The organism is Sphingobium sp. ZW T5_29 (genome assembly GCF_044987515.1).
Lineage (GTDB): Bacteria > Pseudomonadota > Alphaproteobacteria > Sphingomonadales > Sphingomonadaceae > Sphingobium.
Map to the genome: position 1 here is coordinate 1 of NZ_JBJDRM010000007.1, position 55,239 is coordinate 55,239.

Genomic DNA, 55,239 nt, shown 5'->3' on the forward strand with positions numbered 1-55,239 from the left:
CCTGAAGGCCCAGCCGCCCGCGCCCTCGCGCCCCGATCCGCCGCGCAGTCCCGCCAAGGTGCTCGACGCGAACTGGGAGCGGCGGATTCGTGGCGGCACCCTCGCGCCCGACATGACGATCGATCTTCACGGTCATACCCTGTCGGCGGCACATGCCCGGTTGAACCAGGCAATCGCCATGGCTTTGGCGCGGGATGATCGGGTCATTCTGGTTGTAACGGGAAAGCCGCCCAGATCCGGCGGCGCCGGCGGCGATACGCGTCGTGGCGCTATCCGCGGAGAAATTGGCCATTGGCTCGAAACCAGCAGCTACGCCGACAGGATCGCCAGCGTAAGGCTTGCCCATCCCCGCCATGGCGGCGAAGGGGCTATCTACGTCATACTGCGCCGGAAAAAATAGCGGCTATCCATCTGCCACTGACCATTTTTTAACCAGCGTCCTTCATATCGGCACCATCGGCGGCCTACCGGGCGTCATGGGTTGGCAGGAGGCGCATGCAAGGCGTGACATTAAAAAGCCGCGCCACCGCTTTCGCCTGCGCCGCGGGGGCGCTGGTGTTTATCCTTTCGCTCGTGCTCGGACAGCAGCAGGCGACAGATGTCATGGGCATCGGTCGCTTGTTGATTGTCGCGATCCTGTGCGGGACGATGAGCTGGGCGGCAGCGCGCCGGAACGTCGCGACCACTGCCGCCGCCATCGACAGCGCGTCTGAACGGCTGATCGCCGCCGCACATGGTGATCTGCATTCGCCCGTGCCCCATGACATCAGCGCCGAACTGCCTGACCTCGCCGTTGCCATGGAAAGCCTGTTCAGCCAGGTGCGCACCAATCTGGACCATGTTCAGACCCTGGCGCTGTTCGACCAGGTGACCGGCCTTGCCAACCGCGCCAGCTTTTGCCGTCAGGTAGAGCGCCTGTTGGCCGACAGCGGCGAAGATGCGCGCGGCGCGCTGTTCTTCATCGACCTGGACGGGTTCAAGGCCGTCAACGACACGCTGGGCCACGCGGCGGGCGATCAGTTGCTTGCCCGCGTCGCGGGACGGCTGCGCGAAGTGGTGATGGCGCAGGTCAGCGCGGGGATCCGCGATCCGGTCCTTGGGCGGCTGGCGGGCGACGAATTCACCATGTTCTTCCCCCACATACCGGGCCATGGCGGCGCAACGCGAATCGCCCGCGCGGTCCAGTTCGCGCTCCGCGAGCGGTTCGACCTGGGCAGCCAGCATGTGGACCTGGGCGCGTCGATCGGCATCGCCTGCTACCCGGATCATGGCGACACATTGTCGGCGCTGCTGCGGTCAGCCGACATCGCCATGTATCATGCAAAGCGTGAGGGACGCGGGCGGGCCGAAATGTTCACGGCCGAACTGGCGCTGGAAGCGGCCGATCGTGCGGAGCTGGAGCGGGACATGCTGCTGGCCCTGCAACGCGACGAATTTCTGCTGGAGTTCCAGCCGCAGATCGAAATTGGCAGCGGTCGCATCGTCACTGCCGAAGCCCTGATTCGTTGGGCGCACCCCGAACGCGATCTAGTCATGCCCGGATTTTTCGTGCCGGTGGCGGAAGAAAGCGGGGCGATCGTGGCGCTCGGCGACTGGGTGATGAGCCGCGTATGCGAAACCGCCGCCCGCTGGTCGCAGGCTGAAGTAGGCCAGCGCATCGCCGTCAACATCTCGTCACGCGAACTGTCGCAGGGCGACTTTTTCCTCCGCCTGCGGCATGCCATGGCCACGCACCGCGCGCCCGCGCACATGCTGGAACTGGAAATCAGCGAATCGCTGGCGATGGAGATGGACGCCCGCGTGCTGGAGCAACTCAACGCGCTGCGGCAGGACGGTGTGCGGATCGCCATCGACGATTTCGGCACGGGCTATTCCAACCTGTCCCGGCTAAAGGAACTGCCGGTCGATCGGGTCAAGATCGACCGCAGCCTGGTGCGCGATATCGTGATTTCCGCCGAAGCGCGGACCATCTGCAGCGCGGTCGTGGGCCTGATCCAGGGATTGGGCCTGGAGGTCGTGGTGGAAGGCGTCGAAACCGAAGCCCAGATGGAAATGCTGCGCGTCATCGGCTGCACCCTGTTCCAGGGCTATCATGTCGCTCGCCCCACAGGGGAGGAGGATTATCTCGCCCGCTTTGCGCCTGACAGGCGGTCGCAGCGTCAGGCGGTCTGAACCCCCCTCTGAATTCTCGCCTCAGCCGCCCAAGGCGCGGCGCACGACTAGCGCATAGATACGGGTCAGGTCTTTCAGGTCATCGATGCCGACGGCTTCGTCCAGCTTGTGCATCGTCGCATTGTTGAGGCCGAATTCCACCACTGGGCACAGCCGCGAAAGGAAGCGTGCGTCCGACGTGCCCCCACTGGTCGAAAGCTCCGCTTCAACGCCCGTCACATCGCGGATTGCGTCCGCGACCAGGCCCGAAAGCGCACCTGGTTTTGTCAGAAATGGTTCGCCGCTGATCTTTGCCGTCACGACGCCCTTTTCGGCGGCAGCGATCGCCGTGATCCGGTCGATCAGGCTCGCGCCGCTGTGCTGGTCGTTGAAACGAATGGAAATGCGCGCATGCGCCGCGGCGGGAATCACATTGGTCGCGGTGTTGCCCACCTCAATATCCGTGATTTCGATGTTGCTCGGCTGAAACCAGTCCGTGCCTTGGTCCAGCACTTCGGCTTCGATTGCCGACAATAAACGGACCAGCCGGGGAATGGGATTGTCGGCCAGATGCGGATAGGCGACATGGCCCTGAACGCCGTCGACCTTGATCCACATGTTGACCGACCCGCGCCGACCGATCTTGATGACGTCCCCTAACCGCTGCGATGATGTGGGCTCGCCCACCAGGCAAAGGTCGGGCCGCAGGCCATGGGCCGCCATGCGTTCCATCAAGGCGAGCGTGCCATAAACCGCAGGCCCTTCCTCATCGCCAGTGATGATCAGGCTGATCGTGCCGGGCAAGTCGCCGGGAATATCGGCGAGCGCGGCGACGAAGGCTGCGATCGCCCCCTTCATGTCCACCGCCCCCCGGCCATGCAGCAAGTCACCGCGAATGTCGGGCGTGAAAGGGTCGCTGGTCCATCCATTGCCCGGCGGCACAACGTCCAGATGCCCTGCAAAGGCGAAATGCGGCCCCGCGCCGGTCGTGCGCCAGGCGATCAGATTTTCCACCGGCCCATCGGGCGCTTCGCCCGTCACGAAACGGTCCACGGTAAAGCCCAACGGCAAGAGCAGCGATTCCAGCACGGCGAACACCTCGCCCCGCGCCGGGGTAACCGAAGGGCAGGCTATCAGCTTGCTCGCTATGTCCACTACATCGGCATTGGTGCTGGTCATGATCATGGCGCTGCGTTAGCGAAAGGCTAGCGCCTTTGCCAGCGGAAGGGAAAGATCATGCCCAAGATCGATCTTGCAGCCATTGAGCAGACCAATCGCACCGGCTATCCAGCGCCGTTCGCCGCAGCGGTCGCTGACCGCTGGGTGCGTCGGCTTGGTCTGGCCGCGGGACTCGCCGATTTCGGTGTCAGCCACGTCGTCCTGAAACCGGGGGCTGCTTCATCGCAACGCCACTGGCATGAAGATGAGGATGAATTTGTCGTCATGCTGAGCGGCGAAGCGGTGCTGATCGAGGAAGAAGGCCGAGAGGTGATGCAGGCCGGGGACATGGCCGCCTTTCCAAAAGGGCATCCAGATGGGCATCATCTGGTGAATGAAAGCGGATCTGACTGTGCATTTCTGGCATTCGGCCGCGTGCCGATAGGCGATGCGCATTATCCCGACATCGACCTTCGGTGGTCGGGGGGACGTTACAGCCACAAGGATGGGCGACCATTTTGACCGGGGCGACTGGTTTGGACCGGCGCATGATGCTGGCGGCGATGTGTGGCGCTCTGGCCGCTGCGAAGGCTCCGGCGCCCGCAGCAGTGGGAAAACCGCCGCGCTTGCGTCCCGGCGACACGGTGGGCCTGATCGAGCCTGCGGGCTTTACCGACGATCTGTTCGACCTGGATCTGGTCAAGGAAACCATCGTTGCAATGGGCCTCAAACCCAAACTGGGCAAGCATCTGGCCGAACGCCGGGGCTATCTGGCGGGGACGGATGCGGACCGCGCCGCGGACGTCAATGCGATGTTCGCCGATCCCGACGTGCGCGCCGTCTTCGCAGTGCGGGGCGGGTGGGGTTGTGCGCGTATCCTGCCTCTTCTCGATTTCGCGACGATCCGCGCCAATCCAAAGCTGCTGATCGGTTTTAGCGATATAACCGCACTGCATCTGGCGTTCGCCGCCCGTGCGGGATTTCCCACGATCCATGGTCCTAATGCCGCCAGCAGCTGGCCGCGATTTGCCTGGGAAGCCTTCCGCGCGATCGCCTTTGACGGCGCGACGCCGACCCTGGTCAACCCCGCCGGACAGGAAGACCGCCTGGTTCAACGCAACGGTCGCATCCGCACATTTCGCGGGGGCAAGGCGACAGGGCGCTTGCTGGGCGGCAACCTGACCGTACTGGCGGCGCTGGTCGGAACATCCTGGCTTCCTGATTTCGATGGCGCCATCCTGTTCCTGGAGGATGTGGGGGAAGCGCCCTATCGGATCGACCGGATGCTGACTCAGTTGTCGCTCGCCGGATTGCTGGGCAAGGTCGCCGGGGTGGTATTTGGCCAGTGCAACAACTGCGCCGCCAGCGAATCGTCCTATGGCGGCTTCACCGTATCGGAAGTGCTTCAGCAGCATTTTGAACCGCTGGGCATACCAGCTTTCCAGGGTGCGGCCTTCGGTCATATCGCCAGCCAGTTCAGCCTGCCGGTCGGCATCCGTGCAGAGATTGACGCTGATATCGGCAGCATCCAGCTGCTGGAACCGGCGGTACGCTAGGGGCGGGCGACCGGGCTCAGTCGCTCTCGTCCGATGGCCTCGTATAAGCGCCACGCGCGTCGGGCGGGATCAGCGCGCGATCCTTGACGGTCAGCACAAGCGTTTCGAAACCCGGCTGCGGCACGTCCTTGCTCTTGCGCGCGGTCAGGATGACAGCGCCGTCTGCCTCCCTCCAGTCACCCTCGGCAAACAGGTCAAGCGCGCCGTAGACGAGATACCATTGAAATCGCCCGTCGGCATGGAGCATCAGTTCCGATCCCGTCTCCATCACCCCGCGCAGATAATAGTGCCCGGCGCGATCGGCCTGCCCGGCAAAAACTGGCGTCGCCATAAATGCGGCCAGCGGCAACAGGGCGGTCAGAATGCGCATGAATGAAGATGTAGCATGGATAAAGGCTGGAAACCGAGCTTATCTGGGACGCCCTCAGGCGGCGGTGAAGGGCAGCAACGCTTCATATATGGCGAGCGGCGGCTTGCCTTCGACGCGCGCGCCCTGTTTCAGCAGGAAGAGGTGCCGCACGATTTCCGCCTGCTGCTCCAGTCCGTAGCGGTGGAACGGGCGACCCGGCACGATGTCATAACCATATCGGCAGAAAGGATGGCGCATCAATGGCAGATACCATTTGCCGCCCCTCTGCGCCTGCCAGACATGCGTCATTTCATGAATGAAATGCCCCTGAAGATTGAGCGGCGTATCACAGAAGTCGGGGCAGAACAGTCCACCGCCCGGATGGAACCACAGGTCCCCATCGGGCGCCATGGTCACGCCGCGCGGCTGGAGCGGCCACCATTTGCGGTTGTGCACCCGCACCCTGTCATAGTCGATCGCCCTTCCAAAGACCGACCGGGCAAGGGCGGCTTCGGCAGGGGTGAGGCCGCGGCTGCTCAATTCTATTCATGCCCCTCGCCAGCGGCCATTGCAGGTTCTGCAGCGCCGGGCTTCTGGATGGCGGCGTCGACCAGCAGCCGGTCGCCATTCGCTAGCAGGAACGTGAAGGTCATCTTGCCCCGGCTGATCGCGGTGTCGTTGATGCCCCAGATCATGAGGTGCTTGCCACCGGGCGCAAAGCTGACCTTGCCCTTGGCTGGAATGTCGACCGAATCGATCGGCTTCATCTTCATGACGCCGCCCTCGCTGATGCTTTCATGCATCTCTACCTTGAGGGCATAATCCGTCATGACCCCGCGCAGCTGCGTGCCTGCGTCACCCCCATGCGCGACGAAATAGCCTGCAGATGGCCGGTCCTTGTTGGGGCTTAGCCGGACCCAGGCCTGATCGATATAAGTCGGGGCGGGGTCGCCGCACGCGGTCAGCAAAATAGGAGCAGCAAGGGGAAGGATGGATAAAAATGCGCGCATCGCCTGTCGCTTTCGTGACTGTCTCGTTTCCGGTCGATTGTTACGGTAATCGCCACGGCTTCTTGTGCCAAGAAAGATCGCGCCTATATCCCATCCGCAAATGGCCTTGCCTTGGCGCTTTCGTGAGGTATGGGGCCGTCAACCGCTGAATGAAATTGGGGTTTAAGAGGACAAGATGGGAAAAGTAATCGGCATTGACCTTGGCACCACCAACAGCTGCGTGGCTGTGATGGACGGCGGCAAGCCCAAGGTGATCGAAAATGCGGAAGGCGCGCGGACTACGCCGTCTATCGTCGCCTTCACCAAGGATGGCGAGCGCCTGATCGGCCAGCCTGCAAAGCGCCAGGCCGTCACCAACCCGGACAACACCATTTTCGCGGTGAAGCGCCTGATCGGGCGTCGATTCGATGATCCGACGACGAAGAAGGACATGGAACTTGTCCCCTATCACATCGTCAAGGGCGCCAATGGCGACGCATGGGTCCAGGCGGGCGGCAAGGATTATTCGCCTTCGCAGATTTCCGCCTTCACCCTGCAGAAGATGAAGGAAACCGCCGAGAGCTATCTGGGCGAAACGGTCACCCAGGCGGTTATCACCGTTCCTGCCTACTTCAACGACGCCCAGCGTCAGGCGACCAAGGACGCCGGGCAGATCGCGGGCCTTGAAGTGCTGCGCATCATCAATGAGCCGACGGCTGCGGCGCTCGCCTACGGCCTCGACAAGCAGGACGGCAAGACGATCGCGGTCTATGACCTTGGTGGCGGCACCTTCGACATTTCGATCCTTGAGATCGGCGACGGCGTGTTCGAAGTGAAGTCGACCAACGGCGACACCTTCCTGGGCGGCGAGGATTTCGACGCCAAGCTGGTGGAATATCTGGCCGAAAGCTTCAAGAAGGATGAGGGCATCGACCTCACCAAGGACAAGCTGGCTCTGCAGCGCCTGAAGGAAGCAGCCGAAAAGGCCAAGATCGAACTGTCATCGGCACAGACGACCGAAGTCAACCTGCCCTTCATCACCGCTGACCAGAATGGCCCGAAGCATCTGGTCAAGAACATCACCCGATCCGATCTGGAACGGTTGGTGATGGACCTCATCAAGCGGACCATGGAGCCTTGCAAGAAGGCGCTGGCCGACGCGGGTATTGCCGCAAGCGAGATCAGCGAAGTCGTCCTCGTCGGCGGCATGACCCGCATGCCCAAGGTGCGTGAGGCCGTGAAGGACTTTTTCGGCATGGAGCCGCACACGGGCGTCAACCCGGACGAAGTCGTCGCCATGGGCGCGGCGATCCAGGCGGGCGTGTTGCAGGGCGACGTCAAGGACGTGCTGCTGCTCGACGTGACCCCGCTGTCGCTCGGCATCGAAACGCTGGGCGGCGTGTTCACCCGCATGATCGATCGCAACACCACTATCCCTGCCAAGAAGTCCCAGGTCTATTCGACCGCCGACGACAATCAGCAGGCGGTGACCATCCGCGTGTTCCAGGGCGAACGTGAAATGGCTGCGGATAACAAGCTGCTGGGTCAGTTCGACCTGGTTGGCATTCCGCCCGCACCGCGTGGCGTGCCCCAGATCGAAGTCACCTTCGACATCGACGCCAATGGCCTCGTCAATGTCCATGCCAAGGACAAGGGCACTGGCAAGGAACAGCAGATCCGCATTCAGGCGTCGGGCGGCTTGTCCGATGCCGACATTGACCAGATGGTCAAGGACGCAGAACGCTTCGCCGAAGAGGACAAGAAGCGTCGCGAAGGGGCCGAGGCGAAGAACAACGCCGAAAGCCTGGTCCACACCACGGAAAAGCAGCTGGAAGAACATGGCGACAAGGTCGATGCCGCGCTGAAATCGGAAATCGAAACAGCCATCGCTGCGACCAAGTCCGCTGTCGAAGGCGGTGATGTCGAAGCGATGAAGACCAAGGCGCAGGAACTCGCCCAGGTCGCTATGAAGCTTGGCCAGGCCATCTATGAAAAGGAGCAGGCTCAGGGAGCTTCCCCGGATGTCGACGCGCCCAAGGCCGATGATGATGTGGTCGATGCCGAATTTTCGGAAGTGGACGACAACAAGGCGTAAGGCTCGATGAAGCGCTTCTCGACTTCGCCTGGACCGAACGGTTATGGTAGCTGCTACCGCCGTTCGGTCAGGGTCGATCCCCTGTCGCTTGCGACAGGGGATTTGGAAAACAGGTCGTGGGACGTGCGCGCGCCGGGGGCAAGATGAGTAGCGAATTGGACTATTACCAACTGCTCGAGGTCGAGCGGACGGCGGACGCGGGCGTGATAAAAAGCGCTTATCGCAAGCTGGCGATGAAATATCACCCGGACAAGACCGGGGGATGCAGCGATGGCGAGGCCAGGTTCAAGGCCGTGTCCGAAGCCTATGAGTGCCTCAAGGACCCGCAAAAACGCGCCGCCTATGACCGCTATGGTCATGCGGCCTATACCAATGCCCAGAATGGCGGCGGTGGCGGCGGCTTCAATGGACGCGGCGCTGGCGGCTTTTCGGACCTCGGCGATATTTTCGAAACGATCTTCGGCCAGAACGGCTTTGGCGGTGGCGGGCGTCAGTCCCAGCGTCGCGGCGCCGACCTGCGCTATGACATGGAGATCAGCCTCAACGAAGCCTATCACGGCAAAAAGACCGAGATAGAGATAGAGGTTTCTGCACCCTGCGACAGCTGCGAGGGTTCTGGCGCGCAGTCAGGCACCGGGGTCAAGCCCTGCACCACCTGCCATGGCCATGGCCAGGTGCGGGCGCAGCAAGGTTTCTTCGTCGTCGAACGGACCTGTCCGGGCTGCAATGGCGCGGGCCAGATCATTGAAAGCCCCTGCCGCAGCTGCCGGGGCGAAGGACGCGTCGACCGGCCCAAGACGCTGTCGGTCAACATCCCCGCGGGCGTCGATGACGGGACCCGCATCCGGCTGTCCGGCGAAGGCGAGGCCGGTGCGCGGGGCGCGCCATCAGGCGACCTGTACATCTTCCTCCATGTGAAACGGCATTCGATCTTCGAACGCGACGGCACGACGCTGTTCTGCCGCTGCCCCGTCAGCATCACCACGGCTGCGCTGGGTGGCAGCATCGAAGTGCCCGGCCTCGACGGCCAGCGACATGAGATCAAGATTCCCAGCGGTATCCAGTCAGGCAAGCAAATCCGCCAGCGCGGCGCGGGCATGCCGGTGCTGAATGGTCGGGGGCAGGGCGACCTTGTCGTCCAGGTCGATGTCGAAACCCCGACCCGCCTCACCGCGCGCCAACGCGAACTGCTCGAAGAATTTCGCGCCACGGAAACGGGCGATGAATGCCCGCAATCGACGGGCTTCTTCAGCAAGCTCAAGGAAATCTGGGGCGACTAAGGCATCAGAATTTGCCTGACGACCCGGATAGTCAGAGGGGATGCCGTGGCCCCTACGAACGGAAGCGGCCATAGAGGATGACGTGCTCCTGCGCAGGCAGGAGCACAGTTCATACGGTGGAGTTGGGCTCCTGCCTGCGCAGGAGCACGATAGTCCTTATTTCAGGGCAGTTCCCAGACGGCATAGTCCACTTAACGCGCGCGACCATTTGCAGACCCCACCCAAAAGCTACTTGAATGTCGACACTCGCCCTCATCGTCACCCCAGCGAAGGCTGGGGTCTCAGGCAATTATGGGATGATGTCTGAAAATATCATGCCGCTCAGGTCGCTCTCTAACAGCCGAATTGTCCATTCTCGCTGTCATCGCCTAATGTCGCGCGCCCCTGTCCAGCAAAAGCCGCCACCGCAACCCATGTGTCGCAGCGGCTAGCTTCAGAGACCCCCTCAACCCGCCAGGAACATGTCCGGGTCGATCGCCATCAGGCTTTCCGCACCGCCTTCGATCTTGCGGCGCAGTGCCCCGGCGTCGGGCATGATGCGTTCGGCGAAGTAGCGCGCGGTCACCAGCTTGGCTTCCAGATAGGCGGCTTCGCCTTCACCTGTCTCCAGCATGGCCGCCGCGGCCTTCGCCATGCGCAGCCACATGAGGCCGGTCGCGACGATGCCCATCAGGTGCATATAGGGCACCGCGCCCGCGCCGGCATTTTCCGGGTTCTGCATCGCATTCTGCATCAACCACATGGTCGCGGCCTGTAGCTGGCCGCTCGCCTTCTCCAAGGCCTGCGCCAAAGCGCTGAGCTTCTCATCGTCCTTTGCCTCGGCAACCTCGTCCGCCACCAGCTTCAGGAATGCCTGTAGCGCGCGACCGCCGTTCTGGGGCAATTTCCGACCGACCAGGTCCATCGCCTGTATGCCATTGGTGCCTTCGTAAATCTGGGCGATGCGTGCGTCGCGGACATATTGTTCGACGCCATTTTCCCAGATGTAGCCGTGCCCGCCGAACACCTGCTGGCACATGACCGCGACGTCAAAACCCTTGTCCGTGCCATAGCCCTTGATCACCGGCGTAAGCAGGCCGACCAGATCATCCGCTGCCTGCCGCTCTTCTTCAGTGGCTGCATGATGGGCCAGGTCCACCTGAAGCCCGCCCCACAGCATCAGGGCGCGTAATCCTTCGGTCAGCGCCTTGGCTTCCATCAGCATGCGGCGCACGTCGGGATGGACGAACAGCGTATCGGCCTTTTCGTCGCTGTCCTTCGCCCCTGTCAGCGCGCGGCCCTGCCGTCGTTCGCGTGCATAATGGACGGCATTCTGGAAAGCGATCTCCGCTTGGCCCAGCCCCTGCATCCCCACCCACATGCGCGCTGCGTTCATCATGATGAACATGGCGGCCAGGCCCTTATTCTCTTCACCCACCAGCCAACCGGTCGCACCGTCATAGTTCATGACGCACGTCGCATTGCCGTGAATGCCCATCTTATGTTCCAGCGACCCGCAGGAAACCGCGTTGCGCTGCCCCAGCGATCCGTCGTCCTGCACCAATATCTTGGGAACGACGAACAGCGAAATACCCTTGCTGCCTTCCGGTGCGTCAGGGGTTTTTGCCAGAACCAGATGGATGATGTTTTCGGCAAGGTCATGTTCGCCAGCCGAAATGAAAATCTTGGTCCCGGTGATGGCATAGCTGCCATCCCCATTGGGAACCGCCTTGGTCTTGATCAGGCCCAGGTCCGTGCCCGCATGCGGTTCTGTCAGGTTCATGGTGCCGGTCCATTTGCCTGACACCATGTTGGGCACATATTTCTGCTTCTGTTCGGCGCTGCCCTTGACCAGCAGGGCCTCTACTGCGCCGTTGGTCAGGCCGTGATACATTTCAAAGGAATGGTTGGCCGACAGGATATATTCGCCCACTGCCGCGCCCACGACATTGGGCAAGGCTTGTCCGCCATATTCGACCGGCGCCTGCAATGTGGTCCAGCCACCTGCCACATAAGTGTCGAACGCCTGCTTGAACCCGGTCGGCGTAGTGACGCTGCCGTCGGGATTGCGGGTGCAGCCTTCCTTGTCCCCTACGGCGTTCAGGGGAAACAGGACCTCCGCCGCCAGCTTGCCGCCTTCAGTCAGGATCGCGTCGACCAGATCGGGGGTGGCGTTTTCAAACCCCGGTAGATTGGAATAGCGGTCCAGACCCAGAACATGGTCGAGCACGAAACGGGTCTCGCGGACAGGGGCGGTGTAGCTGGGCATGATCTTCTCCGGGAATTTTATCGTTCTGATGACGTCGTTATTTGTCGAGCGCGCTCACAAATCCTGAAAGTTCGGCGATCGCCGCATCGATATCGTCCTTTTGCCGGGTCAGCAGTTCGATGCGCGCCTTGCACTTCGCCACTGTAACGCGACGTTGCTCTTCATGCTCTTCGTCCGCGTCGTAAAGGTCGATCATCTCTCTGATTTCAGCCAGGCCAAAACCGACACGCTTCCCGCGCAGGATCCAGGCCAGTCGCGCCCGGTCGCGCCGCGAATATATGCGGGCCAGCCCCTGCCGTTCCGGTGCGATCAGTCCTTCATCCTCGTAGAAACGCAGGGCACGGGCCGTGACGCCAAATTCCTCCGACAGGTCGGTGATCGTATAATGTTGTCGTTCGCGGTGATCCGGCAATTCAATGCCGGCAATGCTGCTGCGCTGGTCCATGGCGGGCAATCTAGGTTGACTTTACGTTTACGTCAAGGTGAGTGGCGCGGGGCCTCACGGTTATAATGATGACAACCGGCGCCGCGGACGCTAGTGGCGGCGGCATGACGGGGGCGATCAGACAATCCGAAGCTGCGCGGGGTCTTTTGGCTGCGCTGGCGCTGCTTGTCCTCGCCATTCAGTTGATCGCGCCATCCGGCTTCATGCCGGTGCGGACGGATCGGGGCGTTGTTGTCACGCTGTGTACCGGGCAGGGTGCTGTCAATGTCGTGGTCGATCGCGGCCAGGCACCCGGCAAGGATCATTCCGGGGATGATGGCGCTCCAGTCCAGCAACATTGCCCTTTTGCGGCCTCGGTCCAGCCGCTCGTTCCGTCGATTACGGCGGCTGACATCGCCCTTCCTGCCTGGCAACTGGCCTTCGGGCCGATTGCCTTCGCGCTCAAAACCGGCCTTGTCGCCCGGCTCGCCGCGCCACCCCCGCCATCGTCAGGCCCGCCTGTAGCCTTCTGAAAATCCCTTGTGCGCCGTTCGTCTCATGCGGCGTCGATGCTATTTTTCATGAAGGTTGTCTTTCCATGTCCATCGTCCTTGCTTCGCGCAGCGTTTCGCTGTGCGCCCTCGCCATTTCCACTCTTGCCGTTCCCGCGCTGGCCGACGAAGCGCCCGATCAGGGCCGGATCATCGTCACCGCCACCCGCGCGGTGGAAGAAGCCGAAGCTCGCGTGACCCGCACCGCCGGTGGTGCGGACGTTGTTTCGGCCAGCGAGTTTCAGGATAGGGTCGCCGTCTCTTTGCGTGACGCATTCGCCTTTTCGCCGGGCGTCTACACCCAGCCGCGCTTCGGACAGGAAGTACGCATTTCCATTCGCGGCTCCGGCCTGTCGCGCGGATTCCACATGCGCGGCTTGACTCTGTTGCAAGATGGCATCCCGATCAACATGGCCGATGACAATGGCGATTTTCAGGAACTTGACCCGCAGGTCTTCCAGCATCTGGAGGTTTATCGCGGCGGCAATGCCCTTCGGCTCGGCGGCTCCACTTTGGGCGGTGCGATCAACGCCGTGACGCCGACCGGACGAAGCGCGCCGGGCTTGGAAATGCGGGTCGATGGCGGTTCCTTCGACACGTTGCGGGCAAAAGCGGCCTATGGCTATGCGGACGAGCGAGGCGACGCATGGGCGGCTATCACTGCCGACCGATCCGATGGCGATCGCGACCATGGCCGCCGCCGCGCGCTGCGCTTCAACGGCAATGTCGGGCTGAAGCTGAGCGACCGGGTGGAAACGCGCTTCTACGCCAGCGCGCAGACGATCCGGCAAAAGCTGTCAGGCGCGCTCACCGAAGCCGACGTGCTGAACGACCCCGGCAAAGGCAACTTCGTCGGCGATCAGGCGCGCGACATCGACTCTATCCGCCTGCAAAACCGCACCACCGTGGCATTGGACAGCGGGCAGCTGGCTTTCGGCGTCTATTATAACAGCAAGGCGCTCGACCATCCCATCTATCAGGTGGTTGATCAGAAGTCGGAAGATCGCGGCATATTCGCCAGCCTTGACCTGACGGGCGAACTGGCGGGCCTTCCCGCAGAATTGACGCTGGGCGGCCAGGCGCGCTTTGGCCGGGGCGATTTCCGCCAGTTCGTCAATCTGAACGGTCAACCCGGTGCCCTCACCTCAAGTCAAAAAGCGCGCGCGCAAACGATCAACAGCTATGGCGAGGCACGGATCGCGCCGCTGTCGGGGCTGTGGCTGATTGCCGGTGGGATATACACCCATGGCGAACGCGAACTCGATAATCGCCTGCTATCCTCGCGCAGCGGTGAAGCGAAATTCGACAGTTTCGCGCCCAAGTTTGGATTGCTGTTCGAACCGTCGCAAACCATGCAATTCTATGCCAATTACAGCCGGTCGGTGGAACTGCCCGGCTTTATTGAGCTTGGCCAGGTGGCAGTTGATGCGAACGGCATTCCGCTCCCCGGCTTCACCCCGCTTGATGCGCAAAAAGCATGGACGTTCGAAATCGGCACGCGCGGAAGCTGGGGCATCGCGCGCTGGGACGTCAGCCTGTATCGCGCCGACATACGCGGCGAGCTGCTGCAATATAATGTGCAGGCAGGCGTCATCCCGGCATCGACCTTCAACGCCGGGCGCACGCGTCATCAGGGGATCGAAGCAGGGCTGGACCTGGCGATCGCTCCATGGGCGATGCTGCGGCAGGCCTATCAATATAGCGACTTCCGTTTCCGCGACGACCCCAACTATGGCAATAATCGCCTGCCCGTCGTACCCCGCCATTTCTATCGCGCCGAACTGCGACTGGGGACCGACCGGCTGAGCGTCTCGCCAGCGGTCGAGTGGGCGCCGCAGGGTGCATGGGTTGACTATGCCAATAGCAAGCGGGTGGACGGCTATGCGATGCTGAACGTCACTGCCCAGGCGCAGCTGAAGAGCGGCGTCACCGTCTTCCTCGACGCCCGCAACCTGACGAAGGAGCGCGCGGTGGGCGATATCTCGGCGGTCGTCCTCTACACCGGGCAGGCGGCCTTCAACCCTGTCGAACGGCGCGCCATTTATGGCGGGTTGCGCGCTCGCTTCTAAAGGCGCGCCCGCCTCATCCTCTTAGGGGGCTGGAGCGGGCCGGGAAATGGGTCTAGGGGCGGGGTCATGTTGCGTTTGTCCGGCCTCCGACTGCCCCTGGATCACCCTGCCGATGCGATGCCCGCCGCCATCTGCGCGCGCCTGGGCATCGCCTCTGCCGACCTGATCAGCCACGCGGTCGTGCGCCGGGGCAATGATGCGCGGCGCAAAAATGCGATCCAGCTCGTCTATACGGTCGACGTCGAACTGGCGGACGAACAGGCGGTGCTGGACCGTTTTGCCAAGGATCATGACGTCCGTCCGCGACCCGACACCGACTATCGGTTCGTGGCTCGTGCGCCCGAAGGCTGGAACGGCAAACGGCCCGTCGTCATCGGCGCGGGTCCATGCGGCCTTTTCGCCGCGTTGATCCTGGCCCAGATGGGTTTCCGCCCCATCATCCTGGATCGCGGCAAGGCGGTGCGGGAGCGCACAAAGGATACCTGGGGCCTATGGCGACGCGCAGAGCTTAACCCGGACAGCAATGTGCAGTTCGGCGAAGGCGGCGCGGGCACCTTTTCCGACGGAAAACTTTATTGCCGGGTCAAGGACCCTCGTTTCCTGGGGCGCAAGGTGCTCCAGGAATTCGTCGCGGCTGGCGCGCCATCGGACATATTGACCGAAGCGCATCCGCATATCGGCACTTTCCGGCTGGTCACCATGGTCGAAAGCATGCGCCGCCAGATTGAGGCGCTGGGCGGGGAATATCGTTGGCAGCACAAGGTCGATGAACTGGAACTGGAACGCCAGGATCAGGACACACAGCGGCTGCGCGGGCTGCACCTGTCGGACGGCAGCTTCATCGAAGCGGATCAAGTCGTACTGGCGGTCGGCCACAGCGCGCGGCCCACTTTCGAAATGCTGCACCGGCGCGGTGTGCATATCGAACCTAAGCCCTTTTCCATCGGCGTGCGCATCGAACATCCGCAAAGCTGGATTGACCGGGCGCGCTTCGGCCAGTGCGCTGGACATCCCGTGCTGGGCGCAGCCGCCTACAGCCTGGCGCATCATTGCGACAATGGCCGCACCGTCTACAGCTTTTGCATGTGTCCCGGCGGCCGCGTCGTTGCCGCCACGTCGGAGGAAGGGCGGGTCGTCACCAACGGCATGAGCCAACATAGCCGCGCTGAATTCAACGCGAATTCGGGACTGGTCGTGGGCATTGATCCAGAACGCGACTTTCCCGGCGGCCCGCTGGCCGGCATCGACCTGCAGCGCCATTGGGAAAGCATGGCCTATCAGGCAGGCGGATCATCCTATTGGGCGCCGGGGCAAAAGGTCGGCGACTTTCTGGCAGGGCGGCCATCGACGGAATTGGGGCAGGTCACGCCGTCCTACAAGCCCGGCGTCACCATGACTGACCTGTCGCACTGCCTTCCCGGCTTCGTGATCGACGCATTCCGCGAGGCGCTGCCCGTCTTCGGACGGCAAATCGCCAATTATGACCATCCCGACGCCGTCATGACCGGGGTGGAAACCCGCACATCATCGCCCATCCGCATCACGCGTGGCGGCGACTTTCAGAGCATCAACGTCACGGGCCTGTATCCGGCGGGGGAGGGGGCGGGCTATGCAGGCGGCATCCTGTCCGCGGCCATTGATGGGATCAAGGTGGCTGAAGCCATCGGACAGGCAATCAGCGTGGGGGAACCGGGCTAACCCGGCTTGGATCTGAATTGAGTCGCATTCCGTAGCGTCCAGGAAAAATGGAACGCAGCCAAAGGGTTGGTAGCTGCCTACGCCTTTCGTTCGATTATTGCCGCGCTCTGTCTCTTCTTGATATTTCCTCTATGTCGATGACTTTCCTGGGGTAAAATAATTATCCGACTGCGCCGCAACGGCCTATACAGCCCGCCTGCTCTCGGCGGTCCGACGCTGCCGCAGCAGCCCCAATCAAATCGACAGATATTCAGAGGAGGCTGACATGTATGCCAAACCTGTGATGGTGGGCCTGTGCGCCTTGTTGGTCATGCCTGGCCCGGTGGACGCCCGGCGGGCGCCGGACCAGTTGACCGTCGTGGCGTCGGACCAGAGTGCGCAAACCTATGACCAATGGACGGACCGGGCGGCGCACCGGCTGTCCCGAAATATTCAAAACGCCAGTTCGCTTTATCGTGACGCGGGTTCCACCGGCTACAGCCGTGTCCAGTTCCGCCTGGACCAGGAAGGCAGGCCCCAGAATATAGAATTGGCCGGACCTTCATCCTCTCGCAGCATCGACCGCATCTCCACCCGTGCGATCAAGGCGATGGGATCGCTTTTCCCGTTGCCGCGAGAAATAGGACCCAATCGGAAATTCGAAGCGTGGATCATCGTCGCCAATGACGTCACAGACAGGGAAAAAATGCTGAGCGCCCTTCGCTCGCAACATCGCACCGAAATAATGGCGCAGGCGGTGAAGGATCGTCCTGTCCTGATCGCCCAACGCTGAAAAATCTGGGACCATGGAAGGGGAGCGCGTCGGTATGCGACGTGCTCCCTTGTTTATGAGGCGCGCCCTGGCGCCATCTGCCTTGCCAACCCAGCCATTCGATTCGCCTTGAGCGCAAACAGCTTGCAGGGCATGATCGGGGGATTGGCCGACATCGACATCAGCCATGACGTTTGCGCCGCACAAGTCTGGTTAAGCCAGGCTGTTTGTCTGCGACTGATATTTGGAGATTCTGATGATCGAACGCCATCTCATCAGGATCAAGGCCCGGCACAGCCTGTCCATGGACGAGGAACAGGCGATCCGCGACCTGGTGCCTGCGCCCCGCCACGTTCCCCGGAACAGCGTGATCGTGCGAGAAGGCGAACGGCTGGAAGCTAGCACCCTTTTGCTCGACGGGCTGCTGTGCCGGTACAAGGACATGCCGGACGGCAAGCGGCAGATCACTCAGATCCATGTGGCAGGTGACTTCGCGGACCTCCATGCTTTCACGCTCAAGCGCCTTGAACATAATATCATGACGCTGACGGATTGTACGCTTTCCCGCGTGCCGCATGAAAGCATCCGCATCCTTGTGGAACAGCAGCCCCGGCTGGGCCGCCTCTATTGGTTCAGCACCAATCTGGACGCCAGCATGAACCGCGAATGGGAATTGTCCCTTGGCCAGCGATCCGCCGCGGGTCGGCTGGCGGCGCTGTTCTGCGAGTTGCACTATCGGCTGGCGATGATCGAAATGGACGGTGAGCGGTTCAGCCTGGGCATGAACCAGGCCCAGCTGGCCGATGCGCTGGGCATGACCGCCGTGCACGTCAACCGGACGCTCCGGCTGTTACGTGACCAGAAACTGCTCGACTATCATCGCGGCGAAGCGACGATCCTGGACCTGAAGGGGCTTGAGACGCTGGCGGAGTTCGATCCAGGCTACCTCTATCTGGATGCCGACCCGCTCTGACCCTGGCCCAGCCGTTGCGGTGACGGAACCTTTTGACGGTCAGTCCGTCATCCGGGGCATGCAGGCATGTATTTTCGCTGACCCCACGGATATGGACCCGGCTGACCTGGCGCTTGGTGCGTTGCTCCATATCTTGCGGGCGCGCGGCTATCATTTCGTGACGCCAACACCGGCCACTCACCGGCTTGTCATCGGTCGCCCGGATCGCACAGAAGCGCGAAAGCTTGAGGATGCGCTCGGCTGGAGCCTGCCTTTTCGCGATGGATTGCTGGATCGGGAGGTGATGGACCTGCTGGAAACAGCGGGGGCATTGCGCGATGCGGGCGCGGGTTTGCGGCGCTCCGCGTTTCGCGTGTCTTCATTAAAGGGCGAATTATTTGTCCATTCGGCCTTTCCTACCGACGATCAGGATGCCGTTTTCTTCGGGCCGGACAGCTATCGGTTCGCCAATCTGATAACCGCGGAGCTACGGGCAACTCCGCCAAAAGCCGATGCGCGCATCGTTGACATGGGGACGGGGGCGGGCGTGGGTGCGATTGTGGCGCACAAGATCAGTCCGACCGCGCGGCTGTTCATGACGGATATCAATCCCAGTGCGCTGCGGCTCGCGCGCGTCAACGCCGATGCGGCAGCTGTGCCCGCGCAGTTTGTGGAGGGTGACGGGCTGGCGGACATCGGCGACCCGATTGACCTGATATTCGCGAACCCGCCCTATATTATCGACCCGGAAAAGCGGGCCTACCGGGATGGCGGAGCGCTGCATGGTGGAGCGGTTGCTCTGGACATGGCGCGACAGGCGCTCGACCGGCTGGCCAGTGGCGGGCGGCTTATCCTCTACACCGGCACCGCGATCGTGGATGGGGTCGATATCCTGGGGAACGCGCTGGTCGACCTGGCTGAGGCCAAAGGCTGCGCACTATCCTACCGGGAATTGGACCCGGATGTGTTTGGGGATGAGCTTGCCAATGACGCCTATCGGGACGTCGACCGTATCGCCGTTGTTGGTGCTGTATTCCGACGGTGATGCGGATTGGGCCGGTAATCGGCCAAGAAAAAAGGCGACGCCCTGAAGACGCCGCCCGATTTCCCCGGCCTGGCCGGATAGCGTGCCCCGCATGAAGCGGGGCGCACCGATTACTTGAGCTCGACGGTCGCGCCGGCTTCTTCCAGCTGCTTCTTGAGCTTTTCGGCTTCGTCCTTGCTGGCGCCTTCCTTGACAGCCTTCGGAGCGCCTTCGACCAGAGCCTTGGCTTCGGTCAGGCCCAGGCCGGTGATGGCGCGGACTTCCTTGATGACGTTGATCTTCTTGCCACCGTCGCCGGTCAGGATCACGTCGAATTCGGTCTGCTCTTCAGCAGCGGCAGCAGCCGGGGCGCCAGCGGCGGGGCCAGCGACGGCGACTGCAGCGGCGGCCGAAACGCCCCACTTTTCTTCCAGAGCCTTCGACAGCTCAGCGGCTTCGAGGACGGTGAGGGCCGAAAGCTGATCGACCAGTGCGTTGATGTCTGCCATGTTACAATATTCCCTTCTGGGTGGGGCATGCGCCCCAGAGATACGAGTTGAAAACCTGTCTGTTGAAAAAGGTCGTGACCCTTAGGCCGCGTCCTTCTCCGCATAGGCGTTGAAGACCCGCGCGAGCTGCGCAGCCGGTGCCTGGGTGACGGTTGCAAGCTTGGTCGCGGGTGCAACGAGCAGCCCAACGATCTTCGCACGCAGTTCATCCAGCGACGGCATCGAGGCGAGCGCCTTGACGCCCTCCGCGTTCAGCAGCACTTCGCCCATTGCGCCGCCAACGATCTCAAGCTTGTCGTTGGTCTTGGCGAATTCGACCGCAACCTTGGCGGCTGCGACCGGATCGGCAGAGGAGGCGAGGCCAACCGGACCAGTCAGCAGGTCGCTGAGGCTGGTATAGCTGGTGCCTTCAAAGGCGATCTTGGCGAGGCGGTTCTTCGTAACCTTGTAGGTGCCACCGGCTTCGCGCATTTTCTGACGCAGGACGGTCGACTGTGCGACGGTCATGCCGAGGTTGCGGGTCACGACGACCACGCCAACATCTGCCAGATGTGCGTTCAGCGCGGAAACGACCTCAGCCTTCTGATTACGATCCATGCCATTCTCCACTTCATGTCCGCCCGGAAAACCCGAACGAACGGCAAAAACCCGCGACGAATCGCGGGGCAAATGTCCGAAGGGGAGAGATCGACTGGCCCGCATCCTCCGTTGAGAACAGGGCAGACCCGGACAGGACATAAGGCCCTGCCGGTAAAGAACTTTTCCCCGTCTAGGCCGGAAATTAAGAAGGGCAGATTCCCTTCACCGACTGTCTCGGACGGAAGGCCACCACCATTGCTGACGGGGCCTGCTGGGGGGGCGCCTACAGATTTGTAGGAGGCTTGTCACGCGGATTTTCAGGACGGGGCGTCACAAAGGCCGGAAATGCGCGGATTTCCGCCGAAGTTCACACCATATGCGCGCGCGTACGGAGGCGCGCGTAGGCCTGTTGGGAAACAGTTCTACATTTCAAAGACCGCGGCGGCATAGGTGGGGAGCAGGGGTGTAGGACAGGGGAAATGGGCCTTGTAGGACATATTTCGCGCAAACTGTGGCGGGGAAGTTACAGGCTTGGAAGAGCGTTGGTTGCGACCAAAGATACGTCGCCCCGGACTTGATCCGGGGTCCCGCTCAACTCTCTGATGAACGCAAGGAAGCGGGATCCCGGCTCAAGGCCGGGATGACGGGAGGAAATGTCGGCTGACGGCCAACGGCGGACGTTAGGCACGCCGTGCTCCTGCGAAGGCAGGAGCCTAGTTCAGACGTCGCGACGATCCACTAAGGGAGGGGCTGGGCTCCTGCCTTCGCAGGAGCACGTTTCATCCAGCGCAAACGTCCTCCACCCGTCATCTCTGCCCAGTCGTTAGACCCGTTGCAATCGTTCCACCTTCGTCACCCCGGCCTTGAGCCGGGGTCCCGCTGCCTTTCAGGCCAGCAGGTCAGCAGGTCGAACATGTCCCGCCATTCGGGGTTTCCGCGCTCGATCAGGTCGAACTTCCATTCGCGGCGCCAGCGTTTGAGGCGTTTTTCCTGTTCTATGCAGGTTGCGATGTCCTCGCCCTGTTCAGCCCAGACTAAACGTGACAGTTGGTAGCGGGCGCAGAAATCCGAGCCTGTGCCGGTGCGATGCTGGTGGATGCGGGACGCGAGATCGGAGGTTACGCCGACATAGAGTGTGCCGCGATAGCGGTTGCTCATGATGTAGACCCAGCCGCCTTTGGTTGCGCGTTCCATGTGTGCGGGATTGTAGAAGCGGGACCCCGGGTCAGGCCCGGAGTGACGGCAATGGGACGGGGGGTCTCATGCTCACGTCCTTCTAAACCCGGTCGGCCTGCACCACCGTGTCCAGTGCGCGCAACGCGGACAAAATCCGGTTCAGATGTTGCGCGTCGTTCACTTCCAGGTCGATCACGTCGGTATGGAATGGCCCGTCGCGGTTGACCAGTTGCAGGTTGAGGATGTTCGCCTTGGTCGCGCCGAATACATTGGTGACGGCGGCCAGCGCGCCCGGCTGGTTCTTGACGATGACGGACAGGCGCGCGGTGCCGCCCTTGGACTTGCTGTCCCAGGACAGGTCGATCCAGTCGTCGTCCTGGCCGGTTTCCAGCGAACGGCAGTCGATCGTATGCACTTCGATCGGTTCGCCGGTGCGGCGCACGCCGACGATGCGGTCGCCCGGAACGGGATGGCAGCAATCCCCCAGATTATAGGCGATGCCTGGCGTCAGGCCGCGGATCGATACCGGCGCATGCTGGCGCGGATGCGCTTCCTCCATGCCTTCCGCACTGGTCGATCCGGGGACGAGCGCTTCCATCACTTCATAATCGCGCAGGCGGTGAGTGGCGATGGCGATCATCAGCGCCGCGCGATCATCCAGCTTCAGCCGCTTGAGCGCAGCCTTCAACGCCTTGTCCCCCAGCTCGTTCGCCAGTTCGGGCGACAGGCGGCCGACCATTTCCTCATATAGTTTTTCGCCCAGCGCGATTTCCTCGCCGCGCTGTTTCTGGCGGATGAAGCGGCGGATGGCGGCGCGCGCCTTGCCCGTGACGGCGAAGGTCAGCCAGCCGGGCTGCGGTTCCTGCCCTTCGGACTTCAGTATTTCGACCTGATCGCCATTTTCCAGCGTCGTGCGCAGCGGCACCACGCGGCCGTTGACCTTCACGCCGACGGTCTGGTTGCCCAGCGTGGTATGGACGGCATAGGCAAAGTCGATCGGGGTCGATCCCTTGGGCAGCTGGTGCAGCTCCCCCTTGGGTGAGAAGGCGAAGATCCGGTCCTGATACATCGCCATGCGGGTATGTTCGAGCAGTTCGTCCGCATCCTGGCTCTGTTCCAGAATTTCGACCAGGTCGCGCAGCCAGGGCGCGCGATGATCATCGTCCGCCTCGCGCTTCTGCTTATAGGCCCAATGCGCCGCCAGCCCCAGTTCCGCGTCATGATGCATGTCGCGGCTGCGGATCTGCACTTCGATGCGGGCATTGTCATGATGTATGACGGTGGTGTGCAGCGACTGATAGCCGTTGCGCTTGGGGGTCGAGATGTAATCCTTGAACCGGCCCGGCACCATTTTGTAGGTCTGATGGATCACGCCCAGCGCGCGGTAGCAGTCCTCGGTCGTTTCGGTGATGACCCGGAACGCCATGACATCGGTCAGCTGTTCAAAGCTGATGTGCCTTTCCTGCATCTTCCGCCAGATGGAGTAGGGATGTTTTTCCCGGCCCGAAACGGTGACGCTCAGGTCACGGCTGCCCAGCAACAACTGTAGTTCAGCGCCGATCCGGTCAACCTTGCCATGACCGCCTTCCTTCAGCTGCTCCAGCCTCTTGGTGATGCTGTCATAGGCTTCGGGTTCCAGCTCGCGAAAGGCCAGCAGCTGCATTTCGCGCATGAAATCATACATGCCGATCCGCTCCGCCAGCGGGGCATAGATGTCCATCGTCTCCTTGGCGATGCGGCGGCGCTTGCCCTCATTCTTGATGAAGTGCAGCGTGCGCATATTGTGCAGCCGGTCGGCCAGCTTCACCAGCAGGACGCGGATGTCGTCCGACATGGCGAGCAGGAACTTGCGCAGATTTTCCGCCGCCCGCTCATTTTCGGACATGGCCTCGATCTTCGACAGCTTGGTGACGCCGTCGACCATGCGCGCGACATCCTTGCCGAACGCGCTTTCAATCTCGTCATAAGTGACCAGCGTGTCTTCGATCGTGTCGTGCAGCAGGGCCGTCACGATCGTCTGATCGTCCAGGTTGAAATCCGTCAGGATGCCCGCCACTTCGATCGGGTGGCTGAAATAGGGATCGCCGCTGGCGCGTTTCTGGGACCCGTGCTTCTGGACCGAAAAGACATAGGCACGGTTGATCATCGCTTCGTCCGCTTCCGGGTCGTAGCGCTTTACTCGTTCGACAAGTTCATATTGGCGTAGCATCGTTTCCCGATTGTGTGGGAAGCACCTTGCTGTGCAACAAAAAAATCCCATTTTGGTCGAATTAGGGTGCGCTTTTGCAACAGCTGTGGCTTTGCGCTATCTAAGGCGGGACAATGAAGCACAATCTGGCGCAGGATCTGGAACAATGTGCGCTACCCAGCGCGCTGGAGGCTATGGGCGAACGCTGGTCGTTCCTCATCCTGCGTGGCGCCCTGTCGGGCATCCGCCATTTCGAAGAATTTCAGTCGACCCTTGGCATCGCTCGCAACATCCTGGCCAACCGGCTGTCCCGGCTGGTGGAAAACGGCATCATGGTTCGCCAGCCGATGCAGTGCGACCGCCGCAAGGTGGAATATCGCCTGACCGAAAAGGGACAGGAACTCGCGCCCGTGATGATCGCATTGCGGCAATGGGGCGAAAAATGGGGCTGTGCGCCCTTGTCCTGCCAGGTGCTGGCCGACCGGCGGGACGGGCAACCGATCCGAAAGATCGTGATACAGGCGCATGATGGCCGTCCGCTGGGATTGAGCGACCTGGTCTGGCTGTGCCCGGATGAGGTAACCCCCGTGTCGGAAGAACCGGCGGCGGCCTGAACCGTGCGATTTGCAGGGCGGCTTCACCCCCGCAACGAAATCGCCTAGGCTGACGCCAATGTCTGTGCATCGCATCCAGCCTCAGCCCTTTTTCGCTGACAAGAACCGCGCCTTCTGGAACCTGCAATCCGCCGGATGGGCAGGGGCGTTCCTGCTGCGTGGTTCCTCCACCATCGCCAATGGCCAGCCGGTGTCCAGCCTGATCCCGGTCGTCATCTCGACCGTGACGGGCTATTCGGTGACGTTGCTGATCGCGGTGGTTTTCCGCTTTCTGCAAAGGCAGCGGCCCATCGTCACCTGGGGCGCGTCGATCGTGACCGTGGTGATCGCGGCGGGCCTGGTTGCCTTTATCGATGCGTGGGTCTTTTCCACCCAGAACAGGACCAGCGACACGGCGGGATTGCAGCTGTTCCTGGGGGCTTTCTACCTTAGCATCACTCTGCTGGGGGCATGGTCAGCGCTATATTACGCGATCAATTTCTACCTGACGGTGGAGGAACAGGCCGACCAGCTGCTGCGCCTGGAAAATCAGGCGTCCAGCGCGCAGCTGGCGATGCTGCGTTACCAGCTTAATCCGCATTTTCTGTTCAATACGCTCAACAGCATTTCGACACTGGTCCTGCTCAAACAGACCGACCGGGCGAACGCGATGCTGTCGCGCCTGTCGTCCTTCCTGCGCTACACGCTGATCAACGAACCAACGGCGCAGGTGACGATCGAGCAGGAGGTTGAGACGCTCAAACTCTATCTGGAAATCGAAAAAATGCGGTTTGAGGACCGGCTACGTCCCGTCTTCAACATCGATCCTGCGGTGGCCCAGGCCCGTTTGCCATCGCTGCTGCTGCAGCCGCTGGTCGAAAATGCGATCAAATATGCCGTCACGCCCAAGGAGGAAGGGGCCGAAATCTCTGTCACGGCGCAGCCTGCCGGTGAAAACGTACGGATCGTCGTATCGGACAGTGGACCGGGATTGAACGAAGGGTTCACCAGGCCGAACAGTCTTGCCAGCGAAGGGACGGGGGTTGGCTTGGCGAACATCCGCGATCGGCTGATTCAGGCTTTCGGGGAACGACAAAGCCTTGAAACGCGTTCCACGCCAGGCGGTTTTTCGGTCGTTATCGAAATGCCGCTTAATCTGGATGAACCATCGAAAGTGGCCGCATGACCATCAGAACAATCCTCGTCGACGACGAAAGCCTGGCTATTCAAGGCCTCAAGCTGCGTCTGGATGCGCATGAGGATGTCGAAATCGTAGAAACCTGCTCGAATGGCCGTGAAGCCATCCGCGCTATCAAGACGCATAAACCTGACCTTGTGTTCCTTGACATTCAAATGCCCGGATTCGACGGCTTTTCCGTCGTGCAGGGATTGATGGAAGTGGAACCGCCACTGTTCATCTTCGTCACCGCCTATAGCGACCACGCCATCCGCGCGTTCGAGGCGCAAGCCGTCGATTATCTGATGAAGCCGGTGGATGAAGGCCGCCTCGCCGACGCGCTCGACCGCGTACGTCAGCGCCTGTCCGAAAAACGGCAGGTGCAGGAAGTCGAAAAGCTGCGCGAAGTGCTGGCCGAAGTCGCGCCGGACGCGATGAATGAATTCGCCGCGGACGGCGACGCTCCGGCGGCCAATCGTTTCGAAAAGCTCATCAACATCAAGGATCGCGGCCAGATATTCCGCGTGGACGTGGACTCGATTGAACGGATCGATGCGGCGGGCGACTATATGTGCATCTACACCGCCGACAATTCGCTGATCCTGCGCGAAACGATGAAGGACCTGGAAAAGCGGCTCGACCCACGCAATTTCCAGCGCGTGCACCGTTCGACCATCGTCAATCTCAGCCAGGTCCGCCAGGTCAAGCCGCATACCAACGGCGAATGCTTCCTGGTGCTGGAATCCGGCGCGCAAGTGAAGGTCAGCCGGTCCTACCGCGATGTAGTGGCGCGCTTCGTCCACTGAAGGGGAGCCATTATGTGCTCCTGCGAAGGCAGGAGCCCAGTCCCTCCGCTGAGACTATTTGCTACGTAGGAACTGGGTTCCTGCCTTCGCAGGAACACGATAAGGGACGGCATGACCAAGCCCGGCTATGTCTACCTCATGGCCAGCGGTCGCAACGGCACCCTTTACCTTGGCGTGACAAGCGACCTGATCCAGCGCACATGGCAGCATCGCAGCGGCGTCGGTGGTCAGTTCAGCACGAAATATGACTGCCGTTTCCTCGTCTGGTACGAGGTTTATGACGATCTCCAGGAAGCCCGGCAGCGCGAATTGCGCATGAAGAAATGGAAACGCGATTGGAAACTGCGCCTGATCGAAGAGGTAAATCCTGATTGGCGCGACCTGTTCACCGACATCGTTGCCTGACCACCCCCGTGCTCCTGCGAAGGCAGGAGCCTAGTCCGGGGTTAGCCTGCATCAACAGAGGTCGGAACTGGGTTCCTGCCTGCGCAGGAACACGCTGGGAACGCGGCAACTTAATCACCACGTGCTCCTGCGAAGGCAGGAGCCTAGTCCGGGGGTCGCCTGCATCAACGGAGGCAGGAACTGGGTTCCTGCCTGCGCAGGAACACGCTGGGAACGCGGCAACCTAATTGCCACGTGCTCCTGCGCAGGCAGGAGCCTAGTCCGGGGGTAGCCTGCATCAACAGATGTCGGAACCGGGTTCCTGCCTTCGCAGGAACGCGCTGGGAACGCGGCAACCTAATCGCCACGTGTGCTCCTGCGAAGGCAGGAGCCCAGTCCAAGGGTAGCCTGCATCAACAGAGGTCGGAACTGGGTTCCTGCCTGCGCAGGAACACGCCAGGCGACCATGTGCTCCTGCGAAGGCACTCGAAACCGCCCAACATCAACAATCACCGGAACACCCATTGCCGGTTAAGGCTGAAAACGACCGCGGGCGTCACGAACAGCATTGCCGGAATGGGCGACCATAGCGGCCACTGCATGTAGGTGACGCACAGGAACACCCAGAGCGCGTTCAACGCATAGCTGATGAGCGACACGGCCACGAACCTGACGCTGCGGGCGGCCTGATTGTCTCGGCCGCCATGCCCGCGAAAGGTGAAGGCGCTGTGGGTTATATAGCCGATCATCACCGCCGCCACATATCCCAGGCCGTTGGCGATCTGGGGATGCAGTCCGACCGGCGCGGCCAGGGTCCAGTAGATCGCCGCCTGACAGGCGGTGATGAACAGGCCGCTGACGCCGTATCGCACGATTTGCCAGAACAGGGCCTGTCGCTCTGGTGACCAGTGGCCAAGGATTTTCATGGTTCGCCCCGTTGCGCTTTGTTGCGGAGCCTCTAATCCACACGCCATGAACTTGCAAAGCAGCGTCATTCTGCGTGGCCGTTTCGTGCCCATGCTCGCCTGTCTGACCAACTGGACGCAACGGCATTGGAAATGGATGGTCTTCCTGATGTGGGTGGCCGCCATGGTCTGCTTCCTCGTCATGCGCTGGCCCGCGATCCACTGGCTGACGTTGAACGATACGGACGACAATATCCGCTATCTGCAGGTGCGCGACTGGCTGGCAGGGCAGGGCTGGTACGATTTGCGGCAATATCGGCTCGACCCTCCCGCAGGATTCGACATTCACTGGTCGCGGTTGGTCGACCTGCCGCTCGCCGGCCTGATGCTGTTCTTCCGCGCTTTCGTCGAACAGGGGCAGGCGGATCGGCTGGCGTGCGGCATTGCGCCGCTGTTGCCGCTGTTGCCGCTGATGCTGGGGCTGGGCTTTATCGGGCGCAGGCTGGCGGGCGGAAATGGCTGGATACTCGCGGCGCTGGCGCCCTTCGCCGCGCAGATGGGCATCAGCATGTTCATGCCCATGCGGGTCGACCATCATGGCTGGCAACTGGCGCTGGCGGTGCTGATGCTGGCGGGGCTTGTCGACCGCAACTGGCTGCGCGGCGGCGTGGTCGCGGGCTTGAGCAGCGCCTTGTCGATCGCGATCGGCATGGAAATGATCGTCTACCTGGCGGCGGGCGGCGCGTTGATCGCGCTGCGTTGGGTGTTCAAGGATGGGGCAGGGCGCAGGATGCTGCCCTATGCCCTGACCCTGGGCGGCAGCGTTTCCATATTGTTCCTGCTGTTCGCCAGCTATGCCAACCGGCAGATGCTGTGCGACGCCCTGTCCCCCATCTGGGTCGCCATATTCGCGGCGGTTGGCGCGGGCATGACGCTGCTGGCGTTGTTGCCCCTGCGCAGCTGGCCCAGCCGTCTGGGCGCGGGCATCGTCGTGGGGGCAGCGGTCGCTGCATTTGCGTGGCTCAACTGGCCGCAATGCCTGTCCGGCGCCTATCAGATATCGCCCGAACTGGACAAGCTGTGGCTGTCCAACATCCGCGAGGCAAAGCCCATCACGGCGCAGGCGCGCAACATGGTCGTGCCGCTGATGGCGATCCCGCTGGCCGGGCTGGCGGGATTGATCTGGGGCTTGTGGGATGCACGCCGCGACAGCGACAAATGCTGGGCCTGGGCGACCGTCGGCCTGATGATGCTGTTTTCCACCTCGCTCCTTTTCTGGCAGCTGCGCGCTGGTCCGGCGGCGCAGTTGCTTGCTATTCCCGCCGCTGCCTGGGCGGCGCACAGAATGATCCAGGTGATTTTCACTGGCCGCCCGGTTGCGCGGATATTGGGTCTGGCGGGCGCGGCGATCCTGGCCGTGGCCGCCTTTGCAACGCCCCTCTATCCGCAACTCAATCGCCTGTGGGCCAGCACGACCGGCGAAGTGGCCAAGCCCCGACGCGCGGTGGTGGCCGCCCGGCACAAGATCATCAACAAGGCGAACGCCCGCTGCCGCAGCCTGCCCGCGCTGGCGGCGCTGGATCAGCTACCCGCCGCCACGATCTTCACCATGGTCGACCTGGGACCCCGGCTGATCGCCACCACCCATCACAGCGCCCTTGCCGGACCCTATCATCGCAATGGCAAAACAATATTGGATGTCCATCATGGTTTCGACGGATCACCGGAAAATTTCCGCGCCATCGCCGCCCGCCATCACGCCACTTATCTGCTGATCTGTCCCGGTTTCCCCGAAGGCACCGTCTATCAGGCACGCAGTCCGCAAGGATTTTACGCTGAACTGATTCGGGGCGAAGTGCCGACCTGGCTAAAGCCCGTACCCCTGCGCAGCGGCGTCGACCTGCCCTATACGCTTTACCGCATAGATTATTCAGCGGCGGGCGGCGAAAAAGTCCCGCAGCAGCGCTGACGCCTCTTTTTCAGCGATCCCGCCATATATGTCGGGGCGGTGGAGGCATTGGGGCTGGGTATAGAGGCGAGGCCCCTGTTCGATCGCGCCGCCCTTTGGATCGGCGGCAGCGTAGTAGAGACGGGCAATCCGGGCGTGGGATATGGCGCCCGCGCACATCGGGCAGGGTTCCAGCGTCACCCAGATATCGCAACCCGTCAGCCTGAAGTCGCCCAGATGCAGGGCTGCGGCGCGCAGGGCGACAATTTCCGCATGGGCAGTGGGGTCATTGTCGCGCCGGTTGCGATTCTCTCCCTCGCCAATGGTCCTGCCGTCCAATGTTACGACGGCCCCGATTGGCACCTCGCCAGCGGCCTCGGCCGACCGCGCCAATTCAAGTGCGCGGCGCATTGGCAGGGGAAGGGGGAAGGGCGACGCCATCGTCGCCCCATACAGGATCGTGAGACGTTACGAAATGATCAGGGCTTTTTCACATCGACGGTTGGCACTTCCACCGTTTCATTGCGGGACCCGACCTCCACCTTGGCTACGTTCGCTTCATATTTCGGAAGGTTGCCACCCTGCACAGCGATAACGGGCAGTTTGCCCGCCTGGGTCTGCTGCAGATCAATAAAGCCGGTGACGATGCCACCAGCGAGAATCAGCAGTAGGATCAGCAACAAGCCACCAATGAATCGCATTTCACCCTCCTTCGCGATATGGACGACAAACGCCCGGTGCGGCGAAGGGTTGCGCAATCTGGGTCTTTAGTCGACTTCGTCGGGTTGACGGCCAAGGGGAATCCCGTTATCCGCGCCGCTTTCTGATCGAACATGTATTACAAGGTTGATTGACTATGTCGCGCATCTGCGAGCTGACTGGCAAGGGCCGCCAGGTGGGTCACAACGTGTCCCACGCCAATAACAAGACCAAGCGTGTGTTCCTGCCCAACCTGCAGAATGTTTCGCTGATTTCCGAAACGCTGGAAACCTCGGTGAAGCTGCGCGTGTCGACCCACGGCCTGCGTTCGGTGGAACATAATGGCGGTCTGGACAACTGGCTGCTGAAGACCAACGACGAGAAACTGTCGCTCAAGGCGCGCCGCCTGAAGCGCGACATCACCAAGAAGCAGGCTGTAGCCGCAGCCTGATATCGGTTCGATTTGCTTCGGCATGAAGCGGCCTGGAAACAGGCCGCTTTTTTGCGTTCATCTTTCGCGATGTCCATGATTCGGACGGGGGTGATCGGGGCGCGGCTGATCAGAGGCGAAGCGCGAATTTCAGCAGCAGAGTGCGCTGGAAAAATTCGTGATTGTCGTCGGATACGATCCACACCATCGTCTGTCCCTGCTCCTGGCTGATAGCCACGCCTTCATAATTGTCGGCCAGCAGTGGCGGCGCCAGCCGCGCCAGGGTGCGCGCTTTCAATTGGTGATTGGGGCGGGGCGCTGCGGGCAAATCGATGATGGCCAGCGTCGCCGTGAAGAGATCCTGTAAGGTCACCCTGCGGTTGAGCACGAGCAGGCGACGATCATCGATCGCGACCACATCGGTCGGACGGTAGCCGCGCGGCGGGACGTAGCGCAGGTGGATCGGGGCGGGCGTCGCACTATCCGCCGGGTCTCCGCTGAACAGCAGCGTATCGTGGCTTCCATCGGCGGTCATGCCCATCTCCGCGATTACCAGGAAGCGGCCGTCGGGCAGGCGGGTCATGGATTCGATCGATCCGGTTTCAAGCCATGCCTCAATCTGCGGCCAGGTCCGGCATGCCTCCGCCCGCGCGAAACCTGGCGCATAGCGGCAAATCCTCTGGAGCATTTCAAATCCGACCCAATAGCGGTTTGTCGCCGGGTCACGGGTCAATGCTTCTGAATCCCACGCCCACCAAGGCTGGTGCTTGTCCTTGCCCATCACGGGCAGCGGGGCAATGAACGGGTGGCGGCTTTCGGGCCGGGGCGGGATGGCGAAACCCATGAGAGTGCCCGAATCGCTAAGCGCCAAAACCTGCCCCGCAGAATCGACGAGCAGAGACGATATGCCGCCAAAGCCGCGATGCGGGCTGCTGAGCTGCCATCCGCCCATATAATCAAGCGCGCCGACGGTACGGATCGAAGCGTCGATTGAACTGAGCGGGAGCGGCCTTATCCTGACGAGCAAAGGGCCGGGGCCGAATAGTTCAGGCTTGTTCTTGTGCGGCGCCGGCAACAGGAGGATCGCGAGCAGTAATACGATCAGGATTCGGCGCATATGTTCGCCATAGGCAATCCGGGATGCAGAACCAACCGCCATCGTGCCGAAGCTCGTCTCGGTTGCATAGGTCGGCGGCGCCAATTTGCCTGAACGGCGGCTGACACGCCCATTCAGGCTTCGCTCAACGCGAATCGCACAAAAGGGGGCAATCGATGCAGTTGCCGAACGGCAGCAGCGATCGGCAAGAATATGCGAGGAGCAACGCCATGAAGACCAAGTTTCTGATCAATATGGGGGCAGCGCTGGCCATGACCGCAGCTTCCCTCGTCGCCACCGCCGTTCCGGCACAGGCTCGCGACGGCTGGGGCCGTTACGATCGCGGCGATTATTATCGCGGCGACCGGGGTGATCGCCGTTATCGTGGCGACCATTATCGCGGCTATCGCGGCGAGCGCTATTATCGGAGCAATGGCTATCGCGGCTATCGCGGTGGTTATCGCTGCCGTGACAATGGCACCGGCGGGACGATCATCGGAGCCATCGCTGGTGGCCTGCTGGGTAATGAGATCGGCAAGGGCAGCGGGCGTTATGGACGCCAGGGTGACGGCACCACAGGCGCTATCGTCGGCGCGGGCGTGGGCGCACTGGCCGGTCGGGCGATCGATCGGGACTGCTAAGCCGGTTGGCGGAATGACATTGTAAAGAAATGGGTCGCCTTCGGGCGGCCCTTTTTTTATGGATCGGTTCGCTGGCGGTCGGCGCGTGCCGCGCTCATCGCGGCGGGGTTAAGCCCTTTGCCCTGCCGCTGGAGGGCGCTTTGGGCGTCCAGTTCGGCTGCAGCCTCATTCAGCGCGCTGGCTTCGCCGGGGCTGATTCCAGCGTCGTCGCTGGTTGCCGAGCCGCAAGCTGCCAGAAAAAGCGGTAAAAAGACCAGGGACCGCACGCTGATCGTCATGGCTGTGATGGCTTTCAAATAGAAAGGGCCGCTCCGTTTCCGGCGCGGCCCTTCCTGAAATATCATTCCCTAAAGGGAATTACATCGCGTTCGCTGCGGCGTTGTCAGCTGCATTCGCGGCGTTGTCGGCAGCGTTCGAAGCGTTGGCGGCGGCGTTTTCAGCAGCCATCATCGCGTTGTCAGCAGCGTTCGCGGCGTTTTCAGCAGCGTTGTCAGCAACGTTCGCGGCGTTTTCCGAACCGCCCGAGCAGGCAGCGAGGCCCAGCGAAGCGGCGAAAACGAGCGAAAGAGCAATAGACTTGGACATGGGCAAACCCCTCTCAGAGAAAAAACTGCGCAGACCACTCTCGGAGAAAAGTTCACCCCCCTTTGCGCCTGCGGAGCCGATTCGTAGTGAATTGGGCGACTCAAGGCAATCCCATTCCTGCGCAAGGGACCGAACATGCCTTCATCGGGCGTTCGGGGAACAAGCATTGACGTATATAAAGATTTCTTTATATATCCCTGCATGAGTGCGGCACTCGACATTTTCCGGGCGCTCGGCGACCCCACGCGATTGCGCATCATCTATCTGTTGCGGGCGATGGAACTGGCCGTGGGCGAAATCGCGCAGGTCGTGGGGCAAAGCCAACCGCGCGTGTCCCGTCATGTCCGCATCCTGTCGGAAGCGGGTTTGGTGGAGCGGCGGAAGGAAGGCAACTGGGTGTTCCTGCGTCTGTGCCGGGATCAGGGGATGGAACCGTTCCTTGCCCTCTTCGACCAGCTTTCACCTTCGGAAGGCGAGCAGTTGTGGCAGAAGGCGGATCTGGCGCGGCTGACGGCGGTGCGTGCGGACAGATCGCGCGCGGCGGACAGCTATTTCGCGGAACATGCTGAAAAATGGGACGCCATCCGATCGCTCCATGTGCCCGAACGGGATGTCGAGCGTGCGATGACGGACTTGCTGGAGGCGGAGCCGATCGGCCATTTGCTCGACATCGGCACCGGCACGGGGCGGATGATCGAATTGTTCGGCCCCCTGGCTGAGCAGGTCACTGCCCTTGACCGCAGCCCTGACATGTTGCGGATCGCCCGCGCCAAGTTGCCGGAGGATGCAGGCAAATATGCTCTGGTGCTAGGCGATTTTGGCGCGCTGCCTCTCAATCCGGGCGATGCGGATACCGTGGTGCTGCATCAGGTTCTGCACTATGCGCAGGCGCCGGAGGCCGTGATAGCCGAGGCGTCGCGGGTGACCGCAGGGGGCGGTCGGGTGCTGATCGCGGATTTCGCCGCCCATGAACGGGAAGAGCTGCGGCTGCGTGATCAGCACGCGCGGCTTGGTTTTTCCGATGAACAGATGGAAAGCTGGTTTACGCAGGCGGGACTTGATCTTGATCGGGTGGAAAGCCTGCCGGGCCATGAACTGACAGTGAAACTATGGCTGGGGCGGCGTCGCGGCGCGCATGTCCTGCCGATTGAAGGACGTATTTCCGCATGACCCTTTCCTTCCCCTCCGTCGAAGAGGCGCGGCGAGCGCTTGAAGCGCCGCTTTATGCCGATCTTGCGGGCGATCTGAATGTCAGTTTCGAATTTTTCCCGCCCAAGACGGAAAAGATGGAAGAGCAGCTATGGTCGGCGATCCAGACGCTGACGCCGCTTGGCCCCAAATTCGTGTCCGTCACCTATGGGGCAGGTGGCTCCACGCGGGAGCGCACGCATAATACGGTCGCCCGGATATCGCGCGAGACATCTTTGCAGGCTGCCGCTCACCTTACCTGCGTTGCTGCGAGTCGGGCGGAAATCGACGAGGTGGCCGACAGCTATTGGGAAGCAGGCGTTAGGCATATCGTCGCGCTGCGTGGCGATCCGCCCGAAGCGGGGACGAAATTCGTTCCCCATCCCGATGGCTATCAGGGTGCGGCCGAACTGGTCGAAGGGCTGATCAAGCGGCATCCGTTCGAAATCTCCGTCGCGGCCTATCCTGAAACCCACCCCGATGCGGCGAACGCGCAGGGCGACATCGATAATTTGAAGCGTAAGCTGGATGCGGGCGCGACGCGGGCGATCACGCAATTCTTCTTCGAGCCGGAAACATTCTTCCGCTTCCGCGACACGGCGGTGGCGGCTGGCATCACTGCGGACATCATTCCCGGCATCATGCCGGTCAGCAATTTCGGCGCCGTGCAGCGCATGTCGGCGATGTGCAATACCGACGTGCCTGGCTGGATGGGCAAGCTGTTCGAAGGGCTGGACGACTTGCCCGCCGCGCGGCAACTGGTGTCGGGCACGCTGGCGGCTGAATTGTGCCGCAAGCTCTATGCGGGCGGCGTGCGTGATTTTCATTTTTACACGCTTAATCGGGCGGAGCTGAGCTATGCGATCTGTCACTTGCTGGGGCTTCGACCGAAACTGGAGAAGACGGCATGACCGCTGAACAACGTTTTCGCGCTGTCGCGGCGGAAAAGATCATGATCTTTGACGGTGGCTACGGCACGTCGATCCAGAAGCATGGGCTGACCGAGGCGGATTATCGCGGCTCACTCGACCTGGCGAAGGACCAGAAGGGCAATAACGATTTGCTCTGTCTTACCCGGCCCGACATCGTCGAGGGCATTCATACCGCCTATCTCGACGCCGGGGCGGACATGATCGAGACGAACACTTTTTCATCCACCAAGATCGCGATGGCCGATTATGGCTGCGAACATCTGGTCTGGGACATCAACATCGCCGCCGCAAAGCTGGCCCGGCAAGCCTGTGAGAAGGCCACCGCCAAGGACGGGCGACCGCGCTTCGTCGCTGGGTCCATCGGGCCGACGAACAAGACGCTGTCCATCTCGCCTGACGTCAACGACCCCGCCTATCGCGAGGTCGATTATGATACGCTGAAGGCCGACTATCGCGAGCAGTGCGACGCGCTGATCGAAGGTGGGGTCGATTTTCTGCTGGTCGAGACCTGCTTCGACACGCTGAACGCCAAGGCGGCGGGCATGGCGGCGCGGGAGGCTGAAGCGGCGGCGGGGCGGCCAGTGCCCCTGATGTTGAGCTTTACGATTACCGACATGTCAGGGCGCAATCTGTCCGGGCACACCATCAATGCCTTTTGGTATTCGTTGCGGCATCTGAAGCCGCTGACGATCGGCGTGAACTGCGCTTTTGGGGCGGATTTGCTGCGGCCTTATTTGAGCGAGCTGGCGAAGAATGCCGACACGCTGATCCTGGCCTATCCCAACGCCGGGCTGCCCAATGAACTGGGGCAATATGATGAGTTGCCGGAAACGACCGCTTCGCTCATCCGTCAGTGGGTGGATGAGGGGCTGGTGAACATGGTCGGCGGCTGTTGCGGCACGACGCCCGCGCATATCGGCGCGGTAGCGAAGGCGCTTGAGGGGCACAAGCCTCGCGTCGTGCCGGAACTGTCGGTCGTGACGCGGCTTGCGGGCCTCGAACCGATGCATATTGCTGCGTAAGATTGTTTCCCCTTCCGCTTGCGGGAGGGGGGAAGAGAATGACATGACCCAATCCCCCGATCTTTCTGGCGCCACATTCGTCAACATCGGTGAGCGCACCAACGTCACCGGTTCGGCCAAGTTCAAGAAGCTGATCATGGCGGGCGACTATGCCGCCGCCATCGACATTGCCCGCGACCAGGTTGAAAATGGCGCGCAGATCGTCGACGTCAACATGGACGAAGGCCTGCTCGATGCGGTCGAGGCGATGACGACCTTTCTGAAGCTGATGACCTCTGAACCGGACATCAGCCGCGTGCCGGTGATGATCGACAGCTCCAAATGGGAGGTGATCGAGGCGGGGCTGAAATGCGTCAGTGGCAAGCCGATCGTCAATTCGATCAGCATGAAGGAGGGCGAGGAAGCCTTTCTGGATCACGCGCGCAAGTGCATGGCCTATGGCGCGGCGGTCGTGGTCATGGCCTTTGACGAAACGGGGCAGGCGGACACGCAGGCGCGCAAGGTCGAAATTTGCGAACGCGCCTATAAATTGTTGATGACCATCGGCTTTCCGCCGGAGGACATCATCTTCGACCCCAATATCTTCGCCGTGGCGACGGGGATCGAAGAGCATAATAATTACGGGGTCGACTTCATCGAAGCGTGCCGCGAAATCAAGGCGCGCTGTCCGCATGTCCATATTTCGGGCGGGCTGTCGAACTTCAGCTTTTCTTTCCGCGGCAATGAGCCGGTGCGGCGGGCGATGCACAGCGTCTTCCTCTACCACGCCATTCCGGCCGGGCTGGACATGGCGATCGTCAATGCCGGGCAGCTCGACGTTTACGACGCGATCGACCCGGCACTGCGCAAGGCGTGCGAGGATGTGCTGCTGAACAGCGATCCCGAAGCGGGCGATCGTCTCGTCGCGCTGGCGGAAAGCTACAAGGGCAAGGATGCAGCTTCGGAAAAGGCGGCGCAGGAATGGCGCGGCTGGCCGGTGTCAAAGCGGCTGGAACATGCGCTGGTCAAGGGCATCGACATGTATGTGGTCGAAGACACCGAGGAAGCGCGCCTGTCCGCCACCAAGCCGATCGAGGTGATCGAAGGCCCGTTGATGGACGGCATGAATGTCGTCGGCGACCTGTTTGGCGCGGGCAAGATGTTCCTGCCGCAGGTCGTGAAATCCGCGCGCGTCATGAAGAAGGCGGTGGCGCACCTGCTGCCCTTCATCGAGGCAGCCAAGGAACCTGGCGCGAAGGGCAAGGGCAAGATCATCATGGCGACCGTCAAGGGCGACGTGCATGATATCGGCAAGAACATCGTCGGCGTCGTGCTGCAGTGCAACGGCTTTGACGTCATCGACATGGGCGTGATGGTGCCGTGGCAGGACATCATCAAGGCCGCGAATGAGAATGACGCGGACATGATCGGCCTGTCCGGCCTTATCACCCCTTCGCTGGACGAGATGGTGACGGTGGCGCAGGAAATGCAGCGCGCCAACATGACCATGCCGCTGTTGATTGGCGGCGCGACCACGTCGCGCGTGCATACCGCCTTGCGCATCGACCCGGCTTTCACGGGGCCGGTCGTGCATGTGCTGGACGCCAGCCGCGCCGTGGGGGTGGCGACCGCACTGCTTTCCGAAACGCAGAAGGATGATTTCGTCACGAAGACGAAGGATGATTATGAGCATGTCCGCAAGGCGCGGGCGGGCAAGGGGCAAAGTCAGCTTTTGAGCATAGAGGATGCCCGCGCCAATGCCTTCGAAATGGACGAAGCCCTCAAGGCGCCCCGCCCGCTGCTGCCGGGCATCCACCGCTTTCCCGATTGGGACCTTAAGGACCTGATCAACTATATCGATTGGACCCCCTTTTTCCGGGCATGGGAATTGGCAGGCAATTATCCGGCGATCCTGCAGGATGAGGTTGTGGGCGAAAGCGCCACCAGCCTGTTCAAGGACGCGCAGAACATGCTGGACCGGATCATCAGCGAAAAATGGCTGACGGCGCGCGGGGTGGCGGGACTGTGGCCCTGCCGCCGGGAGGGCGACGACATCATCGTCCATGTCGAGGATGAGAAGCACGTCACCCTGCCGATGCTGCGCCAGCAGATCGCCAAGCGCGAGGGTCGGGCAAATATGTGCCTGGCCGACTTCATCAGCCATGACGGTGACTGGATAGGCGGCTTTGCCGTGTCGATCCATGGCATCGAACCGCATCTGGCGCGGTTCAAAAATGCGATCGACGATTATTCGGATATCCTGCTCAAGGCGCTTGCCGACCGTCTGGCCGAAGCCTTTGCCGAGCGGCTGCATCATTATGTCCGCACCGCCCTATGGGGCTATGCGGAAGGCGAGCAACTGACCAACGACGCGCTGATACGGGAGCAGTATCGCGGCATCCGCCCGGCGCCGGGCTATCCCGCCTGCCCGGACCACAGCCTGAAGCCGCTGCTGTTCGATATGCTGGATGCGCACCATGCGACCGGGATCACATTGACGGAAAGCCTGGCGATGTTGCCTACCGCGGCGGTCAGCGGCTTTTACTTCGGGCATGGGCAGGCCGAATATTTCGGCGTTGCCCGCGTCGGCCGCGACCAGTTGGAAGATTATGCCCAGCGGATCGGGATGGATGTGGAAACGGCGGAGCGGTGGCTGAGGCCGAATCTGGACTGATCAAGGGTTGGAGCGTGAACAGGCGGTCTACCTGTTCACGCGATACAGACTGTCCTTCACCGCTTTTCGTGATTCGCTGCGACAGCCTTTGCCACCGCCTGCATCAATTCCCATCGGCCAGGGATAGGCAATGTGGTGCTACCGATCATGACCGCCACCGCGTAGCTGGTGCCATCGGGCGCAGTCATGATGCCAATGTCGTTATAGCCGGTCGAACGTGGAGCCAGATCCTGTCCCGTTCCGGTTTTGTGGAGATATTTCCACCCCGCCGGGACGCCGCCCTTAATGCGCTGCGGCCCGGTCTTCGCCTGGCTCATGATCGATAGCAGCAGCTGGCTGGATGCGGGGGAAAGCATTTCGCCTTCCTTCAGCTTCGCCAGTGCCTTGACGATGGAGGTGGGGGCAGCGCCGTCCGGTGGACTGGCAAGATAATTGTCGAGTGCCTTTTCCCGCACAGACTTGGGAAGCCTGGACCGGGCAGCATAGAAATTGCGGCCGATCGAATAATCCTGCCGCCAATCGAGGCCCGCGGTGGTGGCTTGCAACAGCCGCTCGCCTGGGCCGAAGCGAATATCCTTGATCGTTCGCCGCGCCAGGAATCCGCGCACGGCTTCGGGACCGCCGACCGCGCGCAGCAATGTGTCGTTCGCCGTGTTGTCGCTCTGCATCATGGCCCGGCGCATCAGGTCGGCATAGCTGGTGGTCCAGCCGGTATTGCCGACAAGCGCTGCGCTCGGCTGGTGAAAGAGGGTAAGGTCTTTTCTGGTGATGGTCGTGGTGTCGGTCAGTCGGATCTTGCCCCTGTCCACCGCGTCCAGAAAGGTCATCGAAACCCACAGCTTGGATACGCTCTGCTGGGGGAAAAGTGCATTGCCATTCCATGCGACAGTCCAGTCGCTGCCGATACGGCGCACCGCAATGCCGACCTTGCCCTGGAAACTCTGCCCCAGATTGCGCACGACGCTAACCAGTGCGGGAGGCGGGGTATCCCGTTGGTCTACATCCAGTTCCTCGAAGGACTTGGGGGGATTTGCGACCCGCTTGATCGGGAAAGTGGCCGTGGTCGGCTGCACCCTTTGGGTGGCACGGGCCTGAGGCTCCACCGGAGCGCTGACGCAGGCAGACAGCGCCGCTACCAACAGAATGAGGCGGGCCGATCCGCCTTCCGGGCGCCAACCGCGCCCACCATTTCGCTTATACATTAACGTCCCCGAACTCTCCTGTGATTAGGCGCTTTGCCTCGTTCCGCTGACAAGGAAGATGCGACGAATGATTCCACATTTGCGATGTAAGGAGCCTGAACGTTTTGACGCGTAGCGCTCACCTTTCGTTCAGCCGGAATGGGCAAGGAGGCGAATGCATGAATGATCCGGTCATTAACAGGCGAAGATTGCTGCGGGTCGGGGCTGGGGCCTGCGCTGGGATGCTTTTGTTCGATCAGGGCGGCGCGAGGGCGGCGTCCGCGCCGTTCGTGTCGCGCAGGATTGCGGTGACGACGCGCGGGCAGGGGCGCGATGTCCTGTTGATTCCCGGCCTGGCGAGCGGACCGGGGCTGTGGAGCGACGTACTGGACAAGATCCCCGGCTGTCGCTGGCACCTGGTCCATGTGCGCGGCTTTGCCGGGCTGGCGCCTGACGCGAACGCCAGCGGGCCGCTGATCCAGCCGATCGCCGATGAGATTGCGCGTTACGTTCGGACCGCCGGACTGGTGCGCCCCGCCGTCGTTGGCCATAGCATGGGCGGGACTTTGGCGATGATGCTGGGGTTGAAGGCTGTGGCGGCGCGGATCATGGTCGTGGACATGTTGCCCGCAGGCGCGGCGATGGTCGGTGGCACCGCGCGCGGCATGGGCTATCTTGCCGGACAACTCAGTCAATATTTTACCGGGACCAAAGCGGGCCGCGCCTATCTGGCGCAGATATTGGCCGAAGCGCCGGGCGCGCGCGGTAGCGATCCTGATGTGATCGCCAACGCCCTGCGCGACCTGGCCAATGTCGATCTGGGGCCGCAATTGGGGCGGATCGGCGCGCCTATGGAAGTGGTCTATGCTGTCGGGTCCGATCCGGCGCAGTCAGCGCAGATCGGTCGCACTTTCCGCGCCGCCTATGCCGCCAAAAAGGATGTGAAGCTGGCCCCGATCGGTCCCAGCGGCCATGTCGTCATGGAGGACCAGCCCGCGCGCTTCGCGGCTGCGCTGAAACAGTTTCTGATCCGCTAAGGGTGGTGCGCCAGCGAGCGGTTCATCCTTCGATCTCATGGCGCCAGAACCGTATCCACAGCGGTCGGCAGCATGTCGGGATAATCCAGCGTGTAGTGAAGCCCCCGGCTTTCCTTGCGGCGGAGCGCTGAGCGGACGACCAGACGGGCGACTTCCAGCAGGTTCCGTAGTTCGATGAGGTCGGGCGTGACGCGGAAGTGGCCGTAATATTCGTCCACTTCCTTGGCGAGCAGGTCGATCCGGTGCAGCGCCCGCTCCAACCGCTTGGTCGTGCGCACGATGCCGACATAGTCCCACATGAACCGGCGGATTTCCTTCCAATTATGCTGGACGATGACTTCTTCGTCGCTGTTGCTGACCCGGCTTTCGTCCCAGGGCCGGATTCGCGGCGGCGGGGGCAGGTCGTCCCAATGCGCACGGATGTGCCGGGCTGCGGCTTCGCCGAAAACGAAGCATTCCAGCAGGGAATTGGACGCCAGGCGATTGGCCCCGTGGAGGCCGCTTTCAGTGACTTCGCCTGCCGCATACAGGCCGGGCAGGTCGGTGCGGCCATCAAGATCGATGATCACGCCGCCACAGGTATAATGCTGGGCAGGCACGACCGGGATCGGTTCTTTCGTGATGTCGATGCCGATGTCCAGCAATCGCGCGTAGATGGTGGGGAAGTGCTGCTTCACAAATTCGGGCGGCTGATGACTGATGTCGAGATGGACATAATCCAGCCCCAGCCGCTTGATTTCATGGTCGATAGCGCGCGCAACGACGTCGCGCGGTGCAAGTTCGCCGCGCGGGTCGAAGCGAGGCATGAAGCGTTCTCCGCCGCCGGGAACGCCGGGGGGGAGCTTCAGATGGCCGCCTTCGCCACGCACCGCTTCGGTGATCAGGAAATTCTTGACCTCCAGATTATAGAGGCAGGTCGGGTGAAACTGGTTCATTTCCATGTTGGAGACGCGGCAGCCCGCGCGCCAGGCCATGGCGATGCCGTCCCCGGTGGCTCCGCGGGGTGCTGTCGAGAAGAGATAGGTGCGGCCCGCTCCGCCGGTGCAGAGGATCGTCGCTTTCCCTAGCAGCGCGTCGACATGCTTTGTCCGCTTGTTGAAGGCGTACACGCCCCAGACATGGCCGTCGCCAGAGTAGCGCTCGCCATGGCGGGATGTGATGAGGTCGATGGCGACCATATCCTCGAGCAGGGTGATGTTGGGATTGGCGCGCGCGGCCTTGAGCAGGGCGACCTGCACCGCGTGGCCGGTCGCGTCATCGACATGAACGATGCGGCGATGACTATGCCCGCCTTCACGCGTCAGGTGCCAGCGCTCGCCAAATTCCTCCCCGCCGTTGAAGGGAACGCCCAGCTGCGCAAGTCGATCAATCGCGGCGGGCGCTTCGGAAACGACGAATTCCACCGTTTCCAGATTGTTGAGTCCGGCGCCCGCGACCATCGTGTCGTCGACATGCGCCTGGAAGCTGTCGCCGCCGTCCAGCACCGCGGCAATGCCACCCTGCGCCCAGTTGGTCGAGCCGCTGTCCAGCGATGCCTTGGCCAGCACCACCACCTTGCGGTCCTGCGCCAGGTTGATGGCGGCGGTGAGACCGGCGGCGCCGGAGCCGATTATGACGACATCGTGAGTGGTGGTGGGCATTACTTCTACTGCTCCCCTCCCGCTTGCGGGAGGGGCCGGGGGTGGGCCTGCGCAAGGGTGGTCTGGATGTGCGTTATGACGCCTTCGAGGTTTTTCATCACATCGGCATTGGAAAAGCGCAAGATTTGATAGCCTCGGGCGAGGCAGTAATCGTCTCGTTGCTGATCATAGGCTGCGCGGTGATCATGGCTTTCCCCATCGATCTCGATGATGAGGTTCAGTTCGCGGCAGAGGAAATCGGCGAAATAGGGGCCTATTGGCATCTGGCGGCTGAATTTGGGGCCGAGTTTGCGGGCACGGAGTTGTTGCCACAATAGTCGTTCAGGATTGGGGGCGGTGTTTCTTAGCTGTTTCGCGCGAGCTGTGTTTCTGTTTTTGAAAGGTTGCGCTGGCCCACCCCCCAGCCCCCTCCCGCTTGCGGGAGGGGGAGCAGGTGGCGTCCCCTTCTCGCTTGCAGGAGGGGGAACTGGCTGGTCTTCCTTCACGCCGCTGCCGTGAGGTTGAGGAAGACGTCCTCCAAATCCGGGTCTCTCGTGACGACATCCACGATTGAGAGGCCGCTGGCCTGGACGGCGCTTAGCACCTGTCCGGCGTTGGCGCGGTCCTTCATATAGGTGATGGTGAGCGTGCGCGGGTCGGATAGTTCGACCTTTTCGAAACAGGGGGCGTCCGGCGGGGTGGCGATGTCGCGGTCGACGGTCACTTGCACGACCTTTTCCTGCGCCATGGCGATCAGTTCGCGGGTCGGCTTGTCGGTGATCAGGCGACCATGGTTGATGATGCCGATCCGGTCGCACAGTTCCTCGGCCTCTTCGAGATAATGGGTGGTGAGGACGATGGTGACGCCCTGCGCGTTGAGTTCGCGCACATAGGCCCAAAGTTGCTGGCGAAGCTGGACGTCCACGCCTGCGGTCGGTTCGTCCAGCACGAGGATCGGCGGCGAGTGGACCATCGCCTTTGCCACCAGCAGGCGGCGCTTCATGCCGCCCGACAGGGTGCGGGCATAGGCATTGGCCTTATCCTCCAGATGCACGGCGCGCAGCAGTTCCATCGAGCGGCGGCGTTCCTTGGGCACGCCATAATAGCCCGCCTGATTTTCCAGCGTTTCGAACGGCGTGAAGAAGGGGTCGAAGACGATTTCCTGGGGCACGATGCCGATGCTGTTCTTGGCGTTGCGGGGGTTGTGGTCGATGTCGAAACCCCAGATCTTTGCGCTGCCGCTGGTCTTGTTGACGAGGCCAGCGAGGATGTTGATCGTCGTCGACTTGCCCGCGCCGTTGGGGCCGAGCAGGCCGTAAATCTGCCCGCGCGGGATGGTCAGGCTGATATTGTCGAGCGCGCGCTTGCCGCCCGCATAGACTTTGGTGAGGTTTGTGATTTCGATGGCGGCGGTGGGGCTGTCGGTCATGGCTGCCTATGTGGTGCGAAACCGCTGAAAATGGAAGTGGAGGTGCTCCTGCGCAGGCAGGAGCCCAGTTCGGCCGTTTCCACTGGGTTTCTGCCTGCGCAGGAACACGTCTTCCTTAAAATTCGTCCGCAATGTCCATAAGGCCGAGCAGCTTCTTGGGGGCGATGTCCCGCCAGCTTTTCGCCAGACGGTCGTCAATATGGTCCCAGTCGGTGTCGCCAAGGTCGAGGCGGATGCCGACCCAGCCGTCGCCGAAATAGGCGGGGCGGAAATAGCGGGCGGGGTCGCTGTCGATCAGCATCGCCTGTTCTTCGGGCGCGGTGGTCTTGACGAGCAGGGCGGTAATGTTGTCGCTATGATGATCATGGCTGAAATAGGCGAACTTCTTGCCCTTTTCGATGCCGAAGCAGGGCATGCCGTGCGATGTCACCTCGTCCGCCTGGGGGAGGGCGAGGGCGCGTTCGCGAACCTTGGCGAGCAGCCATTCGGGCTGGCGCTCGCGGGTGACGAAGTCGGCGAGGGTGCGGGAATAGAGCTGATGCTCGGCGATGAGGATGCGCGCGGCCAGGCTGTCGGCAGTGTCGCCCGGCAGGATGGCGACCTCCGTCTGCGCCAGCACCGGGCCGTCGTCCAGTTCGCTGGTGACGACATGGACCGAGCAGCCCGCATGGCTGTCGCCCGCGTCGAGCGCCTTTTGGTGGGTGTCGAGGCCCTTATATTTGGGGAGGAGGCTGGGGTGGATGTTGAGCATCCGGTTTTCCCAGCCCGCGACGAATTCGGGTGAGAGCAGGCGCATGTAACCGGCGAGGGCGACATATTGGACGCCAGCTGCCCGCAATTGCGCGTCGATGATCTGATCGAACTCGGCGCGTTTCATGCCTTTATGGCTTTGGGCGAAGGTCGGGATGCCTTCCGCTTGTGCGAGGGTGAGGCCAGCGGCGTCCGGATCGTTGGCGGCGACGAGGACGATTTCATAGGGGCAGGACGGATGCTTGGCGGCGTAGAGCAGCGCCGCCATGTTGGACCCCCGCCCGGATATCAAAACGCCGACTTTTGCCTTTTGCATGGGGAACTCCCCTCCCGCTGGCGGGAGGTGTCGGGGGTGGGCTTGCTCAAGCCGACCCCTGTGACATGCCCTCCCCTAACCCCTCCCGCCAGCGGGAGGGGGATTGGTTGATCTAACCCAGATGCGTGGCGGTCCAGTCGGCCTTGGCGCTCCAGGTTTCCTGGCTGCCTTTGACGGTGCAGCCTTTTTCGCCTGCTTCGATAATGCCGACGCGGACGACCGTTTCGCCTGCGGCTTCCAGCTCGGCGGTGACGCTGTCGGCCGCGTCAGCGTCCACGGCGAGCACCATGCCGACGCCGCAGTTGAAGGTGCGGGCCATTTCTTCCGGCTCGATATGGCCCTGCGCTTGCAGGAAGGCCATCAGGCGCGGCTGTTCCCATGCGTCGGCATCGACCACGGCATGGCAGCTTTCGGGCAGGACGCGGGGGATGTTTTCGAGGAGGCCGCCGCCGGTGATGTGGGCGAGCGCGTTGATCTTGCCGCCGCGCACGAGCGGGAGCAGTGCCTTCACATAGATGCGGGTGGGAGCCATCAGCGCGTCGATCAGCAGCACTTCATTGTCGAAGATGGCTGGGCGGTCGAGCTTCCAGCCCTTGTCGGCGGCGAGGCGGCGGACGAGGGAGAAGCCGTTGGAGTGGACGCCCGAGGAGGCGAGGCCGAGGAGGACGTCGCCAGCCTTCACCTTGTTGCCGGTGAGCGCTTGGGACCGTTCCACAGCGCCGACGCAGAATCCGGCGAGGTCATAGTCTCCGGCGGCATACATGCCCGGCATTTCGGCGGTTTCGCCGCCGATCAGCGCGCAACCAGCTTGCTTGCAGCCTTCGGCGATGCCAGCGATCACGCGTTCGGCGACGCCGCTCTCCAGCTTGCCGGTGGCGTAATAGTCGAGGAAGAAAAGCGGCTCCGCGCCCTGCACGATGAGGTCGTTGGCGCACATGGCGACAAGGTCGATGCCGACGCCGTCATGGCGGTCATGGTCGATCGCGAGCTTGAGCTTTGTGCCGACGCCGTCATTGGCCGCGACCAGCAGCGGGTCGTCATAGCCAGCGGCCTTCAGGTCGAAGAAGCCGCCAAAGCCGCCCAGTTCAGCGTCAGCGCCAGGACGGCGGGTCGCCTTGGCCAAGGGGGCGATGGCGCGGACCAGCGCATTGCCTGCCGCGATGTCCACGCCAGCTTTGGCGTAGCTATAGGATTCGGTGTCGCTCATGGCTGGCCCCACTAGAACAATGACGCGGAAAACGGAACGGTAAATGGGTTGCCGCTTGGCATCGGAGGCAAATCTCGCCAAAAGGGCGCGCGTGAGCCTTTCCGCACCCATTCAACGCCCGACTTTCCGGCTTTCCTCGCTGCTCCACCTGCTGTCGCGGCCCGTCCAGATCATGGCGGCAGTGGCGCTCGGCCTGGCCGCCGCCGCGCTGTTCGCGCAGATGGAGGGCGAACGTGGTGTGCCGCCTATAGCCAGCGGCGGCGATTATCAGGTCAGCGGGATCAAGGTCGATGTGCTGGGCAAGGACGCGAACAGCGCCCGCGAGGCCGGCTGGCGGCTGGCGCAGCGGCAGGCATGGCGCATGTTGTGGACCCGCACCCATGGCGCGGCGGGCATCCCCAGTCTTTCCGATTCGCAACTGGAAGCGATGATTTCCGGCATAGAGATCGAATATGAACAGATCGGCCCGACCCGCTATGTCGCGACGCTTGGCATGCTGTTCGACCGCGCCCGGACCGGGCAATTGCTGGGCGTTTCGGGGCAGGTCGTCCGATCGCCGCCATTGCTGGTCATACCGGTCATGTGGGACGGCGGGTCGGCCGTGTCCTATGAGCGCATCAATGAATGGCAGAAGGCGTGGGCGCGTTTTCGCACCGGGGAAAGCGCCATCGATTATGTGCGGGTCAGCGGTTCGATTGCCGACCCCATCCTGTTGAACGCCGGGCAGACCGGTCGGCGCGGACGGCTGTGGTGGCGCGTGCTGCTGGACCAATATGGGGCCGCCGATGTGGTGGTGCCGATCGCCCGGCTGGAACGGCAATGGCCCGGCGGGCCGGTCACCGGCACCTTCACAGCCCGCTATGGCCCGGACGACCGGCTGATCGGCGCCAGCTTTTCGCTGCGCGCATCGACCGAAAGCGCCATCCCCCAGATGCTGGACGAAGCGGCACGGCGGATCGACCAGCTTTATACCGCCGCCCTTAATGATGGCCGACTGAGGCCCGACCCTTCGCTGATCATCGAAGAGCCGGTGAATCCCGACGCGCTTGAGATCGAAAATGCCGCCGAACAGCCGCTGAATGGCTTTGAATTGCCCGGTTCGCAGGGTGGGGTCAGCAGTTTTTCGATCCAGTTCGATACGCCGGACGTAGGATCGGTCACCCAGGGAGAGGCCGCCTTGCGCGCTGTTCCGGGGGTGCGATCCGCCAGCACCAGCAGCCTGGCGCTGGGCGGCACGTCCGTCATGCAGGTCAGTTATGAAGGATCGGCTGAAGCGCTGCGCGCGGCGCTGCAGGCGCGCGGCTATGGCGTGAGCGTGGCTGGCTCCACCTTGCGCATCAGGCGTCAGGGTGCGGCCCCGGCGACCGGAGCGCCGGTCCCGCAATGAGCCAGATCAGCCTGCCGTTCGACTGGCCAGGGCAGGGAGCGGACGATGACTATCTGGTCAGCGAGGCCAATCGCATTGCCGTCCGCCATCTGGAAGGCTGGCAGGGCTGGCCGCTGGCGGTCACCGTGTTGGGCGGGCCGCCGCTGTCGGGCCGTTCCATGCTGGGACGTCGTTTCGCGGCCTTGAGCGGCGGGGTCGTGATCGACGACGCGCAGGGGCAGGACGAGCTGTTGCTTTTCAACGCATGGAACGACGCGCAGACCAGCCGTCGGCCGCTGCTGTTGATTGGACGGGAATCGCCGACGCAGTGGCAGGTCGCGCTGCCTGATTTGCGTTCGCGGCTGGCCGCTGCTCCGTTCATTTCCATCGCGCAACCCGATGAGCCATTGGCCCGCGCCCTGATCGAACGGGCGCTGGCGCGGATGGGCGCGGCCCACGCGGCGGACCTGCCCGACTGGCTGCTGCGCCGGATCGAGCGAAGCTATGCCGCTATTGCCGGGGTCACACATGTCCTGAATGAGGCGGCGTTGTCATCGGGGCGTAAGATTTCCGTCGCTATGGCGAAAGAGACCCTGCACGGGTCCGCATTTTTGCCTATAGTCCCGGATGACCGTCATTTTTGATCCAGCGCGAGTGAAACGTGGCCGAAGCTGATCCCTCCGCCAGCATGATCCTGCCGGGCGACCGCTATTTCAACCGGGAACTGTCCTGGCTGGCGTTCAATCGGCGCGTGTTGGAAGAGGCGATGAACCGCGCTCATCCATTGCTGGAACGGCTGCGTTTTCTGTCCATTTCTGGCGCGAACCTCGATGAATTTTTCAGTGTCCGGGTTGCGGGGCTGAAGGGCCAGCAGTTGCAGGATGTCGACATGCGTTCAGCCGACGGCCTGACCCCGGCGCAACAGCTTGCCGCCATCGCCGACGAAACGACGCGCCTGATGGTGGCGCAGCAAAAGGTCTGGGGCGCGCTTCACGGCGAATTGACGCAGGTCGGAATAGAGGTGATCGGCCCCGGCAGCGAAATGGACAAGGCGAGCGAAAGCTGGCTGCGCGAGCATTTCCTGACCCAGGTTTTCCCCATCCTGACGCCTCAGGCGCTGGACCCTGCCCACCCATTTCCCTTCATTCCCAATCAGGGACTTTCGATCGTCTTCGACCTTGAGCGCCTGTCCGACCGGCAGCCGATCCGGGAACTGGTGATGATCCCATCCTCGCTGGCGCGTTTCGTTCGGGTGCCTGGTGATCATGCCCGCTACATGGCGCTTGAAGCGGTGATCCGGCGTTTTTCCGCTGACCTGTTCCCCGGATATCGCGTTCGCAACAGTGGCGTGTTTCGCATCATCCGCGACAGCGACATCGAAATCGAGGAAGAGGCGGAGGATCTGGTCCGCCATTTCCGCAGCGCCATCAAGCGTCGCCGCCGGGGTCGTGTCATCCGTCTGGAGATTGAAGAGCGGATTCCCGAACCGGTCGAGGAAATGTTGCAGGACATGCTGCAAGGGCATGAGGCGATGATCGCGGAGGTCGAGGGTTTCGTCGGCATCGGCGATTTGTCGGGCGTGGTGGATGAAAACAGGCCTGATTTGAAATTCGAGCCGTTTGCCCCGCGATTCCCGGAACGCATTCGTGAATATGGCGGGGATTGTTTCGCGGCGATCCGGGCGAAGGACATTGTCGTCCATCACCCCTATGAAGCGTTTGACGTGGTCGTTTCGTTTTTGAAACAAGCGGCGTCGGACCCGGACGTCGTAGCGATCAAGCAGACGCTGTACCGCGCGGGGAAGCAGTCGGCGATTATCCGCGCCCTGATCGACGCCGCCGAAGCGGGCAAGTCGGTGACGGCGGTCGTGGAGCTGAAAGCGCGGTTCGACGAGGAGCAGAACCTGATGTGGGCCGCGGCGCTGGAGCGCGCGGGCGTGCAGGTGGTCTATGGCTTCATCGACTGGAAAACCCATGCCAAGGTGTCGATGGTCGTCCGCCGGGAGGGCGAGGCGTTTCGCACCTACTGCCATTTCGGGACGGGCAATTATCACCCGGTTACGGCGCGCATCTATACGGATTTGAGCTTCTTTACCGCGGACCCGGCCTATGGGCGCGACGCGGCGGCGCTGTTCAACTATATCACCGGCTATGTCGAACCGCAGCGCCTGGAAAAGCTGGTCATGAGCCCGCGCGACCTGCGCAACCGGCTGTGCGATCTGATCGACGCGGAAATCGGCCATGTTCGCGCCGGGCGGCCCGGCACCATATGGGCCAAGATGAATTCGCTGGTCGACCCCGCCATCATCGAAAAACTATATGCGGCCAGCAATGCCGGGGTCCAGATCGACCTGATCGTGCGCGGCATATGCTGCCTGCGTCCGGGCGTGCCGGGCATGTCGGCCAATATCCGCGTGAAGTCGGTGGTCGGGCGTTTCCTGGAACATAGCCGCATCACCGTGTTCGGCAACGGCAAGGCGCTGCCCAATAACGGCGCGAAAGTCTACATCAGTTCAGCCGACTGGATGCCGAGGAATTTCGACCGCCGCGTCGAGTTCCTGGCACCGGTGGAAAATCCGACCGTGCACGACCAGATTCTGGACCAGGTGATGGTCGCCAACCTGATCGATACGGAACAGAGCTGGGAACTGGACCATGACGGTCATTATGCGCGGGTCGATCCGAGCGACCGGCCATTCAACCTGCATCGGTATTTCATGACCAATCCGTCACTGTCGGGCCGTGGCGCGGCGATCGACAGCGGGGCCGTGCCGACGCTAAGGCTGCGAGGGCGGGGCTGACACCGATGAATTCGATGTTGAGCCAGGTCCGGGCGATCGCCGACACTATGGTGACATCGCCCGCCAATGCGAAGGCGCGCACGGCCATCATCGACATCGGTTCGAACAGCGTCCGGCTGGTCGTCTATGACGGACCCCGCCGCATCCCTTTCACCCTGTTCAATGAAAAGGTGATGGCGGGATTAGGGGCGTCGCTGGGCCGCACCGGACAGATTGAGCCGGAGGCGATGGAGCGGGGGCTGCGCGCCATCAGCCGATTTGCCCATCTGTGCCGCGACATGGACGTGCAGGAAGTCCGCTGCGTCGCCACCGCCGCCGTGCGCGACGCCGCCAATGGCCAGGATTTCATCGTTCGCGCCAAGGCGATGGGACTGGACGTCGAATTGCTGTCCGGCGCGCAGGAAGCGGTGGCGGCAGGCTATGGCGTGCTGTCGGGCATACCCACGGCGAACGGTATCGTCGGCGACCTGGGCGGCGGCAGCCTGGAACTGGCGCGGATCAGGGACGGGGCCGTGCACGAAACCATTTCCCTGCCGCTGGGCGTGCTGCGCCTGCCGCAAATCCGGGCGAAGGGTCCGTCTGCGCTGGAACGGCAGGTGAAGAAGATGCTGGCGAAGGCGGACCCCGGCATCGAACCCGGCCTGCCTTTCTACATGGTCGGGGGGTCGTGGCGGTCGCTGGCCCGTTTCGACATGCAGCTTACGCAATTTCCGCTGCCGGTCGTCCACCAATATGCGATGGACGCAAGCCGCGCCGAACAGTTGACCCGCATCGTGTCCCATGTCGGCCGCGCCCGGTTGAAGGAGATTCCGGCGATGACGGGATCGCGCATCCCGACCCTGCCGGACGCCGCCGCGCTGCTGTCCGTCATCGTCCGCCAGTTGAAATCGAGCGAGCTGATCGTTTCGGCCTATGGCTTGCGCGAAGGGCTGTTGTTCGGCGACCTGCCGCCCGCCATCCGTGCCCATGACCCGTTGCTGGTCGCGGCGGAGGCGGAAGGGGAGGCGCAGGGGCGCTTTGCCGGTCATGGCGACATGGTCGACCGCTGGATCGCGCCGCTGTTCCTGGACGATGGCGAAGCATGGCGGCGCATCCGCCGTGCGGCGTGCCTGCTGGCCGATGTCGGATGGCGCGCGAACCCGGATTTCCGCGCGGAACGCGGCGTGGAGATCGCGCTGCACAGCAATTGGGTGGGCATCACCGTTGCGGAACGGGCGATGCTGGCGCAAGCGCTGCACAGCAATTTCGGCGGTGGCGCGACCATAGCGGCGGGGATCGAAGGCCTGGCGTCCGCTGCCGCGCTGAAAAGAGCATCGCTATGGGGTCTGGCGATTCGGTTGGGCCAGCGGCTTTCGGGCGGGGTCGAGGGGCCATTGCTGGCGTCCAAGCTGGAAATGGCGGGCGATACGCTGGAATTGCGATTGCGTGGCGTCGACACGGACCTGTTCGGCGAAGCGGTGGAACGGCGGCAGCGTCATCTGGCGCAGGCCATGGGCGTCAAATATCGGATGGCCTGGTGAGGCGGGTGGCCTGGTGAGGCGCGCTCAAGGTTCTGCCGAAACTTGCCCCCGTTCCCATATGGCCTTATGCGCGCGCGCATGAACAATAAGCACGCCCCCGATCCCGCGCTCCTCGCAAAGGCCGAAACCCTGGTTGAAGCGCTGCCCTATATGCAGCGTTATGCCGGGCAGACATTCGTCGTCAAATATGGCGGCCATGCGATGGGCGACCCCGAAGCGGCGCGCAATTTCGCCGAGGACGTCGTGCTGATGAAGGCGGTCGGCATCAATGTTGTCGTCATCCATGGCGGCGGACCCCAGATCGGCGCGATGCTGAAGAAGCTGGGCGTCGAATCGCGTTTCGTGAACGGGTTGCGCGTGACCGATCGGGAAACGGCGCAAATCGCCGAAATGGTGCTGGCCGGGTCGATCAACAAGGAAATCGTCAGCTGGATCACTGGCGCGGGTGGGCGGGCCGTGGGCATTTCGGGCAAGGATGGCGGCCTGGTCCTGTGTGAAAAGGTCGGCAGTTCGCGCGCGCCCGACCCCAATTCGGGGATCGAGCGGAACGTGGACCTGGGCTTTGTCGGCGATCCGGTGAAGGTCGACCGCAGCATATTGGACACATTGTCGGCCAGCGGCATCATTCCGGTGGTTGCGCCGGTGGGGATCGGTGCCGACGGCGAAACCTATAATGTGAACGCCGACACGATGGCGGGCGCAATCGCGGCGGAACTGCATGCTTCGCGATTTTTCCTGCTGACCGACGTTGCGGGCGTGCTGGACAAGCAAGGCCAGTTACTGACCGATCTGGACCCGGCGGCGATCAAGCTGTTGCAGGAGGATGGCACCATCAGCGGCGGCATGATCCCCAAGCTGGAAACCTGCGTGAAGGCGGTGGAAGGCGGGGTCGACGCAGCGGTCATACTGGATGGCCGGGTGCCCCATGCGATGCTGCTGGAAATCTTTACCAAACGCGGCGCGGGGACGTTGGTGCGGCGGTGATCCCACGCCCATCTGAGGAAATCGGACTGGCCGCCTTGTAGGCCGGTGCCTGCCTCGGCTACAGCACCTGCAATCAAATCGGAGACGGCATGGCCTACGCGCTCTATCAGATTATCGTCATCCTGCTCGACGTGCTGTGGTGGATCATCATCATCCAGGCGATCATGAGCTGGCTGATCGCCTTCAACGTCATCAATACGTCCAGCGACGTGGTCCGCACCATCATCATGGCGCTCGATCGGATGACAGCGCCGATCTACAATCCCATCCGCCGGGTCATGCCTGACCTGGGGGCGCTCGACCTGTCGCCCATGGTCGTGCTGTTGGCGATATTGATCATCCGCCAGGCGATCCTGCCGCCGATTTTCGGACTGGTGTGACCGTCTGGAGCCAGGACGGCGACGACCTGGTCCTGGCCATCCGCCTGACGCCCGGCGCATCGCGGGACGACGTTGCGGGGCGGTGGACCGATGAAAAGGGGGCGGACTGGCTGTCTGCGCGCGTCCGGGCCGTGCCGGAAAAGGGCAGGGCCAATGTGGCGCTGATCGTCCTGATGGCGAAGTGGCTCGATTGGCCCCGCAGCGCGATTTTTCTGGAGTCAGGCGACACCAACCGGCTAAAGCGGCTGCGGATCAAGGGCGGCGGTCAGGCGTTGGCATTGTCGCGGCTTACCACCATCATCATGGAACGGGTTGAGGCAGCATGACCATCGGCAAGATCATCGACGGCAAGGCGTTCGCCGCAGGACTGCGCGCTCGCGTGGCGGAAGGGGTTGGGGCTTTCGTGGCATCGACCGGGCGCAAGCCGGGCTTGGCGGTCGTGCTGGTGGGCGAGGATCCGGCCAGCGCCGTCTATGTCCGCAACAAGGGCAAGATGACGGTTGAGGCGGGCATGGAAAGCCTGGAATTCAAGCTGCCCCCCAGCATCGGCGAGGACGAATTGCTCGACCTGGTGGAAGAATTGAACGCCGATGGCCGCGTGGACGGCATTCTGGTCCAGTTGCCGCTGCCCGACCATATTGACGAGGCATCCGTCATTGCCGCCATCGATCCGGCCAAGGATGTGGACGGGTTTCACGTGGTCAATTCCGGTCGGCTGGCGACGGGTCAGGAAGCGTTGGTGCCCTGCACACCGCTGGGCTGCGTGATGCTGCTGAAGGATGAACTGGGCGACCTGTCCGGCATGGAAGCGGTCATCGTGGGTCGGTCCAACATTGTGGGCAAGCCGATGGCGCAACTGCTGCTGGCTGAAAACTGCACCGTGACGGTTGCGCATAGCCGCACCCGCGATCTGGCTTCAGTCGTGCATCGGGCCGATATCGTCGTGGCCGCCGTGGGACGCGCCGAAATGGTGAAGGGCGAATGGATCAAACCCGGCGCGACCGTGATCGACGTCGGCATCAATCGCGTGACCGATACGGAAGATGGCAAGGCGCGAATCGTGGGCGACGTCGCCACTGCCGAAGCGCTGGCCCATGTTCGCGCCATCACTCCGGTGCCCGGCGGGGTGGGGCCGATGACGATAGCCGTCCTGTTGCGCAATACGCTGGTCGCCGCTCATGCCCGCGCGGGGCTGCCCAAGCCGGAGGGGCTGTGAAGGCAAGGCGGTTCGTTCTGATGGTGAGCGTGCTGATCGCGCTCACCGCAGCACGTCCGCCCATGCGCCATCAGCCCGATCCAAGTTCGGTTTTCGCGACCGAAATCGCGTTCAACCGCCTGGTGCGGGACAAGGGGCAGTGGACCGCCTTCCGCGAAATGGCGGCGGATGACGCCATCATGTTCGTGCCCGAACGGGTAGTGGCGAAGCAATGGCTGAAAGGTCGCGCCGATCCGGCTCAGCCCGTCAGTCGGACGCCGTCCACCATCTATGTTTCCTGCGACGGCAATAGCGCCGCGTCGACGGGCAACTGGGCGGGGGCTGACGGCGCCGTGGGCTATTTCACCACGATCTGGCGCCGGGACAAGAAGGGCGCGTGGAAGTGGGTGCTCGACCATCGCGATGTGCTGGCCGTTCCGCGCGAGGCACCGGAATTCCTGGTCGGCAAGGTGGCAAGCTGCAAGCCCCGGCCAACGGGTGACGCCGCCGCTTCGGTCCCGCCGGTCGATGAAAGCCTGATCTGGAGCGCGGACGCGTCCCCTGGCGGCGGTCGGCATGTAACCGTGCGCATGTGGAACGGCAGCGCCTATGACATGGTGATCGACGACCGCGTGGCGGGCGGCGGCGC

At 62.5% G+C, this 55,239-nt stretch carries 55 protein-coding genes (1 of these 55 only partly in view); 33 read left to right on the forward strand and 22 right to left on the reverse strand.

The features are described from left to right. Position 1 precedes the first annotated feature (1 nt). Both ACI3KQ_RS07315 and ACI3KQ_RS07320 read left to right on the forward strand, forming a co-directional pair. On the forward strand, positions 2 to 400 hold the full coding sequence (locus tag ACI3KQ_RS07315) for a Smr/MutS family protein (RefSeq protein ID WP_404956200.1): 399 nt from the start codon (positions 2 to 4) through the stop codon (positions 398 to 400). A gap of 95 nt (positions 401 to 495) precedes the next feature. Then, positions 496 to 2,172 carry a putative bifunctional diguanylate cyclase/phosphodiesterase gene (locus ACI3KQ_RS07320; protein ID WP_404956201.1) on the forward strand — a complete coding sequence of 559 codons (1,677 nt, stop codon included), beginning with the start codon at positions 496 to 498 and terminating at the stop codon, positions 2,170 to 2,172. A 21-nt stretch (positions 2,173 to 2,193) separates the two neighbouring features. Here the strand turns inward: ACI3KQ_RS07320 and dapE are convergent, their stop codons facing one another. Beyond that, positions 2,194 to 3,336: a succinyl-diaminopimelate desuccinylase gene (gene dapE, locus ACI3KQ_RS07325; RefSeq protein WP_404956203.1), complete on the reverse strand. Its 1,143-nt coding sequence runs from the start codon at positions 3,334 to 3,336 to the stop codon at positions 2,194 to 2,196. A gap of 51 nt (positions 3,337 to 3,387) precedes the next feature. Between dapE and ACI3KQ_RS07330 the strand changes: the two genes are divergently transcribed. Both ACI3KQ_RS07330 and ACI3KQ_RS07335 read left to right on the forward strand, forming a co-directional pair. Beyond that, complete coding sequence (locus ACI3KQ_RS07330; RefSeq protein WP_404956205.1) at positions 3,388 to 3,831, forward strand: cupin domain-containing protein; 444 nt, start codon at positions 3,388 to 3,390, stop codon at positions 3,829 to 3,831. A 26-nt stretch (positions 3,832 to 3,857) separates the two neighbouring features. Then, positions 3,858 to 4,865, forward strand: a complete 1,008-nt coding sequence (locus ACI3KQ_RS07335) for an LD-carboxypeptidase (RefSeq protein ID WP_404956529.1) — start codon at positions 3,858 to 3,860, stop codon at positions 4,863 to 4,865. Positions 4,866 to 4,881: 16 nt separating this feature from the next. On the opposite strand, the gene ACI3KQ_RS07340 is transcribed toward ACI3KQ_RS07335, so the two are convergent. The 3 genes from ACI3KQ_RS07340 to ACI3KQ_RS07350 all read right to left on the reverse strand — a co-directional run bounded on the left by ACI3KQ_RS07340 (position 4,882) and on the right by ACI3KQ_RS07350 (position 6,224). Further along, positions 4,882 to 5,196, reverse strand: coding sequence for a hypothetical protein (locus ACI3KQ_RS07340; RefSeq protein ID WP_404956207.1), 315 nt, complete (start codon positions 5,194 to 5,196; stop codon positions 4,882 to 4,884). A gap of 93 nt (positions 5,197 to 5,289) precedes the next feature. Beyond that, positions 5,290 to 5,754, reverse strand: coding sequence for a vgr related protein (locus ACI3KQ_RS07345; RefSeq protein ID WP_404956209.1), 465 nt, complete (start codon positions 5,752 to 5,754; stop codon positions 5,290 to 5,292). 2 nt (positions 5,755 to 5,756) lie between these two features. Next, positions 5,757 to 6,224: a copper chaperone PCu(A)C gene (locus ACI3KQ_RS07350; RefSeq protein ID WP_404956211.1), complete on the reverse strand. Its 468-nt coding sequence runs from the start codon at positions 6,222 to 6,224 to the stop codon at positions 5,757 to 5,759. Positions 6,225 to 6,399: 175 nt separating this feature from the next. Here ACI3KQ_RS07350 and dnaK point away from each other — a divergent pair, with 175 nt between their 5' ends. Then, entirely contained in the window at positions 6,400 to 8,298 is a 1,899-nt protein-coding gene (gene dnaK / locus ACI3KQ_RS07355) for a molecular chaperone DnaK (RefSeq protein ID WP_404956213.1), read from the forward strand. 143 nt (positions 8,299 to 8,441) lie between these two features. Further along, positions 8,442 to 9,578, forward strand: a complete 1,137-nt coding sequence (gene dnaJ / locus ACI3KQ_RS07360) for a molecular chaperone DnaJ (RefSeq protein WP_404956215.1) — start codon at positions 8,442 to 8,444, stop codon at positions 9,576 to 9,578. 445 nt (positions 9,579 to 10,023) lie between these two features. Here the strand turns inward: dnaJ and ACI3KQ_RS07365 are convergent, their stop codons facing one another. Together ACI3KQ_RS07365 and ACI3KQ_RS07370 are read right to left on the reverse strand one after the other, a co-directional pair. Beyond that, positions 10,024 to 11,826: an acyl-CoA dehydrogenase C-terminal domain-containing protein gene (locus ACI3KQ_RS07365; RefSeq protein ID WP_404956217.1), complete on the reverse strand. Its 1,803-nt coding sequence runs from the start codon at positions 11,824 to 11,826 to the stop codon at positions 10,024 to 10,026. Positions 11,827 to 11,863: 37 nt separating this feature from the next. Beyond that, entirely contained in the window at positions 11,864 to 12,271 is a 408-nt protein-coding gene (locus tag ACI3KQ_RS07370) for a MerR family DNA-binding transcriptional regulator (RefSeq protein WP_404956219.1), read from the reverse strand. A 104-nt stretch (positions 12,272 to 12,375) separates the two neighbouring features. Here ACI3KQ_RS07370 and ACI3KQ_RS07375 point away from each other — a divergent pair, with 104 nt between their 5' ends. The 6 genes from ACI3KQ_RS07375 to ACI3KQ_RS07400 all read left to right on the forward strand — a co-directional run bounded on the left by ACI3KQ_RS07375 (position 12,376) and on the right by ACI3KQ_RS07400 (position 19,316). After that, complete coding sequence (locus tag ACI3KQ_RS07375; RefSeq protein WP_404956220.1) at positions 12,376 to 12,783, forward strand: DUF2946 family protein; 408 nt, start codon at positions 12,376 to 12,378, stop codon at positions 12,781 to 12,783. A gap of 65 nt (positions 12,784 to 12,848) precedes the next feature. After that, entirely contained in the window at positions 12,849 to 14,870 is a 2,022-nt protein-coding gene (locus tag ACI3KQ_RS07380; protein ID WP_404956222.1) for a TonB-dependent receptor family protein, read from the forward strand. 66 nt (positions 14,871 to 14,936) lie between these two features. Continuing rightward, positions 14,937 to 16,568 carry an FAD-dependent protein gene (locus ACI3KQ_RS07385; protein ID WP_404956224.1) on the forward strand — a complete coding sequence of 544 codons (1,632 nt, stop codon included), beginning with the start codon at positions 14,937 to 14,939 and terminating at the stop codon, positions 16,566 to 16,568. 265 nt (positions 16,569 to 16,833) lie between these two features. After that, entirely contained in the window at positions 16,834 to 17,340 is a 507-nt protein-coding gene (locus ACI3KQ_RS07390) for an energy transducer TonB (protein ID WP_404956225.1), read from the forward strand. A 235-nt stretch (positions 17,341 to 17,575) separates the two neighbouring features. Then, positions 17,576 to 18,292 carry a Crp/Fnr family transcriptional regulator gene (locus tag ACI3KQ_RS07395; protein ID WP_404956227.1) on the forward strand — a complete coding sequence of 239 codons (717 nt, stop codon included), beginning with the start codon at positions 17,576 to 17,578 and terminating at the stop codon, positions 18,290 to 18,292. Positions 18,293 to 18,311: 19 nt separating this feature from the next. Then, positions 18,312 to 19,316, forward strand: coding sequence for a methyltransferase (locus ACI3KQ_RS07400; RefSeq protein WP_404956229.1), 1,005 nt, complete (start codon positions 18,312 to 18,314; stop codon positions 19,314 to 19,316). A gap of 110 nt (positions 19,317 to 19,426) precedes the next feature. Here ACI3KQ_RS07400 and rplL read toward each other — a convergent pair whose 3' ends face one another. The 4 genes from rplL to ACI3KQ_RS07420 form a co-directional block, all read right to left on the reverse strand. Then, complete coding sequence (gene rplL, locus ACI3KQ_RS07405) at positions 19,427 to 19,804, reverse strand: 50S ribosomal protein L7/L12 (protein WP_167303969.1); 378 nt, start codon at positions 19,802 to 19,804, stop codon at positions 19,427 to 19,429. 81 nt (positions 19,805 to 19,885) lie between these two features. Continuing rightward, positions 19,886 to 20,401, reverse strand: coding sequence for a 50S ribosomal protein L10 (rplJ, locus tag ACI3KQ_RS07410; protein ID WP_167304430.1), 516 nt, complete (start codon positions 20,399 to 20,401; stop codon positions 19,886 to 19,888). 834 nt (positions 20,402 to 21,235) lie between these two features. Beyond that, positions 21,236 to 21,577 (reverse strand): GIY-YIG nuclease family protein, encoded by a 342-nt coding sequence (locus ACI3KQ_RS07415; RefSeq protein ID WP_404956231.1) that lies wholly within the window; start codon positions 21,575 to 21,577, stop codon positions 21,236 to 21,238. A gap of 82 nt (positions 21,578 to 21,659) precedes the next feature. Beyond that, positions 21,660 to 23,768, reverse strand: a complete 2,109-nt coding sequence (locus ACI3KQ_RS07420; RefSeq protein ID WP_404956233.1) for a RelA/SpoT family protein — start codon at positions 23,766 to 23,768, stop codon at positions 21,660 to 21,662. Positions 23,769 to 23,881: 113 nt separating this feature from the next. Between ACI3KQ_RS07420 and ACI3KQ_RS07425 the strand changes: the two genes are divergently transcribed. The 4 genes from ACI3KQ_RS07425 to ACI3KQ_RS07440 all read left to right on the forward strand — a co-directional run bounded on the left by ACI3KQ_RS07425 (position 23,882) and on the right by ACI3KQ_RS07440 (position 26,728). After that, on the forward strand, positions 23,882 to 24,361 hold the full coding sequence (locus ACI3KQ_RS07425; RefSeq protein ID WP_404956235.1) for a winged helix-turn-helix transcriptional regulator: 480 nt from the start codon (positions 23,882 to 23,884) through the stop codon (positions 24,359 to 24,361). A 58-nt stretch (positions 24,362 to 24,419) separates the two neighbouring features. Beyond that, positions 24,420 to 25,526 (forward strand): sensor histidine kinase, encoded by a 1,107-nt coding sequence (locus ACI3KQ_RS07430; protein ID WP_404956237.1) that lies wholly within the window; start codon positions 24,420 to 24,422, stop codon positions 25,524 to 25,526. Then, positions 25,523 to 26,323: a LytR/AlgR family response regulator transcription factor gene (locus ACI3KQ_RS07435; RefSeq protein WP_404956239.1), complete on the forward strand. Its 801-nt coding sequence runs from the start codon at positions 25,523 to 25,525 to the stop codon at positions 26,321 to 26,323. The genes ACI3KQ_RS07430 and ACI3KQ_RS07435 overlap by 4 nt, the downstream gene beginning before the upstream one ends. Positions 26,324 to 26,434: 111 nt before the next feature. Next, entirely contained in the window at positions 26,435 to 26,728 is a 294-nt protein-coding gene (locus ACI3KQ_RS07440) for a GIY-YIG nuclease family protein (protein ID WP_404956241.1), read from the forward strand. A gap of 488 nt (positions 26,729 to 27,216) precedes the next feature. Here ACI3KQ_RS07440 and ACI3KQ_RS07445 read toward each other — a convergent pair whose 3' ends face one another. Further along, positions 27,217 to 27,633 (reverse strand): GtrA family protein, encoded by a 417-nt coding sequence (locus ACI3KQ_RS07445; RefSeq protein WP_404956243.1) that lies wholly within the window; start codon positions 27,631 to 27,633, stop codon positions 27,217 to 27,219. Positions 27,634 to 27,679: 46 nt separating this feature from the next. Here ACI3KQ_RS07445 and ACI3KQ_RS07450 point away from each other — a divergent pair, with 46 nt between their 5' ends. Next, positions 27,680 to 29,581, forward strand: coding sequence for a hypothetical protein (locus ACI3KQ_RS07450; RefSeq protein ID WP_404956245.1), 1,902 nt, complete (start codon positions 27,680 to 27,682; stop codon positions 29,579 to 29,581). Here ACI3KQ_RS07450 and ACI3KQ_RS07455 read toward each other — a convergent pair. Both ACI3KQ_RS07455 and ACI3KQ_RS07460 read right to left on the reverse strand, forming a co-directional pair. Further along, positions 29,543 to 30,001: a nucleoside deaminase gene (locus ACI3KQ_RS07455; protein ID WP_404956246.1), complete on the reverse strand. Its 459-nt coding sequence runs from the start codon at positions 29,999 to 30,001 to the stop codon at positions 29,543 to 29,545. The genes ACI3KQ_RS07450 and ACI3KQ_RS07455 overlap by 39 nt on opposite strands. A gap of 38 nt (positions 30,002 to 30,039) precedes the next feature. Continuing rightward, a complete protein-coding gene (locus ACI3KQ_RS07460; protein WP_404956248.1) occupies positions 30,040 to 30,261 on the reverse strand; it encodes a hypothetical protein in 222 nt (73 codons plus the stop codon). A gap of 155 nt (positions 30,262 to 30,416) precedes the next feature. Between ACI3KQ_RS07460 and rpmB the strand changes: the two genes are divergently transcribed. Beyond that, positions 30,417 to 30,710: a 50S ribosomal protein L28 gene (gene rpmB / locus ACI3KQ_RS07465; protein ID WP_404956250.1), complete on the forward strand. Its 294-nt coding sequence runs from the start codon at positions 30,417 to 30,419 to the stop codon at positions 30,708 to 30,710. Positions 30,711 to 30,819: 109 nt separating this feature from the next. Here the strand turns inward: rpmB and ACI3KQ_RS07470 are convergent, their stop codons facing one another. Further along, a complete protein-coding gene (locus ACI3KQ_RS07470) occupies positions 30,820 to 31,806 on the reverse strand; it encodes an esterase-like activity of phytase family protein (protein WP_404956251.1) in 987 nt (328 codons plus the stop codon). A gap of 209 nt (positions 31,807 to 32,015) precedes the next feature. Between ACI3KQ_RS07470 and ACI3KQ_RS07475 the strand changes: the two genes are divergently transcribed. Further along, complete coding sequence (locus tag ACI3KQ_RS07475) at positions 32,016 to 32,426, forward strand: glycine zipper 2TM domain-containing protein (protein ID WP_404956253.1); 411 nt, start codon at positions 32,016 to 32,018, stop codon at positions 32,424 to 32,426. Between the two features lie 56 nt (positions 32,427 to 32,482). On the opposite strand, the gene ACI3KQ_RS07480 is transcribed toward ACI3KQ_RS07475, so the two are convergent. Further along, positions 32,483 to 32,722 (reverse strand): hypothetical protein, encoded by a 240-nt coding sequence (locus ACI3KQ_RS07480; RefSeq protein WP_404956255.1) that lies wholly within the window; start codon positions 32,720 to 32,722, stop codon positions 32,483 to 32,485. A gap of 61 nt (positions 32,723 to 32,783) precedes the next feature. Further along, positions 32,784 to 33,011, reverse strand: a complete 228-nt coding sequence (locus ACI3KQ_RS07485) for a circumsporozoite protein (protein WP_404956257.1) — start codon at positions 33,009 to 33,011, stop codon at positions 32,784 to 32,786. 201 nt (positions 33,012 to 33,212) lie between these two features. On the opposite strand from ACI3KQ_RS07485, the gene ACI3KQ_RS07490 reads away from it, so the two are divergent. Genes ACI3KQ_RS07490 through metH form a run of 4 tightly spaced genes read left to right on the forward strand, consistent with a single transcriptional unit; the run spans position 33,213 to position 38,806 of the window. Then, entirely contained in the window at positions 33,213 to 34,181 is a 969-nt protein-coding gene (locus ACI3KQ_RS07490) for an ArsR/SmtB family transcription factor (RefSeq protein ID WP_404956258.1), read from the forward strand. After that, positions 34,178 to 35,110 (forward strand): methylenetetrahydrofolate reductase, encoded by a 933-nt coding sequence (metF, locus tag ACI3KQ_RS07495; RefSeq protein ID WP_404956260.1) that lies wholly within the window; start codon positions 34,178 to 34,180, stop codon positions 35,108 to 35,110. The genes ACI3KQ_RS07490 and metF overlap by 4 nt, the downstream gene beginning before the upstream one ends. Beyond that, complete coding sequence (locus ACI3KQ_RS07500; protein WP_404956262.1) at positions 35,107 to 36,153, forward strand: homocysteine S-methyltransferase family protein; 1,047 nt, start codon at positions 35,107 to 35,109, stop codon at positions 36,151 to 36,153. Before metF ends, ACI3KQ_RS07500 begins: the two co-directional genes overlap by 4 nt. Before the next feature lie 43 nt (positions 36,154 to 36,196). Further along, the gene (metH, locus tag ACI3KQ_RS07505; protein WP_404956264.1) at positions 36,197 to 38,806 is read left to right on the forward strand and encodes a methionine synthase; all 2,610 of its coding nucleotides are present in this window, start codon (positions 36,197 to 36,199) and stop codon (positions 38,804 to 38,806) included. A 56-nt stretch (positions 38,807 to 38,862) separates the two neighbouring features. Here the strand turns inward: metH and ACI3KQ_RS07510 are convergent, their stop codons facing one another. After that, on the reverse strand, positions 38,863 to 40,008 hold the full coding sequence (locus ACI3KQ_RS07510) for a serine hydrolase (RefSeq protein ID WP_404956266.1): 1,146 nt from the start codon (positions 40,006 to 40,008) through the stop codon (positions 38,863 to 38,865). Positions 40,009 to 40,166: 158 nt separating this feature from the next. On the opposite strand from ACI3KQ_RS07510, the gene ACI3KQ_RS07515 reads away from it, so the two are divergent. Further along, positions 40,167 to 41,024 carry an alpha/beta fold hydrolase gene (locus ACI3KQ_RS07515; RefSeq protein WP_404956267.1) on the forward strand — a complete coding sequence of 286 codons (858 nt, stop codon included), beginning with the start codon at positions 40,167 to 40,169 and terminating at the stop codon, positions 41,022 to 41,024. Between the two features lie 35 nt (positions 41,025 to 41,059). Here the strand turns inward: ACI3KQ_RS07515 and nadB are convergent, their stop codons facing one another. From nadB to purM, 5 genes are all read right to left on the reverse strand, one after another. Continuing rightward, positions 41,060 to 42,664: an L-aspartate oxidase gene (gene nadB, locus ACI3KQ_RS07520; protein ID WP_404956268.1), complete on the reverse strand. Its 1,605-nt coding sequence runs from the start codon at positions 42,662 to 42,664 to the stop codon at positions 41,060 to 41,062. A gap of 5 nt (positions 42,665 to 42,669) precedes the next feature. Then, positions 42,670 to 43,149 (reverse strand): endonuclease domain-containing protein, encoded by a 480-nt coding sequence (locus tag ACI3KQ_RS07525; protein WP_404956270.1) that lies wholly within the window; start codon positions 43,147 to 43,149, stop codon positions 42,670 to 42,672. Further along, positions 43,146 to 44,072: an ABC transporter ATP-binding protein gene (locus tag ACI3KQ_RS07530; RefSeq protein WP_404956272.1), complete on the reverse strand. Its 927-nt coding sequence runs from the start codon at positions 44,070 to 44,072 to the stop codon at positions 43,146 to 43,148. Before ACI3KQ_RS07530 ends, ACI3KQ_RS07525 begins: the two co-directional genes overlap by 4 nt. A gap of 115 nt (positions 44,073 to 44,187) precedes the next feature. Next, positions 44,188 to 45,138, reverse strand: coding sequence for a phosphoribosylglycinamide formyltransferase (purN, locus tag ACI3KQ_RS07535; protein WP_404956274.1), 951 nt, complete (start codon positions 45,136 to 45,138; stop codon positions 44,188 to 44,190). A 112-nt stretch (positions 45,139 to 45,250) separates the two neighbouring features. Beyond that, entirely contained in the window at positions 45,251 to 46,345 is a 1,095-nt protein-coding gene (purM, locus tag ACI3KQ_RS07540) for a phosphoribosylformylglycinamidine cyclo-ligase (RefSeq protein ID WP_404956276.1), read from the reverse strand. 172 nt (positions 46,346 to 46,517) lie between these two features. Between purM and ACI3KQ_RS07545 the strand changes: the two genes are divergently transcribed. From ACI3KQ_RS07545 to ACI3KQ_RS07585, 9 genes are all read left to right on the forward strand, one after another. Continuing rightward, positions 46,518 to 47,732 (forward strand): heavy-metal-associated domain-containing protein, encoded by a 1,215-nt coding sequence (locus tag ACI3KQ_RS07545; RefSeq protein WP_404956531.1) that lies wholly within the window; start codon positions 46,518 to 46,520, stop codon positions 47,730 to 47,732. Then, a complete protein-coding gene (locus tag ACI3KQ_RS07550; protein WP_404956278.1) occupies positions 47,729 to 48,355 on the forward strand; it encodes a chromosomal replication initiator DnaA in 627 nt (208 codons plus the stop codon). Before ACI3KQ_RS07545 ends, ACI3KQ_RS07550 begins: the two co-directional genes overlap by 4 nt. A gap of 17 nt (positions 48,356 to 48,372) precedes the next feature. After that, positions 48,373 to 50,511, forward strand: a complete 2,139-nt coding sequence (locus ACI3KQ_RS07555; protein WP_404956280.1) for an RNA degradosome polyphosphate kinase — start codon at positions 48,373 to 48,375, stop codon at positions 50,509 to 50,511. A gap of 5 nt (positions 50,512 to 50,516) precedes the next feature. Further along, positions 50,517 to 52,031 carry a Ppx/GppA family phosphatase gene (locus ACI3KQ_RS07560; RefSeq protein WP_404956282.1) on the forward strand — a complete coding sequence of 505 codons (1,515 nt, stop codon included), beginning with the start codon at positions 50,517 to 50,519 and terminating at the stop codon, positions 52,029 to 52,031. A 66-nt stretch (positions 52,032 to 52,097) separates the two neighbouring features. Then, positions 52,098 to 53,015, forward strand: coding sequence for an acetylglutamate kinase (argB, locus tag ACI3KQ_RS07565; RefSeq protein WP_404956284.1), 918 nt, complete (start codon positions 52,098 to 52,100; stop codon positions 53,013 to 53,015). A gap of 89 nt (positions 53,016 to 53,104) precedes the next feature. Beyond that, positions 53,105 to 53,395 (forward strand): YggT family protein, encoded by a 291-nt coding sequence (locus ACI3KQ_RS07570; protein WP_404956286.1) that lies wholly within the window; start codon positions 53,105 to 53,107, stop codon positions 53,393 to 53,395. Then, a complete protein-coding gene (locus ACI3KQ_RS07575; protein WP_404956287.1) occupies positions 53,392 to 53,721 on the forward strand; it encodes a DUF167 domain-containing protein in 330 nt (109 codons plus the stop codon). The genes ACI3KQ_RS07570 and ACI3KQ_RS07575 overlap by 4 nt, the downstream gene beginning before the upstream one ends. After that, positions 53,718 to 54,611 (forward strand): bifunctional methylenetetrahydrofolate dehydrogenase/methenyltetrahydrofolate cyclohydrolase FolD, encoded by an 894-nt coding sequence (gene folD / locus ACI3KQ_RS07580; RefSeq protein ID WP_404956289.1) that lies wholly within the window; start codon positions 53,718 to 53,720, stop codon positions 54,609 to 54,611. Before ACI3KQ_RS07575 ends, folD begins: the two co-directional genes overlap by 4 nt. Then, positions 54,608 to 55,239, forward strand: partial view of a hypothetical protein gene (locus ACI3KQ_RS07585; protein WP_404956291.1) — the 5' portion only. 4 nt of this gene lie beyond the right edge of the window; the window shows 632 of its 636 coding nt (coding positions 1-632); the start codon lies at positions 54,608 to 54,610; its stop codon lies off the right edge, out of view. Before folD ends, ACI3KQ_RS07585 begins: the two co-directional genes overlap by 4 nt.

What these genes read in the sequence shown, in the direction of transcription:
- ACI3KQ_RS07320 (WP_404956201.1), top strand. Translation starts at nt 496, where the DNA reads ATGCAAGGCGTGACATTAAAAAGCCGCGCCACCGCTTTCGCCTGCGCC.
- dapE (WP_404956203.1), bottom strand. Translation starts at nt 3,336, where the DNA reads ATGATCATGACCAGCACCAATGCCGATGTAGTGGACATAGCGAGCAAG.
- ACI3KQ_RS07330 (WP_404956205.1), top strand. Translation starts at nt 3,388, where the DNA reads ATGCCCAAGATCGATCTTGCAGCCATTGAGCAGACCAATCGCACCGGC.
- ACI3KQ_RS07335 (WP_404956529.1), top strand. Translation starts at nt 3,858, where the DNA reads ATGATGCTGGCGGCGATGTGTGGCGCTCTGGCCGCTGCGAAGGCTCCG.
- ACI3KQ_RS07340 (WP_404956207.1), bottom strand. Translation starts at nt 5,196, where the DNA reads ATGGCGACGCCAGTTTTTGCCGGGCAGGCCGATCGCGCCGGGCACTAT.
- ACI3KQ_RS07350 (WP_404956211.1), bottom strand. Translation starts at nt 6,224, where the DNA reads ATGCGCGCATTTTTATCCATCCTTCCCCTTGCTGCTCCTATTTTGCTG.
- dnaK (WP_404956213.1), top strand. Translation starts at nt 6,400, where the DNA reads ATGGGAAAAGTAATCGGCATTGACCTTGGCACCACCAACAGCTGCGTG.
- dnaJ (WP_404956215.1), top strand. Translation starts at nt 8,442, where the DNA reads ATGAGTAGCGAATTGGACTATTACCAACTGCTCGAGGTCGAGCGGACG.
- ACI3KQ_RS07365 (WP_404956217.1), bottom strand. Translation starts at nt 11,826, where the DNA reads ATGCCCAGCTACACCGCCCCTGTCCGCGAGACCCGTTTCGTGCTCGAC.
- ACI3KQ_RS07370 (WP_404956219.1), bottom strand. Translation starts at nt 12,271, where the DNA reads ATGGACCAGCGCAGCAGCATTGCCGGCATTGAATTGCCGGATCACCGC.
- ACI3KQ_RS07375 (WP_404956220.1), top strand. Translation starts at nt 12,376, where the DNA reads ATGACGGGGGCGATCAGACAATCCGAAGCTGCGCGGGGTCTTTTGGCT.
- ACI3KQ_RS07380 (WP_404956222.1), top strand. Translation starts at nt 12,849, where the DNA reads ATGTCCATCGTCCTTGCTTCGCGCAGCGTTTCGCTGTGCGCCCTCGCC.
- ACI3KQ_RS07385 (WP_404956224.1), top strand. Translation starts at nt 14,937, where the DNA reads ATGTTGCGTTTGTCCGGCCTCCGACTGCCCCTGGATCACCCTGCCGAT.
- ACI3KQ_RS07390 (WP_404956225.1), top strand. Translation starts at nt 16,834, where the DNA reads ATGTATGCCAAACCTGTGATGGTGGGCCTGTGCGCCTTGTTGGTCATG.
- ACI3KQ_RS07395 (WP_404956227.1), top strand. Translation starts at nt 17,576, where the DNA reads ATGATCGAACGCCATCTCATCAGGATCAAGGCCCGGCACAGCCTGTCC.
- rplL (WP_167303969.1), bottom strand. Translation starts at nt 19,804, where the DNA reads ATGGCAGACATCAACGCACTGGTCGATCAGCTTTCGGCCCTCACCGTC.
- rplJ (WP_167304430.1), bottom strand. Translation starts at nt 20,401, where the DNA reads ATGGATCGTAATCAGAAGGCTGAGGTCGTTTCCGCGCTGAACGCACAT.
- ACI3KQ_RS07415 (WP_404956231.1), bottom strand. Translation starts at nt 21,577, where the DNA reads ATGGAACGCGCAACCAAAGGCGGCTGGGTCTACATCATGAGCAACCGC.
- ACI3KQ_RS07420 (WP_404956233.1), bottom strand. Translation starts at nt 23,768, where the DNA reads ATGCTACGCCAATATGAACTTGTCGAACGAGTAAAGCGCTACGACCCG.
- ACI3KQ_RS07425 (WP_404956235.1), top strand. Translation starts at nt 23,882, where the DNA reads ATGAAGCACAATCTGGCGCAGGATCTGGAACAATGTGCGCTACCCAGC.
- ACI3KQ_RS07430 (WP_404956237.1), top strand. Translation starts at nt 24,420, where the DNA reads ATGTCTGTGCATCGCATCCAGCCTCAGCCCTTTTTCGCTGACAAGAAC.
- ACI3KQ_RS07435 (WP_404956239.1), top strand. Translation starts at nt 25,523, where the DNA reads ATGACCATCAGAACAATCCTCGTCGACGACGAAAGCCTGGCTATTCAA.
- ACI3KQ_RS07440 (WP_404956241.1), top strand. Translation starts at nt 26,435, where the DNA reads ATGACCAAGCCCGGCTATGTCTACCTCATGGCCAGCGGTCGCAACGGC.
- ACI3KQ_RS07445 (WP_404956243.1), bottom strand. Translation starts at nt 27,633, where the DNA reads ATGAAAATCCTTGGCCACTGGTCACCAGAGCGACAGGCCCTGTTCTGG.
- ACI3KQ_RS07450 (WP_404956245.1), top strand. Translation starts at nt 27,680, where the DNA reads ATGAACTTGCAAAGCAGCGTCATTCTGCGTGGCCGTTTCGTGCCCATG.
- ACI3KQ_RS07455 (WP_404956246.1), bottom strand. Translation starts at nt 30,001, where the DNA reads ATGGCGTCGCCCTTCCCCCTTCCCCTGCCAATGCGCCGCGCACTTGAA.
- ACI3KQ_RS07460 (WP_404956248.1), bottom strand. Translation starts at nt 30,261, where the DNA reads ATGCGATTCATTGGTGGCTTGTTGCTGATCCTACTGCTGATTCTCGCT.
- rpmB (WP_404956250.1), top strand. Translation starts at nt 30,417, where the DNA reads ATGTCGCGCATCTGCGAGCTGACTGGCAAGGGCCGCCAGGTGGGTCAC.
- ACI3KQ_RS07470 (WP_404956251.1), bottom strand. Translation starts at nt 31,806, where the DNA reads ATGCGCCGAATCCTGATCGTATTACTGCTCGCGATCCTCCTGTTGCCG.
- ACI3KQ_RS07475 (WP_404956253.1), top strand. Translation starts at nt 32,016, where the DNA reads ATGAAGACCAAGTTTCTGATCAATATGGGGGCAGCGCTGGCCATGACC.
- ACI3KQ_RS07485 (WP_404956257.1), bottom strand. Translation starts at nt 33,011, where the DNA reads ATGTCCAAGTCTATTGCTCTTTCGCTCGTTTTCGCCGCTTCGCTGGGC.
- ACI3KQ_RS07490 (WP_404956258.1), top strand. Translation starts at nt 33,213, where the DNA reads ATGAGTGCGGCACTCGACATTTTCCGGGCGCTCGGCGACCCCACGCGA.
- metF (WP_404956260.1), top strand. Translation starts at nt 34,178, where the DNA reads ATGACCCTTTCCTTCCCCTCCGTCGAAGAGGCGCGGCGAGCGCTTGAA.
- ACI3KQ_RS07500 (WP_404956262.1), top strand. Translation starts at nt 35,107, where the DNA reads ATGACCGCTGAACAACGTTTTCGCGCTGTCGCGGCGGAAAAGATCATG.
- metH (WP_404956264.1), top strand. Translation starts at nt 36,197, where the DNA reads ATGACCCAATCCCCCGATCTTTCTGGCGCCACATTCGTCAACATCGGT.
- ACI3KQ_RS07510 (WP_404956266.1), bottom strand. Translation starts at nt 40,008, where the DNA reads ATGTATAAGCGAAATGGTGGGCGCGGTTGGCGCCCGGAAGGCGGATCG.
- ACI3KQ_RS07515 (WP_404956267.1), top strand. Translation starts at nt 40,167, where the DNA reads ATGAATGATCCGGTCATTAACAGGCGAAGATTGCTGCGGGTCGGGGCT.
- nadB (WP_404956268.1), bottom strand. Translation starts at nt 42,664, where the DNA reads ATGCCCACCACCACTCACGATGTCGTCATAATCGGCTCCGGCGCCGCC.
- ACI3KQ_RS07530 (WP_404956272.1), bottom strand. Translation starts at nt 44,072, where the DNA reads ATGACCGACAGCCCCACCGCCGCCATCGAAATCACAAACCTCACCAAA.
- purN (WP_404956274.1), bottom strand. Translation starts at nt 45,138, where the DNA reads ATGCAAAAGGCAAAAGTCGGCGTTTTGATATCCGGGCGGGGGTCCAAC.
- purM (WP_404956276.1), bottom strand. Translation starts at nt 46,345, where the DNA reads ATGAGCGACACCGAATCCTATAGCTACGCCAAAGCTGGCGTGGACATC.
- ACI3KQ_RS07545 (WP_404956531.1), top strand. Translation starts at nt 46,518, where the DNA reads ATGGCGGCAGTGGCGCTCGGCCTGGCCGCCGCCGCGCTGTTCGCGCAG.
- ACI3KQ_RS07550 (WP_404956278.1), top strand. Translation starts at nt 47,729, where the DNA reads ATGAGCCAGATCAGCCTGCCGTTCGACTGGCCAGGGCAGGGAGCGGAC.
- ACI3KQ_RS07560 (WP_404956282.1), top strand. Translation starts at nt 50,517, where the DNA reads ATGAATTCGATGTTGAGCCAGGTCCGGGCGATCGCCGACACTATGGTG.
- argB (WP_404956284.1), top strand. Translation starts at nt 52,098, where the DNA reads ATGCGCGCGCGCATGAACAATAAGCACGCCCCCGATCCCGCGCTCCTC.
- ACI3KQ_RS07570 (WP_404956286.1), top strand. Translation starts at nt 53,105, where the DNA reads ATGGCCTACGCGCTCTATCAGATTATCGTCATCCTGCTCGACGTGCTG.
- folD (WP_404956289.1), top strand. Translation starts at nt 53,718, where the DNA reads ATGACCATCGGCAAGATCATCGACGGCAAGGCGTTCGCCGCAGGACTG.